The sequence below is a fragment of the Proteiniphilum propionicum genome (genome assembly GCF_022267555.1).
GTDB classification, from domain to species: domain Bacteria; phylum Bacteroidota; class Bacteroidia; order Bacteroidales; family Dysgonomonadaceae; genus Proteiniphilum; species Proteiniphilum propionicum.
Genome location: NZ_CP073586.1, coordinates 692,057 through 749,727 on the forward strand (window position 1 = coordinate 692,057; position 57,671 = coordinate 749,727).

The 57,671-nt window shown below is 42.7% G+C and carries 37 protein-coding genes and 1 tRNA gene (1 of these 38 cut by a window edge); 15 read left to right on the forward strand and 23 right to left on the reverse strand.

Annotated elements, in window-relative coordinates; translation table 11 throughout:
• Positions 1–56: 56 nt before the first annotated feature.
• From KDN43_RS02630 to guaB, 4 genes are all read right to left on the reverse strand, one after another.
• Entirely contained in the window at positions 57–1,328 is a 1,272-nt protein-coding gene (locus KDN43_RS02630) for an LVIVD repeat-containing protein (protein WP_238868146.1), read from the reverse strand.
• 16 nt (positions 1,329–1,344) lie between these two features.
• Entirely contained in the window at positions 1,345–2,640 is a 1,296-nt protein-coding gene (locus tag KDN43_RS02635; RefSeq protein WP_238868147.1) for an outer membrane beta-barrel protein, read from the reverse strand.
• 12 nt (positions 2,641–2,652) lie between these two features.
• The gene (locus tag KDN43_RS02640) at positions 2,653–3,189 is read right to left on the reverse strand and encodes an RNA polymerase sigma factor (RefSeq protein WP_238868148.1); all 537 of its coding nucleotides are present in this window, start codon (positions 3,187–3,189) and stop codon (positions 2,653–2,655) included.
• A gap of 264 nt (positions 3,190–3,453) precedes the next feature.
• Positions 3,454–4,932 (reverse strand): IMP dehydrogenase, encoded by a 1,479-nt coding sequence (gene guaB / locus KDN43_RS02645; protein WP_238868149.1) that lies wholly within the window; start codon positions 4,930–4,932, stop codon positions 3,454–3,456.
• A gap of 274 nt (positions 4,933–5,206) precedes the next feature.
• Between guaB and KDN43_RS02650 the strand changes: the two genes are divergently transcribed.
• Positions 5,207–5,839 (forward strand): peroxiredoxin, encoded by a 633-nt coding sequence (locus tag KDN43_RS02650; RefSeq protein WP_238868150.1) that lies wholly within the window; start codon positions 5,207–5,209, stop codon positions 5,837–5,839.
• Positions 5,840–6,032: 193 nt separating this feature from the next.
• Here the strand turns inward: KDN43_RS02650 and KDN43_RS02655 are convergent, their stop codons facing one another.
• Together KDN43_RS02655 and spt are read right to left on the reverse strand one after the other, a co-directional pair.
• Positions 6,033–8,315, reverse strand: a complete 2,283-nt coding sequence (locus tag KDN43_RS02655) for a DUF6259 domain-containing protein (protein ID WP_238868151.1) — start codon at positions 8,313–8,315, stop codon at positions 6,033–6,035.
• A gap of 88 nt (positions 8,316–8,403) precedes the next feature.
• Positions 8,404–9,603: a serine palmitoyltransferase gene (gene spt / locus KDN43_RS02660; RefSeq protein WP_238868152.1), complete on the reverse strand. Its 1,200-nt coding sequence runs from the start codon at positions 9,601–9,603 to the stop codon at positions 8,404–8,406.
• A gap of 214 nt (positions 9,604–9,817) precedes the next feature.
• Between spt and KDN43_RS02665 the strand changes: the two genes are divergently transcribed.
• A complete protein-coding gene (locus KDN43_RS02665; RefSeq protein ID WP_238868153.1) occupies positions 9,818–10,339 on the forward strand; it encodes a ferritin in 522 nt (173 codons plus the stop codon).
• A gap of 221 nt (positions 10,340–10,560) precedes the next feature.
• A complete protein-coding gene (locus KDN43_RS02670; RefSeq protein ID WP_238868154.1) occupies positions 10,561–11,469 on the forward strand; it encodes a TraB/GumN family protein in 909 nt (302 codons plus the stop codon).
• A gap of 43 nt (positions 11,470–11,512) precedes the next feature.
• On the opposite strand, the gene KDN43_RS02675 is transcribed toward KDN43_RS02670, so the two are convergent.
• The 9 genes from KDN43_RS02675 to KDN43_RS02715 form a co-directional block, all read right to left on the reverse strand.
• On the reverse strand, positions 11,513–13,702 hold the full coding sequence (locus KDN43_RS02675) for a glycoside hydrolase family 97 protein (RefSeq protein ID WP_238868155.1): 2,190 nt from the start codon (positions 13,700–13,702) through the stop codon (positions 11,513–11,515).
• Positions 13,703–13,770: 68 nt separating this feature from the next.
• Positions 13,771–16,305, reverse strand: a complete 2,535-nt coding sequence (locus tag KDN43_RS02680) for a glycoside hydrolase family 31 protein (protein ID WP_238868156.1) — start codon at positions 16,303–16,305, stop codon at positions 13,771–13,773.
• A 21-nt stretch (positions 16,306–16,326) separates the two neighbouring features.
• Positions 16,327–18,081, reverse strand: a complete 1,755-nt coding sequence (locus KDN43_RS02685; protein WP_238868157.1) for an endo-dextranase — start codon at positions 18,079–18,081, stop codon at positions 16,327–16,329.
• Between the two features lie 59 nt (positions 18,082–18,140).
• Positions 18,141–19,583 carry a SusF/SusE family outer membrane protein gene (locus KDN43_RS02690; protein ID WP_238868158.1) on the reverse strand — a complete coding sequence of 481 codons (1,443 nt, stop codon included), beginning with the start codon at positions 19,581–19,583 and terminating at the stop codon, positions 18,141–18,143.
• 20 nt (positions 19,584–19,603) lie between these two features.
• A complete protein-coding gene (locus KDN43_RS02695; protein WP_238868159.1) occupies positions 19,604–21,094 on the reverse strand; it encodes a RagB/SusD family nutrient uptake outer membrane protein in 1,491 nt (496 codons plus the stop codon).
• An 11-nt stretch (positions 21,095–21,105) separates the two neighbouring features.
• Entirely contained in the window at positions 21,106–24,144 is a 3,039-nt protein-coding gene (locus KDN43_RS02700) for a SusC/RagA family TonB-linked outer membrane protein (RefSeq protein WP_238868160.1), read from the reverse strand.
• A 287-nt stretch (positions 24,145–24,431) separates the two neighbouring features.
• Positions 24,432–26,120, reverse strand: a complete 1,689-nt coding sequence (locus KDN43_RS02705; protein ID WP_238868161.1) for a DUF6377 domain-containing protein — start codon at positions 26,118–26,120, stop codon at positions 24,432–24,434.
• Between the two features lie 7 nt (positions 26,121–26,127).
• Positions 26,128–27,540, reverse strand: a complete 1,413-nt coding sequence (gene rlmD, locus KDN43_RS02710; RefSeq protein ID WP_238868162.1) for a 23S rRNA (uracil(1939)-C(5))-methyltransferase RlmD — start codon at positions 27,538–27,540, stop codon at positions 26,128–26,130.
• Between the two features lie 412 nt (positions 27,541–27,952).
• Positions 27,953–28,495: a DUF2961 domain-containing protein gene (locus KDN43_RS02715; RefSeq protein WP_238868163.1), complete on the reverse strand. Its 543-nt coding sequence runs from the start codon at positions 28,493–28,495 to the stop codon at positions 27,953–27,955.
• A 335-nt stretch (positions 28,496–28,830) separates the two neighbouring features.
• Here KDN43_RS02715 and KDN43_RS02720 point away from each other — a divergent pair, with 335 nt between their 5' ends.
• Positions 28,831–32,808, forward strand: coding sequence for a hybrid sensor histidine kinase/response regulator (locus KDN43_RS02720; RefSeq protein ID WP_238868164.1), 3,978 nt, complete (start codon positions 28,831–28,833; stop codon positions 32,806–32,808).
• Positions 32,809–33,265: 457 nt separating this feature from the next.
• Here KDN43_RS02720 and KDN43_RS02725 read toward each other — a convergent pair whose 3' ends face one another.
• Entirely contained in the window at positions 33,266–33,511 is a 246-nt protein-coding gene (locus KDN43_RS02725) for a hypothetical protein (protein WP_238868165.1), read from the reverse strand.
• 23 nt (positions 33,512–33,534) lie between these two features.
• Positions 33,535–33,678, reverse strand: coding sequence for a hypothetical protein (locus tag KDN43_RS02730; RefSeq protein WP_238868166.1), 144 nt, complete (start codon positions 33,676–33,678; stop codon positions 33,535–33,537).
• A 12-nt stretch (positions 33,679–33,690) separates the two neighbouring features.
• Here KDN43_RS02730 and KDN43_RS02735 point away from each other — a divergent pair, with 12 nt between their 5' ends.
• The gene (locus KDN43_RS02735) at positions 33,691–33,969 is read left to right on the forward strand and encodes a hypothetical protein (protein ID WP_238868167.1); all 279 of its coding nucleotides are present in this window, start codon (positions 33,691–33,693) and stop codon (positions 33,967–33,969) included.
• Between the two features lie 653 nt (positions 33,970–34,622).
• Here KDN43_RS02735 and KDN43_RS16400 read toward each other — a convergent pair.
• Positions 34,623–35,180 (reverse strand): transposase, encoded by a 558-nt coding sequence (locus tag KDN43_RS16400; RefSeq protein WP_238866549.1) that lies wholly within the window; start codon positions 35,178–35,180, stop codon positions 34,623–34,625.
• A gap of 62 nt (positions 35,181–35,242) precedes the next feature.
• Complete coding sequence (locus KDN43_RS16405; RefSeq protein WP_256448745.1) at positions 35,243–35,929, reverse strand: transposase; 687 nt, start codon at positions 35,927–35,929, stop codon at positions 35,243–35,245.
• 136 nt (positions 35,930–36,065) lie between these two features.
• Between KDN43_RS16405 and KDN43_RS02745 the strand changes: the two genes are divergently transcribed.
• The 7 genes from KDN43_RS02745 (at position 36,066) to KDN43_RS02775 (ending at position 46,690) form a co-directional block, all read left to right on the forward strand.
• Positions 36,066–39,005: a SusC/RagA family TonB-linked outer membrane protein gene (locus KDN43_RS02745; protein ID WP_238868168.1), complete on the forward strand. Its 2,940-nt coding sequence runs from the start codon at positions 36,066–36,068 to the stop codon at positions 39,003–39,005.
• An 11-nt stretch (positions 39,006–39,016) separates the two neighbouring features.
• Entirely contained in the window at positions 39,017–40,774 is a 1,758-nt protein-coding gene (locus tag KDN43_RS02750; protein ID WP_238868169.1) for a RagB/SusD family nutrient uptake outer membrane protein, read from the forward strand.
• 173 nt (positions 40,775–40,947) lie between these two features.
• On the forward strand, positions 40,948–41,496 hold the full coding sequence (locus tag KDN43_RS02755) for a DUF4372 domain-containing protein (protein WP_238868170.1): 549 nt from the start codon (positions 40,948–40,950) through the stop codon (positions 41,494–41,496).
• Positions 41,486–41,839, forward strand: a complete 354-nt coding sequence (locus tag KDN43_RS02760; protein WP_238868171.1) for a hypothetical protein — start codon at positions 41,486–41,488, stop codon at positions 41,837–41,839. Before KDN43_RS02755 ends, KDN43_RS02760 begins: the two co-directional genes overlap by 11 nt.
• A 29-nt stretch (positions 41,840–41,868) precedes the next feature.
• Positions 41,869–42,627 (forward strand): formylglycine-generating enzyme family protein, encoded by a 759-nt coding sequence (locus tag KDN43_RS02765; RefSeq protein ID WP_238868172.1) that lies wholly within the window; start codon positions 41,869–41,871, stop codon positions 42,625–42,627.
• Positions 42,628–42,779: 152 nt separating this feature from the next.
• A complete protein-coding gene (locus KDN43_RS02770) occupies positions 42,780–44,813 on the forward strand; it encodes a beta-L-arabinofuranosidase domain-containing protein (protein ID WP_407681777.1) in 2,034 nt (677 codons plus the stop codon).
• Between the two features lie 17 nt (positions 44,814–44,830).
• Positions 44,831–46,690, forward strand: coding sequence for a glycoside hydrolase family 127 protein (locus KDN43_RS02775; RefSeq protein WP_407681778.1), 1,860 nt, complete (start codon positions 44,831–44,833; stop codon positions 46,688–46,690).
• A gap of 75 nt (positions 46,691–46,765) precedes the next feature.
• On the opposite strand, the gene KDN43_RS02780 is transcribed toward KDN43_RS02775, so the two are convergent.
• Both KDN43_RS02780 and KDN43_RS02785 read right to left on the reverse strand, forming a co-directional pair.
• Complete coding sequence (locus tag KDN43_RS02780; protein WP_238868174.1) at positions 46,766–49,315, reverse strand: DUF4982 domain-containing protein; 2,550 nt, start codon at positions 49,313–49,315, stop codon at positions 46,766–46,768.
• A gap of 73 nt (positions 49,316–49,388) precedes the next feature.
• Positions 49,389–51,029: a fumarate hydratase gene (locus KDN43_RS02785; RefSeq protein ID WP_238868175.1), complete on the reverse strand. Its 1,641-nt coding sequence runs from the start codon at positions 51,027–51,029 to the stop codon at positions 49,389–49,391.
• Between the two features lie 387 nt (positions 51,030–51,416).
• Here KDN43_RS02785 and feoB point away from each other — a divergent pair, with 387 nt between their 5' ends.
• The 3 genes from feoB (at position 51,417) to KDN43_RS02800 (ending at position 57,051) form a co-directional block, all read left to right on the forward strand.
• Positions 51,417–53,909 carry a ferrous iron transport protein B gene (feoB, locus tag KDN43_RS02790; RefSeq protein WP_238869530.1) on the forward strand — a complete coding sequence of 831 codons (2,493 nt, stop codon included), beginning with the start codon at positions 51,417–51,419 and terminating at the stop codon, positions 53,907–53,909.
• A gap of 152 nt (positions 53,910–54,061) precedes the next feature.
• The gene (locus KDN43_RS02795) at positions 54,062–54,226 is read left to right on the forward strand and encodes a hypothetical protein (RefSeq protein ID WP_238868176.1); all 165 of its coding nucleotides are present in this window, start codon (positions 54,062–54,064) and stop codon (positions 54,224–54,226) included.
• A gap of 443 nt (positions 54,227–54,669) precedes the next feature.
• Entirely contained in the window at positions 54,670–57,051 is a 2,382-nt protein-coding gene (locus KDN43_RS02800) for a TonB-dependent receptor (protein ID WP_238868177.1), read from the forward strand.
• 278 nt (positions 57,052–57,329) lie between these two features.
• Here the strand turns inward: KDN43_RS02800 and KDN43_RS02805 are convergent.
• Both KDN43_RS02805 and purN read right to left on the reverse strand, forming a co-directional pair.
• Positions 57,330–57,411: transfer RNA gene (locus KDN43_RS02805), tRNA-Leu, on the reverse strand.
• Positions 57,412–57,434: 23 nt separating this feature from the next.
• On the reverse strand, positions 57,435–57,671 hold the 3' portion of the coding sequence (gene purN / locus KDN43_RS02810; protein ID WP_407681803.1) for a phosphoribosylglycinamide formyltransferase. 411 nt of this gene lie beyond the right edge of the window; the window shows 237 of its 648 coding nt (coding positions 412–648); its start codon lies off the right edge, out of view; its stop codon occupies positions 57,435–57,437.

Genomic DNA, 57,671 nt, shown 5'->3' on the forward strand with positions numbered 1-57,671 from the left:
AAGACTGCCGCCGGATTTCTTCGGCGGCAGCAGACAATTGAGCCAACAGGGAAGTTTTATTTGCCGATAGGCAAACGACTCAGTTGTTTGATGTGTTGAAGATCGGTATAATCATATTGATAGATACCATCGGCGGCTATCATCATCAATACATTATTGACAGGGATCACGTCAAACCCATCCATATCTTTGAAATGTGCCAACCGGTTGGCCATGATGGTCTGCGGGTTGTTCGCGTTGAAGATCTGCAGGCCGTCGTCGCAGACAAAAAGTGTTCCATCGTCAATGCCGAGCCCTTTGGGGCTTTTCATGTTATAGGTCACAATATGCTTGGGTCGCTTCACGTCACTCACATCCACGATAATCAGCTCGTTGGCATCTTGTCCGCAAAATGTACCCGAACGAACCGTCACATAAGCGATATCGTTTTCCACCACAACCGGATCGCAACCGAACACGTGACTGATCATAGACTGGCGTTCCGGCTTTAAAGGATCTTCCATGGAGTAAATGATCATGCCCGTGGGTGTTCCCATAAACATGCAGTTTTTGTAGCTGAAGATAGTCTCTACATTGAATCCTATATACATATCTTGACCTACTTTTGCGGGTGCCTCACCCAACAGGTCGAAAATACCAAGCTGATTGTTCATCACGGTGTAAAGATTGTCGTGATAGATGGCGAATCGCGACATGGAACCGGCAATGCCTGTACCGGCACCCGCCTTTTCACCCACGGGAGCATACATGGCCCCATCATTTTGCAGACCACCCCATCCCCACCAGCGTGGTTTATAGTAGCGTACCAGCTCTCTTTTCTCCACCTTCTTCCAACCCACAACAATACCATTGTTTCTGTCCATCGATTTTTCGTAATCAATGCTGAATCCATTCTCCGTCGGAGGGAAAGCTTGTGGGAACACTTCTTCTTTTCGACCTTTATATACAGGCTTGGCGGGATCGCTGATATCGAACCAAACCAGATCTATATAAGAATCGGCATAGAGAATATTGTTGCGCACCTGCATGTCGGCATTTCCCAACAAATCGATAAACGCCACATTGCGAGGGCTCGACGGATTCTGGTTGTCAATCACATGAATACCCTTCTCCGGCTGAGAAATGTAAAGATAACCGTTAAAAAACAGAATCTTCCCCTGTTTTACGATGGGCTGAGGCTGCTCCACAGCAACGGCACTTCTAAACTCGCTCACAGGCATAAAAACCGGCTCGTTGATGGTGTAGGTAACGTACTCATCCACATAGTCCTTGCATCCGGTAAAAAGTAACAATCCGGCAATAAAAAATAAATAAGTCAACTTTTGCATACCCATATAGATTTAGTTATTTGAATTGTATCCTGACTCCTATATTCAGCCCGAATATCAGTGGGTTCTCCGTGCGGGCACTCATTGGCTGATTGTTCCTGAAATAATAGAGCAGTCTCGGTTCGCCAAACAAGTGCAGATTATTTTGTAACCGGTAGCTGAATCCGGCACCACCCTGAGCAGAGAACTGAAGACCGGCAATGCGGTTATATACATGGGTGTGATGCACTATACCTCCATTACCCTCAATTTCCTGTTTGTAAAAAGCACGAATCCCTTTTTCAATAGTAGCCCCACCTAACAGATATATGCTCCGGGGACCATCCTGCCATATTGTATATCGAAGGGTTAACGGTATCCCAATATAGTGCTGTTGTAATGTACCGCGATAAATGAAATGATCATTTCGCCTGAAGCGCGAGAACAGATATGTGTAGGACAGTCCGGTTTCCAGGCCTACATTCTTTCCGACGGGAAAATCAGCCGTCAGGCTGAATGAAACGGGAGGACGATGTTCTATATCGGTATAATCACCGGGACTAAGCACTTTGTAATTGCCTCCTGAACCTAAACCATCTCCGCTGTTAAATTCACCACCCGGAATAGGACTATCGTAGATCGGGTTACTCGCATCATAACCTCCGAATGAGAGATCCAAGGGAGTGCCGCCACTGCCCAACGCCGCAATCAGCGACCGAAGCCCCGGTTGTTCCTGAACAAGATTAGGAAGGTCGTTTTCCACAAAAATACTATCCGCCGGATATGTATTTACTACTTCGTGAGCTATAGTTCCATCGGACTTGGCTGCTTCTTCCAATTCAACAGGGAGTATGGATACTCTACTCCCTTCGGAATAGATCTCCGGCACATCCAATTCTTTCCCTTTTTGTCTTTCACTTATATCTGAAACAACTCCGGAAACGGCCACTTTCTTTTTCGTTCGTTTCTGAAGCTGGGTGTTCTGGGTGAGCAACGGGTCCTTTACTGGCTCTTCGATATGCGTAGAGATGGATTCTCCGGCAGAGGCAGCAGGCTGCGATTTGGCCATATCCACCGGCCTTTCTTGTGACATATGAACAGCATGTTCGTCTGTATAAGGATTCAGAAAGAACACCAATAAAGCCACCACGGCAACCACACCGGCAGCTGCCCACAACCAGTATGCGAAAACAAGTTTTCCCTGCCGGGGGAGCCTATCCGCCAACGATTTCCACAGATCGGGAGTAACGGGTATACGGTGTTCCCGTAATTTATCCCCAACTTCCCGCGAAAAATCATCCGGCATCACTTTATATCTATTATATGATCGCATCTTAGCATCCCCTTATTTACATTCCATTAAATGAATGACTTTCTTCTGTAATAATTGCCTCGCTCTAAAAAAGAACGACCGCGAAGTACTCTCGGGCATGTCCAGTAATTCGGCAATCTCACGATGGCTAAACCCCTCAACAGCAAACAAATTAAAAACTGCACGATAAGTATCGGGAAGTTCGCCGATGCATTGCATTAGCTCCTCAGCTGTGATATACTCCATATTAGGAGTGTTTTCATAATCTACCGTTTCAATATCCGTTAACAGTTCCTTCTGCTTTAACCGGTTCTTTTTTCGTATGTAATCGAGCGAGGTATTCACAAAGATTTTCCTTATCCACCCTCCGAAGGATCCTTTCCCCGAATATTGCCCTATCTCGGTAAATATTTTCAGAAATCCTTCCTGTAAAACGTCTTTAGCATCCTCTTCGTCGGGAACATAACGCCTGCACAGAGCCATCATAGTGGGAGCATACTGCTCGTAGACTTTTTTTCTCGCCCACAATTTTCCCTGCTTGCAAGCAAGTATTAAACGATGTTCCGACATAGAATTTCCCTGTTTACTATTAATGACGTTTTCAAGGAGCAAAACGTTGCATAAGACTTAAGGAAAAAATAATAAATCTGGGGTTACACAACAAAAGGGTCTATCACGATGTGATTTAACCCTCTCATTATCTGGACTATAAATTGAAGCAAAATGAGAATAAACTAATTCTCAGAGACTCAAGTTCTGTATTAAATTATCTGAGAAACTTTCCGGCGGAGCCCCTGCATAATGATTTGACATGCTTTGCCGGTAAATAAAAGATTATTCATTTCCCTTACTGTAATTAGGCGCTTCGCGGGTAATCATCACTCCGTGAGGATGACTTTCGGTATAGCCTGCAGAGGTGATCCGGGTAAACTTAGCATCGTGAAGTTTTTCAATATTCTCCGCGCCACAATAGCCCATTCCCGAACGAAGGCCGCCAACCATCTGGTAGACAACCTCTTGCAAGGTACCTTTGAATGGAACACGTGCCTCAATCCCTTCAGGAACGAGTTTTTTTATATCATCCTCCACATCCTGAAAATAGCGGTCTTTCGAACCTTGCTGCATGGCTGAAAGTGATCCCATTCCTCGATACGTTTTGAATTTTCGACCGTTAAAGATAATGGTCTCGCCTGGAGACTCTTCCGTACCAGCAAGCAATGATCCCATCATCACAGAGGTAGCACCTGCTGCCAAAGCCTTTACAATGTCTCCCGAATAGCGGAGGCCTCCGTCTGCAATAAGAGGAACATTTGTTCCTTTCAAAGCCCTTGACACCTCATATATGGCTGAAAGCTGGGGAACTCCAACACCGGCAATGACACGAGTGGTACATATTGAGCCGGGTCCTATTCCCACTTTTACAGCGTCAGCACCTGCATCTACCAGAAATCTTGCTGCATCGGCAGTTGCAATATTCCCTACCACAACATCAATTTCGGGGAAAGCTTTCTTAACCATCCTCAACATATCCGCAACACCTTGAGAGTGCCCGTGCGCTGTATCAATTACTATTGCATCGACTCCCGCTTCAACAAGAGCTGTTGCCCTATCAATGGAGTCGTTCGTAACACCCACTCCCGCTGCTACACGCAGTTGCCCCTGTTCGTCTTTGCATGCAAACGGTTTATCCTTCGCCTTCGTGATATCTTTATAGGTGATAAGCCCAACAAGTTTGTTATCAGAATCGACCACGGGCAGTTTCTCAATCTTGTATTGCTGAAGTATTTCGGCAGCGTCCTCAAGATTAGTTGTCTGACGGGTAGTGATAAGATTTTCTTTCGTCATCACATCATCAATCCTTTTATCCATCGATTTTTCAAACCGGAGATCACGATTCGTCACTATACCCACCAATCTGTTTTCAGTGTCCACTACAGGTATTCCTCCAATTTTGAATTCAGACATAATTGCCAGTGCATCGGCAACTTTTTTGTCCGGTGCAATGCTGATAGGATTGAGTATCATTCCATTTTCCGCTCTCTTCACGGCACGCACCTGCTTTGCCTGGTCTTCGATACTCATATTTTTATGTATCACTCCAATACCTCCCTCACGAGCAATTGCAATTGCCATTGTGGTTTCGGTAACAGTATCCATAGCTGCCGAGACCATTGGAATATTTAGCGAAATATTTCTGGAAAACCTTGTGGTGAGATCCACATTCCGGGGAAGAACCCGAGAGTAGGAAGGAACTAAGAGGAGGTCGTCAAAAGTCAGACCTTCCATAATTATTTTATCTGCAATAAATGACATAAGCTTTACCTATTTTTTTTATTGCATGCAAAAGTAGCTATTTTTTTGCGATTTTATCTGTTTGATGATGTTAATTTTACTGATAACGACAAACGTTTTGCCACAGATATCGAATAAAAGTCTTATCATAATTGAAAGGTAGGCGGATTAAGTATTTCATCTCCCCCTGATTTATAAAAATTTTCTATGTATCATATATACCTGAAAATTTTTATGCCGTTTCTAAAACCTTTATCTTTGAACGACAAATTGATAACATTTAATCATTTTTATTATGTCAGTATTAGTTGGAAAGAAAGCCCCGGCATTCCGGGCCCAGGCCGTTATAAACGGTTCGGAAATAGTAGAAAATTTCTCTCTTGAAGATTATATCGGGAAAAAATATGTTGTTTTTTTCTTCTATCCAGCAGATTTTACATTTGTTTGCCCTACTGAGCTCCACGCGTTCCAGATAAAACTGAATGAGTTCGAAGGCCGAGACACCGTTGTGGTGGCAGCATCGACAGATTCAGCCGTTTCGCACTGGAAGTGGCTGCAAACGCCCAAAAACGACGGAGGTATACAGGGTGTTACCTATCCTATTGTTGCAGATCATTCATTGACTATCTCTATGGCATATGATGTGCTGGCCGGAGAGTATACCATGGATGATTCTGGCAATACGCTTTTTGAAGGTTCGCCAGAAGCTTACCGTGGACTCTTCCTGATAGACAAGGAGGGAATTGTACGTCACCAGGTTATAAATGATATGCCTCTGGGCAGAAGTGTAGATGAAATACTGCGGGTTATTGATGCGCTACAGTTCACCGAAGAGCACGGTGAGGTTTGTCCTGCGGACTGGCATAAGGGAGACAAGGGACTTACTGCAACGCAGGAAGGTATTGCTGATTATTTGTCAGAGAAGTAACTGTCAGGATATGTTCGGCAAAAAGCCTGTACATACCAGGCAACCACACTGCAAGTCGTACAAATAAGAGTAAAGATATCAGCAGGGAAGTAATCTGTCTGAAAGGCAACAACGGAAGGAAATTGATTTTGATTCAACCCCTTCCGTTTTTTGTTTGTGAAGGAGGCCTCCTTAAGGCATATCTCATCACTTGTTATAGTTGCGTTATTTCAATAATTGATAAAGCTTTCGAAGGTAGAAAAATGTTTATTTCTATTATACCCTCTGAATAATATCCCAGTAGCTTTTTCCCTTCATTCGTTCTTATATAAATTTTACCTGCCGGCGGTAGATCATAATCTTCAGCATTAAACGTAAATTCAACCGGAACAGTATAATCACTTATACTGGCCAGTGCTATTCCCAAATCTCCATCATCTGCTTTCCATGCTCCCGAATATAACAACGGGACACTTTTTTTAAAAGTAGTCACGTTATCATCCTTTCTTCCTGCGTATATAGATAATCTTGAAATATCTATTTCCCCATTTGGAACTTCCATCCGAGGGGGCCTCAAAAATTTCCCGTATAACAAGTATTTCAGACTTTCGTACCGTAAACGGGCAATATTTAACAAGTAGTCAATTTCCTCTTTTCTTTCTGTATCCAAAAAACTATTATAATTGGCTATAGTTGTTTGAATACCCCAGACAAACGATTTTGCCTGTTCCATTAAAAATTGTTTATTGAATTTCTCATCCAGTAATTGCCCGGCCTTTTCAGGGGCAAACTCTTCTGGCCATAACTCATCATAGGGAGGGGTAACCAACGAGGAATAGCTCCCGAAAGTAATTCCGTATGGATGATATACTGCCTGAAAAAATGGTATTGTTTCCGCATCTCCCACACCTGCATATCTCTCCCTGCTAGCCTCAAGGGTTAAAAAAGCATCCAGGTAAGGAAGCCAGTTCTCAGCCGAACCCTCACCTGTGAAAACAGGTTGTCTTTCTCCAAAATCTTTGGACTGTATCTGTTTGATCATCTTCCCCGAACTGTTCACCCAATAATTACCTCCTCCGATGGCGTGACCATGTTTTTTATCATAGCACATCCTACTCAAACAGGTCTGATCCATATAGACACCATCAGCACGGTAAATATTCACAACACTATCACACAAAGAGGAATAATGATTCCTCCAAAATTCTGTACCCACACACATATTTATCAGTGCGTTACCTGTAAAGATATTATAAACATGTGATAGCATATTACCTCTCCTGTCTTTTACCGTATATGGTTCTATCTTCCCAGATTTCCAACTCTCCGAAGCATCTCCCCATTGAATTGCGTTCATATATACCAATGAATGAACGCCTGAATGGCGGGCCGATTCAATAGCGTGGATAAACGACTTGCTTCCTTCTCTTGGAGGCAAGTATTCAGGGAAATTATTATCGTAGGAGCAATTATGCCACCAATGCCAAAGGACATTGACAGGGAGTCCCAGCTTTTTTCTTAATTCAACTGCGGGTTGAAGCACGTATTCAGACCGTCCTCTGTTCCATACCCACAGAGCTGTGTTTTCCAACCAGACGGGAGTAAGCCTGTTTCTCATCCTGCTTTCCTTGACCCATCTTTGCTGTACAGCCCACTCTCCGTATATCTCCGCTACATCAAGCCAGTCGCCGGAAAAACAGCCTATAACAGACTTATAAGCAGGCGAATAAGACACTAATGATGAATCAGATGAGGGATAATTAATCATTCTGTAGACTAAAGTATTAAGAGAGTCAAACGTAAGCGAAAAATTTTTCGCAAAAGAGAGAGAGTCGTCACATGAAGCATAAAAACCGGCCTTCTCCGGATTATAAATCGCAATTACCTGACTGGAAAGTGCACCGGGATAGATCCATTCCATTTTTCCACTTCCTCTTTTTAGTGTTTTTCTGGGTTCAGCAAACAAACTACCCATCCATGTAGGGATAACCAACTCTTCGTTTTCCATCTCGTTTAACCCTGCAATCTTGGGAAATGTCACACTAGTTAATTCGTGCCCATTCAATCCTTCAACAGATATGTTCCAGTAAGAAAACGCTTTGCTCTTATCAAGGGTGACTTCTGCATTCACTCTTAATTTGTCCATTTCACCGAAATCTTCCCAACATAAAGAGAGTGTCAGTGCATCTAACTTTGAATATGAAAATTTTAAAGGAGAAATTTCATCTGCATAAGACAAGCCGGTCTTATCGGTATTGAAACAGATCTCCCAGGGCAAACCAATTACAACATTCTTGTTTATAAACTCATAGCCACTAACTATATCATTAAAGAGAATCAGCTTACCTGTTTTCTCTTCAAAGCCCAGTTTAATTTTTCCATTTTCAATGAAAACTACTTTATCGGAGAAAAGACTGGCTTTACATTGATAAAAAAGAGTGGTAAAAAGTAGAATGAAGATTCCACAAGAAAAACAGCTTACCTGTTTTTTATTCATTATTTTTCCTCGATATTTTTCTAAAGTTTTCTGCCTGTTTATTTGTCTGGTTAGCAGGTCTCATCACCTTTGTCACATCATATGCTAATCAATTTCCTTGCAGAATATTCATCTTCTTAAATACTGCAGTGATATGATCTATGGAGTAGTCGATCTGCTCCTTGGTATGAGTTGCCATCAGAGAGTAACGAATAAGGGTATCGTTGGGTGCAACTGCTGGTGAAACAACCGGGTTTACAAATATCCCATCTTCAAAGAGCAGTTTGGTAATCAGGAAAGTTTTATCATTGTCGCGTACATAAAGCGGCATGATGGGTGTTGAGGTAGGCCCTAATTCAAAACCTCTCTCTTTAAACTGGTTAATAGCATAGTCGGTAAGCTCCCACAACCTCTTCACCCGTTCTGGCTCCGACTTGAGAATATCAAGAGCGGCTGAAGCTGCAGCAGTGGCTGCCGGTGTTATACTTGCACTGAATATGTTGGTACGGGCATTGTGTCTCAGGTAATTGATAACAGGATATTCACCAGCGATAAAGCCGCCAATGGATGCAAGAGATTTGCTGAATGTACCCATCACCAGATCCACATCGTCGAGCATCCCGAAGTGGTCACACACGCCACGCCCGCTGTACCGCTTACCGAGAACACCCAGGCTGTGCGCTTCATCAACCATTATATTGGCATTGTATTTGCGCGCCAGCCTCACTATTTCGGGTATATTGGCCAAGTCCCCCTCCATACTGAAGACACCGTCTACAACAATCAGCTTTACTTTCCTTGGATCGCAACGTTTCAGTTGTTTCTCGAGAGATCCCATATCGTTATGACGGTATTTATACTTTGTAGAGAAAGATGTTCTTAATCCTTCAATTATTGAGGCGTGGTCACGTTCATCCCAGATGATAAAATCGTCTCTTCCGGTAATACATCCAAGAACACCTTCATTTACGGTAAATCCTGTAGAGAAAACAATTGCCTCATCTTTATTCACAAAGTTTGCCAGTTTTCGTTCCAGTTCAAGGTGAATATCGAGTGTGCCATTAAGAAAACGTGATCCGGCCATTCCTGTACCATACTTCTCTGTAGCTGCAATTGCGGCCTCTTTTACTTTCGGATGATTTGTAAGACCTAAATAGGCATTTGAACCGAACATCAGGACTTTTTTCCCGTTGATGACAACCTCTGTGTCCTGATCGCTTTCAATAGCCCGAAAATAGGGATAGATGCCTGCAGCTTTAGCACGCTGTGGAGCATCATATTTCATCATTTTTTCTCTTAAGATATTCATTTGAAAAAAATTAAAAAAATAGGCTTCTACCTAAAACAGTACCGGAAGCATCTATCTTTTACGAAACTAATGTACAAAGATAACAATTAATTTAAAATCCAGGAAGTATCAATTTTTTTTTGAATTATCCAAAGCAGTCTGGATACTTCTTTTTAAACATTTTTGAATGAAAAGCGTTTTAACGACATAGATAATAACAAAAACAATTATAATTATGGTAAGTAAAGAATTAGAATCTGCAATCAACAAACAGATAAACGCCGAATTCTGGTCGGCCTACTTATATCTGTCCATGTCCTCTCATTTTGCTAATGCCGGATTGCCCGGTTTTGCCAATTGGTTTAAAGTACAGTTTCAGGAAGAACAAGATCACGCACTTAAGTTCATGAATTATCTTATAGCCAAAGGAAATAAAGTGGAATTAGCACCTATTGAAAAGGTAAGCACATCATGGGATTCAGTGCTTAATGCTTTTGAAGATACACTGGAGCACGAAAGAGTTGTTACCTCGCTTATAAACAATATTGTTGCAATAGCCAGGAAGGAAAATGATTATGCAACCGAAAACATGCTGCAATGGTTCGTAAACGAACAGGTTGAAGAGGAGGAGACTGCCCAGGGCGTGATTGACGCATTGAAACTTATTGGCAATAACGGCTTTGGCATTTACACCATGGACAAAGAGCTGGGAAATAGAACATATACTCCCATTGACACAAGCATATCTGCTCAATAAGTCGCATCATGAATTAATATAAAAAATCAGGGAATATGTTGAGTCTCCCTGATTTTTTATATTATAATTGAGATTATCCAGAAAGCCCTGAATATGATATGTCTATTCACAATTAGCAAACAGACATGATGTATTGCTGCTAAGTGGCTACATAAAAACATAAGGAGACTTATGAATTGGAAATAAATAAAAAAATTACTAACTCGCCAAAAAAACGAATAATGAATGACAAAAAAATTTTAAGTGTTTTATTAACGCTTTTTCTGTTGTTATCCTGTTCTAATTCATCAGTTAGCAATGCAGGCTCCCTGTTATGGAAAGTGTCCGGCAACGGACTTGAAAACCCATCCTATCTGTTTGGCACACACCACCTTGTCCCTATATCAATTCTGGACAGCATTTACGGTATCCGCTCCGCTTTTGAAAATACTAAGCAGACCGTTGGAGAACTGGATATGAGTGATATGGCAGGCATGCAGATGCAAATAATGAGCCAGGCGGCAATGCCTGAAGGAGTAACTTACAGCTCATTACTTGACCACGAAGAAGAGATGTTGCTTGATAGTATGCTCCGAGACGTTTTGGGAGTTGGGCTGGAAAAGCTGGGGATGCTTAAACCTGCAGTTCTTACAAATTTAATTTCTATCTCTCTCTTTCAGAGGTTTTATCCTTCTGCTGCTTCTGCACAAAGCCTCGACCAGTATTTTCAGGATGAAGCAATAAGGCTTTCCCGTCCCGTGATGGGGCTGGAAACAGCTCAAGATCAGATAGACTTGTTGCTAAATATTCAAACATTACAAAGGCAAGCCGATATGTTGATATGTATGGTGAAGCATCCCGACTTGTTGAAAGAACAGATGGACGATCTTCAGGTAGCATATCATGCCCAGGATATTGATGCACTGAGAGAACTATATGACAAAGAGATACCTGACGACCCGTGTCCCAACACCGATGCAGAGAAAAATGCATTGAATGGTGATCGCAACCGTAAATGGCTTGAGAAACTGCCGGCAATCATGAAGGAGAAGTCTTCATTCATTGCTGTGGGATGCTTGCACCTACCAGGAGAGGAGGGCTTAATTGAAGGTCTGAGAAAGTTGGGATATACTGTTGAGGCAGTAAGATAGCAAAAAGCGGGGTGCTTTGATGTAAACCCCGCTTTTTCACAATTTACAGTTTCTTTAATCCTTTGACCTGCACTTTATCCTTTACTGGAAACAGGCTAATAGCAAAACCACCTCCAGCTACCGCTTGCTGTATCAGTTCGGATTTATCAGTTACGACTACCTTGCGGATAGTGTAAGCCTGTGGATTGGTCTTATAGTTAGCATCCTTTGCATCAGCATATATCGTAGCAATATATTGTTTGCCGGGATCCAAAAAATCGAATGAGATTTTAGAAGTAAACTTGCTATTCCCCGTGGTATTGCCGACGAACCAGTTATTTGTTCCTTTCTCCTTTCGGGCAACAGTAATGTATGCTCCCGGCTCTGCTTCGAGGTATAAGCTTTCATCCCAATCCAATGCCACATCTTTGATAAACTGGAATGCATCGGGGAAACGCTCGTAATTCTCCGGAAGATCGGCAGCCATCTGCAATGGACTACTCATTGTCACGTACAATGCCAGCTGATTGGCGATGGTAGAATTGCAGTGCGACTGATTGTTGGGATTGATTTTAGAAATATCCATTTCGAAAATACCCGGGGTATAATCCATCGGCCCGCCGATAAGACGCGTGAAAGGCAGTACTGTTACGTGACTCGGCTTGTTACCCCCGAAAGCCTGATATTCTGTTCCTCGTGCCGATTCGTTGGCAATCAGGTTGGGCCAGGTACGTGAAATACCAGTGGGACGTACAGCCTCATGGGCATTGACCATGATCTTATATTCCGCCGCCTTCTCTATCGCATACTGGTAATGGTTGTTGATCCACTGACTATAATGGTTCTCACCACGGGGAATAATATCCCCCACATAACCGCTCTTCACGGCAGGATAATCATACCTGTTCATCAATTGATATGCCTTATCGAGATGGCGTTCATAGTTTCGCACCGAAGATGATGTTTCATGATGCATGATCATTGCTATGTTCTTGTTTTTCGCATAACGGTGTATCTCCTCAATATCGAAATCAGGATAGGGCGTTTGAAAATCGAAAACAAAATCTTTTGAATTACCGAACCAATCCTCCCAGCCAATGTTCCACCCTTCCACCAATACACCATCCATCCCATGCTTTGCCGCAAAGTCGATATATCTTTTTACATTGTCTGTAGTGGCTCCGTGTCGTCCGTGAGGTTTTACCACAGAATAATCCGTAACACCTATATGAATACTTGGCAAATCATGCGTATAGGACCAGTCGCTTTTTCCGGTAATCATTTCCCACCATACGCCGACATATTTCATGGGTTTAATCCAGGAAGTATCATCAATCTTCGAAGGCTCATTGAGGTTTAATGTAATATTGGATGCCAGGATATCACGTGCATCGTCACTTACGATAATCGTACGCCAAGGTATTGTGCAGGGAGTTTGTAAATAACCTTTTGCTCCGTTGGCATCGGGTGTGATCCAGGATTGAAAGATGAAATCATGGTCATCCAGATTCAGGTGCATGGCTCCATAGTTAATCAAGGCTGCTTCGTGCAGGTTGATGTAAATGCCCTCGGCTGTTTTCATCTGCAATGCAGTTTGTACACCTGTATCAGAAAATCCAGTCTGAGAGAGGTTTTCCTGTCTACCCCCTTCATTGAGGCCTCTGATCTCCGATAATTTGGAAATATTATAATCATATTCCTGGGTATCATAGTCGCCCGGAATCCAGTAAGCGGTATGATCTCCGGTCATAGCAAACTGGGTCAACTCTTCTTTGACGACAAAGTAAACCAGATTCTTCTGCTGCGGAAATTCATACCGAAACCCAAGTCCGTCGTCAAACAGACGAAAACGGATCACCATATCGCGATCAGTATCCTTCTGGTTGAGTGTTACCGCCATCTCGTTGTATCGGTTGCGGATCTCTTTCGTTTCACCCCATACGGGCTCCCATATCTCATCGAATGAACTGTATTGTACCTCAGCTACATTGAATCCGTCGTACAAAGATGTTTTGGGATCTTTTTTACGATTAATTTCAGAACCGAACTCCACCTTGTCGCTTCCAATCAGCTCAAGGCCCAATTTACTTGGATTGATCACCGTTTTCCCATTATATTTTAAGGTATACACCGGCGTTCCTTGTTGATCGACAAAGAAATTCATCTCCAGATCACCGTTTGGTGATCTCAGATTCTGTGCCGCTATGATGCCGGCAATCAGGCAAAAGTATAATAGTATAAATATTTTCCTCATATGATTAAAATTAAGACATGAGAACCAAGACAAAAAACCGGACCTTCATTTGTCTATAAGTTCCTTATTCATAAGTCTTGGTTACAATGGATTCTTTTATATGCTTTTTTAATTAATATGGTTATCTTTTTTCTATGATCGGGTATTTTCACTCGACACTCATTCGACTCCTCGCTCCACCACCATGCTATAGATGAAACATCGTTCTCCGCTGTGCGGTAAACAGAAGCTTCATCCGTTTTTTTGGCTGTTTTACCATTCACGGTGACCGAAACAGGCATTTTATCGAGATGATAAGCCAGGATCATGTTCCTTTTGTCCGATTGTTTGAATCCATTATCCGACGGTACAATTTCCGTACGGTATCCGTCGGACAGCGTAGTACAGGTAAACCGCGTTCTTGAAGCGATGTTATCGAGATACTCGAGGTTCTCTCCCTCATCTTCATAGAGTTCGAATTCTGCCGTTTCATCTTCATAGTCGGGAAAAATATGAATAAACAACGGATAGTCTTTCTTTTCGTGGATATATTGCATTACCGGCATCATCGGGACGATGGAGCCTTTCTTTACAAAAATGGGAATCACATTTAAAGATGCACGATAAGCAATTTGCTGTCCACCCAAATAAACGGTTTTTTTGTCGTTAAAATCAATCCATTCCCCTTCGGGCAGATAGAGACGCTTTACCCTTTCTCCCTTTTTCAATACCGGCGCTACAAGCAGTTCTTCACCAAACATAAACTGATCTTCAACCTTCAGTGCCACTTCGTCGTAGGGATATTCCATAAACAGCCCCCTCATAATAGGCAATCCTGTATCATGCGCCTTCCGGGTATAAGTGTACAGGTAAGGAAAGAGCTGATATTTCAATTCGATGGCAGCTTTGCTGTTTTTCTCAGCTGTTTCTCCAAACATCCAAGGTTCTACCGCATTATCACCTTCGTGATGAGCACGGCTCAATGGATTAAAAATGCCAAACTGCATCCACCGGGTGTAGAGTTCTGCCGTTGCCGGGTAATCGGTAATATCACCGCAATAGCCAGAAATATCTGTTGTCCAGAACGGAATACCTCCCAATCCGGCAGAGATACCGATCGCCACCTGGTTCCGTAGTTGCCCCCACCCTTCGAGGAGATCATTGCCATTGCCGCTATCGCCACTCCAGCCAAAGGTATAGCGCTGGAGTCCGGCATAAGCTGCACGCGTCATCTGGAACACCCGTTTGCCCGGGTTCCTCTTTTCAAACTGCTCTTTTACTACCTTGTCCCAGGTCAGTCCGTACACATTGTGAATCTCACCGTGCATACCGATATGGTGCCGCATATGAAGTCGATCAATGTCCTCCTCATTGCTCCATGCCGGTTCGCCCATATCTGTCCAGAATCCGGCAGCTCCATCATTTAATGGTTTCTGCTGGTACTCACCCCACCAGTCGGTCACCTCCGGAATGGTAAAATCCACCACCCCACAGTTACCTCCCCATGGCCAGGGCATATCATACGCTTTCCCTGTTCGGGAATCCTTTACGAAATAACCGAGACTGTCGGCTTCTGCCCACTGTTTCTTATTTGCTTGAGAGATCACCGGATCCTGTGAAAGAATCACTTTAAAACCTTGCTCATTTAAAGTAGAGAGCATTTGCTTCGGATTGTTGTAATTTTCCTCTCTCCATTCAAAATTCTGCAAATATTGTGTCCAACCGATATCCTGATAGATTATATCGCATGGAATTTGACGCTTACGGAATTCGGCAGCCACCTCCAGTGCCTGCGCTTCTTTCGTGTAAAGACCACGACTTTGCGAGAAGCCAAACGCCCACTTAGGCGGCATAATAGGTTTCCCTGTCAGGGAGATATACTGACTCAGGATATCCTTATAATCTTTCCCGAAAATAAAGTAATAGACAAATGCTCCGTCTGGTGCCTCAAACGAATAATATTCATTGGACTCTGTACCAAATTTGAATTCTGTTTTATAAGTATTATCAAGGAAAATCCCATATTGGTAACTACTCATAAAGAAGGGTATACTTTTATATAGCGGATCCTCGTTTACACTGTAGCAGGGGCGGTCGCTGTTCCACATCTTGTATTCCCGTCCGCGTCGATTGAGAGGCCCGGCCTTTTCTCCCAAGCCGAAAAACTGTTCGTCGTCTCGCAATACCTTGTAAGCTTTCTTCGCCGTGGAGTCAGACACGTGACCGATCTCCTTATAATCACTGAACAACAGTTTTTGCCATTTATCAAAAATCTGTAGTTGCATCGGGCTCTTGTTCATCCTGATACGGAGCCTGGAAGTGTATATCTCGTAGGATGATGGTTCGTCGTTCACCGTTATCTTCCCCATATTTTCGAGGTCCTCATTGATTACTGCAAACGATTTATTTTTGCAAACAAATGTGCCATGGGGATCGAACCATATTTTCACGACAGAGCTGCTGAGAAAATCCAGTGATAGCCTCGATCCATCATCCGCATTAAACACAACCCTATTTCCCTCTTTTGTATATGAGGTGACCTCCTTCACTCTACCACCTTGTTGTGCATAGATGACAAAAGGAGTAAAGAGAATCAGCAGTAATATAAATTGTAGATACTTCATCAAATTTCTTTTACATGATAGTTAATACTCGATGACAATCATGTCCCAATATTTCAACGACGGAAGTGTCAATCTGACTTCATTCTCTGCCTGTGTGAAGTCGAGCGTTCTGGCTGCCCCACCGTTTATATCCGGCGAAGCAAACCAGACATTTTTCACTTCACTGTTCACTGTAACTTTTATTCCCGCGCCGATGATCATCGCTGGTTCTTTCTGGATTCCATTGGTATCTCTCCATTCCATGGAATTTACATCAGAGAAATTAAGAAAATGAATCACTTCCTTGTCTGTAAATCTTTTGCCGGTAACGGCTACAGTCCCCTGTGATGAAGGCCAGCTTTCGAACCTGGCCCGATTGTCGACCGACTGCACACTAAACGAAGCAAACGCTCCTCCGTCACGTAAAAGATTCTGATAAGCCACAAGGAAATCGTAGTAACAAACCAAAGCCTCCTTCAACTCTCTCTTTATCTGCAGGTTAGAATTTGGAAAATATTCGTTTGCCAGGTAGTGTTCACCCAGTTCAAGGTGAGCCCCTCCGAACGAGAATATCACCGCATTGGTCAACAATACACCCGGTGCATTCACATAACCAGAACTGTTGGATTTTGCATAGTTAACATAAGCAGCAAGCACGGTCTGTTTCTTGTTATCAGCATAAGCATTGTTGTCATGAATCACTTCTGCCAGCTCTTCGTAAGTTTTGCTTTCATCCCACACTTCGGTATAGAGAAAGTCTACTTGAGATTTGGCAATATACTTTTGTCCGTATTGGCCAACCGCGTTCATCACCAACCGCTTGCCAGATTCGTACTGCTTCATGGCAGCAACAAAGGGAGCATAGGTTTCATCCAGCTTCACCACATTGCCCTCATAATCGTATACCATTCCCCGGTTACCTAACTGATCAATATGATAACCGTCGAAATCGAATACCCGGTATACATCGTTATGACGTGCTATGAGATAGTTCTGCCACGCATTGTTTGCCGGATTTGTGAGGTAAATGCTACTGCGAAAGGGGGAATCAAGATGGTGACTGTCTTTGACTGAGCGGTTGGAATCCTTGAAAATATACCACTCTTCCTTTACACCATCAGCCGCCGCATTGCTCAATGCGCCAAATGCGAGATTATAAAACATCGCTTTCATTCCTCTCCCATGTATGGCATCAATATAACTTTTCACTGTAGAGAGATAGTTGGTACGACCAATGAGATCGGGCCACTGGGACAGCGGATTATCTACGGTTCCTGCCAGCGGGCGGTGGTGGTCGTGCATCCAGTCATAAAATTGAACCCCGTTGATGTGGTAACGGTTTAAAATCTCAATATTTCTCCCAACCTGCATCTTCGACAGATCACCATATGAAGAGAGAAAGCCGTAACGAGGAAACTTTGTCCAGTCGGAAGAAACATCCACAGCAATGGTGTGATAAATCTTTTCTCCTTTTTCATCAGTTTCGTAAATATCCACCATATACCCTTTGAAATCTTCTGCTGGTGTAATCCATGACCAGCTCGTCCCCTGCAGCTCCTCCTCCTTTATTACTTTTCCCAGGTGCGAATAACGCACTTTTGGGTTGCCGGAAGGTTTTTCTTTCAGGGTAATACGAACAGTCTCCCCTGGTTTATATACCGACTTATCGGTAGTAATGCCAACCGCCAGATAGGCATCGCCATAAGTTACCGGATTGTTTTTTGTATCATAATCATCTTTGCATGAAACCAATGTCAGCAAACAGATAAAAAACAGGAAGGTGATTTTTTTAATCATAATTTGAATCAGGGATCTGCCACACCTTTCATCCGATGTGGCAGATCATCCCTGTTTGTTTATTGTTTTTGAATGGTGATGGTTTCTTTTAACTGATCGAGTTCGATTTTATAAGTGCCGGATTCCGAAATCCTCCACTTGTAGTCCACGCCAGCCCCGGGATAATTAAACAACATCTGTTCTGTCTGCCCCGTAGGTGATTTATCTGCTTCGCTCGCAATAAACCAGGCACCATTCCAATCGGATTGCTTGTCGCACGTAAACTTCAGCTCTCCACCCTTAAGTGATCCGCTCCATGTGAACTTGTAGGGATCGGCTGTGGCCGTCATAGGGGTAGCATTGCCAATATCCCATCCATTGGGTGAAGCATCGCCTACGAGGTAAACCATTTCAAATGGCACAAATGGAACGATATCTATCTTCATGTCCCGTGTATCCAGTTTGATTTTATATACGCCGCCAGTAATGTTCCATTTATAATCAGGATCACCCGCCCATTTGTCCACATCGAGGCCTATGCCTTCTGCTGTCTTATCAACAGTGGGACGGAAAAAGGGTGCGTCCCAGTTTCCTGCTGCAGTTCCTATTTTAAATTCACCCCCGGCTGAAAGGTCATCATTGTAATGGAAGATAAACGGATCCACAGGATTCACGGCCATCGGCTGAAAACTCCATCCGGTGGGATTGCCTACAAACCACAATTCGCTATATTCCGGTCCTTCACCTCTTACAATACTGATTGTCATCGTAATCAAATTCACTTTTACCGTATAGGTTCCTCCTTCAGTTATTTCGAACTGTTCGTCGTAGGGATCATCAAAACTTTCGCGCAGATAGAGTTTCGTATCGCTCTCTCCCTTGTTATAAGAGGGAGCAAACTCTCCCAGCGTGGTGATAAATTTAACATTGCCAGGCGAAAGCGATCCGGTCCAGGTAAACCCTTTGGGAACATTGCTGATGGGGCGCATTTCTGTGGCTTCGCCGGCATTCCATCCGTTGGGTGTAGCATCACCCAGCATGTACAGTGTCTTGGTAATCGGTTTGTGTGTTTTGACCGAGAGGCGTTGCAGGTTCGAAATCTCCGGTTCGATACCCTCTGCAGCGATAGTAGCAATAACACGAGCCTCCAGCACTACCTCCTTATTGACCTCAACACCAAAATTATTTAGCAATATCTCATTCAGCTCTTCGTTCTTGTAAATTTTTTCGTATACACCCCTTCCCAAATCAATCGATACACCTCCGACAAAGTTATTACCCTGCAAATCCATCTGAAAGGTATAGCTAATTCCGGCATTGGTACCCTGGTTGGAACCGGTTGTCCATGACAATTTCAGGGCTTCCGAAGTCGGATTTGCAGCATCCAGCTCGATTTCAGCCGATGAAGCAGTTATTTCAAGGGGACTGCTTCCCTTGTCCAGTTCCATGTAATTATCGTCGGCACACCCTACAAACAGTGTGACCCACAACGACAGTAAAAATAGTAATCTGTATATCTTCATAACAGTCTCTCTTTTTGATATTAATATCCTTGATTTTGTGTGAGATTAGGATTGGCATCCCTCTCCTTTTGCGGGATAGGAAACAACAGGTGTTTCTGCGTCGCGTTGATTTTACCGATGGAGTGCAGGAAATCCAAGGCATATTGTCCGTTATCCCACCTGATGATATCGAACCAGCGATGTCCTTCGAAGGCCAGTTCAATGCGACGTTCATTTCTGATTTTCTCTCTCATCTGTTCGGTTGTGAGATTCTCCACATCTCCCCGATTTGTCAGGCCTGCTCTTTTACGCACCTGGTATAATGGTTCTTCTGCTTCTGTTGTTCTTCCCAGCTCATTCAGCGCTTCAGCTTTCATCAACAACACATCTGCAAAACGCAATACCACGATGTTCGCTGAGTTGGTATTATAATCTGGAGAAACGGACAGTGGCACAAGGAACTTCCGAACATTGTAACCCGTGTTCGACATATTTGCTTTGTATGATTTGCCGTCGAAATCAGGGCCTCCCTCATACAAGACAGTTTTGTCTTTACGCAAGTCCCCATTCTCATATTGGTCCACGAACTCCTGTGTCGGTTGGTTCCAGCCATAAGCACCGCCAACCCATCCTGTATTACGCGGACCCATGTAGGTACTTAGCCAGTTGGCCTGGTTTTCATCACTCCAGAAACCAGCCTTGGTCAGTCCGTAATATTGCACTTCAAACAGAGACTCTGCTGTGTTCTTATGCCGTTCCTCACCCCCGAAGCTATCGCTGTAATCGGAATTCAGGGTATAACCGAGGCTCTCTACCAGCTCACTCATCTGTAGTGATTCTGCATACATTCCCAATGTCAGATAAACCTTTGCCAGCATGCCGGCAGCCGCACCCTTGGAAGCACGGCCGATGTCGCTTCCCGAATATGCTTCCCTGACCGGCAACAATTCAATTGCATCCTTCAAGTCAGGAATTATCACCTCGTTGTAGATGGTCATTTTGTCGGTACGCTCGGGCAGCAGGTTGTCTCCAGGCTTCGGTGTAGAGACCGTCATCGGGACATCTCCGAAAAGCTGCACCAGAATGAAATAATAGTTGGCACGAAGAAACTTCGCTTCTCCGATAGAACGGTTTTTCAACGATTCGTCGATATCCATCTTCGGCACATTTTCCAATACCGTATTGCAGTATAGTATCCCGGGATTGGGACCTCGCCATATGTCCAGTGCAGCTGCATTGTCGGCTGTAGCTACAAAATTTGCCAAGGTAACAGTCTCTATCCCGTCGGTGCCTCCACCAGCACCCACTTCGCTGTTTCCTGCAATGATATCGAGCGTCCAGATTCTCATGTTGTATAATTTGGGACGCTGTAGCGGCTGATAAGCCCCATTTACCAGGGCAATAGCCGACGCTTCGTCCGTGAGTGCCTCGGCACTTGGGTCTTCATACGGAACTTTATCCAAAAAATCGGAGCAGGATCCAAAGAGTGTCAATACCGATAAAAGTCCAATTATATATGCTATTTTTCTCATATTGTCATCGATTAAAATTGAATATTTAGGCCTAAACTGATTGTACGTGTTATCGGATAGGTGCCGAGATCTACACCTCCTGCCCCTACTTCAGGATCAAAACCAGAATAACCGGTCAATGTAAAGAGGTTCTGGCAAGAGAGATAGAGTCGTGCCATACTTAGTTGAGCCTTCTGTGCTACTGATTTCGGCAGCGTATATCCTAACGTGAGATTTTTCAAACGAAGGTATGATCCATCCTCGATAAACCGGTTGGAATGGCGTACATTCTGATTGGGGTCACTGTAGACAGCACGCGGAACACTGTTACTTGTTCCTTCTCCTGTCCAGCGGTCCAACACCTTTGTCGTCTGGTTCTGCGGGACTGACATACTTTCCTGCCATATTCTGTTGGCATTGTAAATGTCGTTTCCGGCCACACCCTGGAAAAAGACCTGCAGGTCGAAATTTCCGTAAGCAAAGCTGTTGTTCATGGAGAACGTCCATTCAGGGAATGGATTACCGATAAAGGTACGGTCATCGGCATTGATGACTCCGTTGTTGTCAAGATCACGAAACTTGATATCGCCAGGTGCTGTTCCGCCGGTTACCTGCGTAGCATACCGGTCCACCTCCTCCTGATTCTGGAAGATGCCGTTGGTTACATAACCATAGAACGCGTTCACAGGTCGTCCTTCGGCACTCACCTGCACTTTAGTCATATTGATATCCCCACCGGTAAACAGGGCAATACCGTCATTCATTTTGATTACTTCATTCTTATTGTAAGAAACATTGAAATCGGTATCCCATTCAAACTGGCCCGTGAGGTTTCTGGAGGAGACAGTCAGCTCAAGCCCTTTGTTCCTAATCTCTCCGGCATTTATACTCGGCACGTAAATGTCTGAATAACCTGTAGTGATGGGTACTGACATCGGCACCAGCATATCGCTTGTGTTTTTTAGGTAAGCATCAAGCGTCAGATTAATCCGTTGATTCAATAAAGAGAGATCCACCCCGGCATTAAACTGCCTTACCGTCTCCCATTGTACATCCTGATTGGGCATCACCAGCGGATAAAGCGTAGAAACCGGTGTGCCGTTGAACACATACTGCCCTGTTTTCAACCTGGTAAAATAGGCGTAGTTGTCTATACCTCCCTGGTTTCCCGTTTCTCCGTATCCCAAACGGACTTTCACATCGTCGACCCATTCGTTTGCGTGGAAGAAAGGTTCTTCCGACAAGCGCCAAGCTGCGGAGAACGAGGGAAAAGTACCCCACCTGTTTTCTTTGGAAAATCGGGAGGAGCCATCGCGACGGATTGTTGCGGTGAAAAGATATTTGTTGTCGTAATTGTAATTGGCTCGCCCCATAAACGAGAGGATAGCCCAATCATTTTTGGTACCCCCGACGGTGGGGTCGGTAAGCCCGTTATTCAACTGGCTGTTATTATCACTCAGGAATCCCTGCACACTTGCGTTCATGCGGTTATACAAGTTATTCTGGGCGCTGGAACCAATCATCACGTTTACGTTGTGTTTATCTGCGAAGGTGTCGAGGTAAGTAAGCGTATTGTCCCACAGATAGGTAAGACTTTTATTCGACTCTTCATACAGTGATGACTGCGGCTGCGGGATGGGCTTCCAGTCATATTTGGGACTAAAGCTGTTCTGATCCCAAAACTTGAAGTCGATGCCACCCAGTGACTTAAAAGTAAGTTTATCTGCCGGTTTTATTTCAGCGAAGATATTTCCAAGCACGTTGTATCCGTTGGTTCTGTTTCGGCTAAGTGTTGCTGTTCCAATAGGATTGCGTATATCCCCGTACTGATAAGCCGGTTCTCCAGGACCGGAGTATGAACCATCTTCGTTGTAAACCGGCTGAGTAGGTAACGAAGCCATAGTACCGCGAATATCATAAGAACCCTGTTTCTTGATATCGTGACTCAGGGTTATATTGTTCCCGAATTTTATCCATGAACGCACGTTCGATTCGCTATTGAACTGCACCGTGTATCGTCGGTATGATGTATTAGACACAACACCGTCCTGATCGAATACTCCTCCCGACACATAATAATTTCCCTTATCACTACCTCCGGAATAGGAAACCGTATAGTTTCTCATTCTCGCCGAACGGAAGAGTTCATCAAGCCAGTCGGTACCTTCACCCCAAACCGTTGGATCAGCAAAGTCGGCGCGCTGTGTCAGCGGGGAGGAGGCGAACTGGTTATAATTGGCAATCATCTCGTTATGTAACGAGGCAAACTGTGTAGCATTCAACATCTGTGGCATGCCGGTAGCAGTTTGTACTCCCCAGTTCGCACTAAATGAGATAGATCCGTCACCAGATTTCCCCTTCTTCGTGGTAACCAATATGACGCCGTTTGCCCCCCGCGACCCGTAAATGGCAGTGGCAGAAGCATCTTTGAGCACATCCACGGTTTCCACATCTTCCATATTCAGGGAATTGATTCCCAGGTCCGTGGGTACCCCGTCTATAACCAGAAGCGGTTCGCTGTTATTGATAGTGCTAATTCCCCTGATGCGGAAGGAGACATTGTCACCCGGTTTACCGGAGGAGATGACCTGCACACCTGCAGCCCGTCCCTGAAGCGCTTCCCCGATACTGGCTACCGGCTTGTCCTTCATCGTCTCCCCCGAAACCGATGATACAGCGCCTGTGAGATCTCTTTTTTTCATCACACCATATCCGATTACAACCAACTCATCCAGCAGCTGATTGTCCTCTTTTAGCACAATAGAGAGATTCGTTTTACCAGCAACCGATATCTCCTGCGGGTGATATCCCATATAAGATATGGTTATTACTGATGATTCGGGCACTGCCAAAGAAAAATTACCATCGATATCACTTACGGTACCGGTTGTAGTCCCTTTTACAAAAACGGAAGCACCTATAACAGAAACACCATTCTCATCAGTGATATTCCCGGAAATAGTTTTTTGATTCTGAGCCGACAGATGAATACTGAATATTACACACAACATCAATAATAATAATAACCTGCATGCAATAGGCTCTTTGGATAATTTTTGTTTTTCCCCCATGTTAATAAATTTAGAAAATAAAAAATACAAAGGTTATAGTCACATTTATACATCAATTTACATTAGTACTTTTCTAGGGTCGACTAATTAAAATTTCATCGTTCTCGTTTAATTTCAATGAATAGTAGCCTCAAGATAAATTCAACAATAACATAGGCAAATGTAAAAGATGAAGTAACAGAAAAAAAATCAGGATAGTTAACATATAGATACAACAATAGTTATACAGTCTGTACATCAGCATAATACTCAAATATAGAGACGTGAAAAAGTAGATGATATATATCTCAAATTTTCTGTATAACTCCAATTTTCCTCACAAGACTTTCAAATTTATCGCGGGGTACAGCCGCTTTATTTCGTACTCTAGTACGATAATTATAGATAGTGTTTACCGAATAATGCAGGAAATTGGCAATGCGTGAACTGTCGGTTATCCCTAACCGGATCAGAGCAAATATACGTAGTTCTACGTTCAGCAATTCATTAGGTTTCAGGTTAAATTGTTCTTCTTCGAGCAACAGAGAGTTAAATTCCTCCACGAAATTGGGATACAGATGAAGAAAGATGTTATCGAACAGTTTATATAGCTCCTTCAGCTCCTGATCAATCATATCATGCGATTTCAACATCCTGAAAAGTTCGTCTATCTTTCGTTCGGCAGCTTTTTTATTGAGCGTGTTCCGGTATTTCTCTAGCTTATCTATATAGGTGGAACAAAGATCTAGGAAATGGCCGATATAGGTTTCCTTTATTTCGTTGGATTCGGACAATTCATCGTTTACATCCGACAATTTTCTATTCGTTCTGTTCAATTGATCGACAGTACGTTGTAAATCATTATTCAGGTCATTCAACTTCAGATTCGTTTGATATAACTCCTTTCTTATTCGGGCGATCTTTTTCATTTGTCGATAGACGTAGATAACAGCGATGATGAGGAACAGCGACAAGAGACTCACCAGAACAAGGAAGAGCTGCAGTTCTGACTGCTGATTCCTGACTTTTTCCTGATAAGCCGAATCGATTATCGGAAGTATTTGTGAGATTTCATACGTCCGCAAACGGGCATTACAAAACATGGCATCTTCCATCGACGATTTGATGCAATCATAAGCCTTTTCTATGTTACCGGTCTCAAATAGTGTGATCGCCAATGCCTGCATAGAAGCATTTTCCTTAATCGCATTCTTTATATCGCAAATAGCCGATATCGCATAATAGGCTATTTGCTTGTCAATATCTCCTTCTTTACGGTAAATATTTGCAAGGGCATAGGTTAAAACGGCCTTTTCATGATTCTCCTCTTCCGATTGATTGATTAGCTCTTGTAAAATTTGTTGTGATTCGGCTAATCGATTTTCGTCGAACAGCTTTTCGGCAAAAACAATCTTGTAATGGTTGGATTCTTTATTCAGGACACTTAACAACGAGTCCCGGTACAGGCTGCTCTTAACGGTATATACAGGAGCAATGGGATTATTGAACGAGTAGCTTCTATATAACTGCTTATAGCTATCATAATAGTTGACTAACAGGTTATCGGCGAGCTCAGTTTTATTGATATTCGTGAGAATATCTAATGCCTCGATATAGAGTCCCGAGACTATATATAAAGAGGTGAGATTAAGTTTCGATTCATTGATTCTGTAGCTATCACCTAAGCTTTCGGAGAGCTCCACATTCTGCTTAGCGTAATGAATGGCAGAATCGGAAATATAAGTTTTATACTCGTTAAACAACTGCAGGTTTATGTCGTATCGCTGCATCTCGTTCATATTGGGCATTCTCAACATCTGCTTTATCGAGGCGACACGTTCTTCTTTTTCGGACATGAACACTGCCTTATCTTCCATCATCTCGTATAGCATCTTGAGCACCTGCTCTTGTTGTGGTTCCGCGGCAAAAACATTGTCCACGGTAATAACAAAAACAACTGCCATTAATAGTACGAAAGTAGATGTGCGAACATTCATAATCAAATTAACCTCTTTTCTCCAACAACACCACATTCTCCACATGGTGGGTATGTGGGAACATGTCGACCGGCTGTACTCGTTTAACCTTGTATTTGCAGTCCAGCAGATTAAGATCACGCGCCTGAGTGGCCGGGTTACAGCTTACATAGACAATCCTTTCTGGTGCTGCAAACAAAATGGCATTGACAACATCTACGTGCATACCAGTGCGGGGCGGATCTGTAATAATTACGTCGGGATGACCATGTTCTGAAATAAACTCCGCCGTAAGTACATCCTTCATATCACCGGCAAAAAAGAGCGCATTTTCGATCCCGTTTATCTGCGCGTTTACCCTTGCATCCTCAATTGCCTCCTCTACATACTCAATACCAATTACTTTTTTTGCCTCACTTGCAACAAAGTTGGCGATGGTGCCAGTACCGGTATAAAGGTCGTACACCAGCTCATTGCCTGTGAGCTGTGCGAAGCTACGTGCAACCTCATAAAGATGATATGCCTGCTCGCTGTTAGTCTGGTAGAACGACTTGGGGCCGATCTTGAAGCTCAATCCTTCCATCTCTTCAAAGATATGATCCCTGCCGCGCCAGGTCACCACCTCCTGGTCGGTAATGGTATCGTTTGCTTTTTGGTTAATGATGTATAGCAGTGATGTAATTTGTGGAAATCTATCACTTATGAAATTCATCAACTCCTCTCTTTTTTCTACATCATCTTCATAAAAAACCACAATCACCATCCATTCTCCTATGGAACTGTTGCGGATCATAAGGGTGCGCATGAGCCCATTTTGGCAGCGCAGATCAAAAAAAGGGAAACCCTTTTCCAGGCAAAACTCCCGTATGCAATTCCGGATCTGATTGGAAAAATCATCCATCAGCCAGCATTTGTCGATATCAAGCACCTTATCGAACATGCCGGGGATATGGAAACCAAGAGCGTTCATTTGAGTGAACTCCTTACCAGAGCTTATCTCCTCCTCGGTGAGCCACCGTTTGTTGGAGAATGTAAATTCAAGCTTGTTGCGGTAAAAAGTGGTATCAGGTGCTCCCAGAATGGGGGTGATCTCTGGCAGTTCTACCTTGCCTATCCTTGTAAGGTTGTCAACCACCTGCTGCTGCTTGTGCCGCAGCTGCTCCTCATAGGGCAGGTGCTGCCACTTGCAGCCGCCACACATCCCGAAGTGCCGGCAGAAAGGATCGCTCCGCTGCGTTGAAAATTGCTGAAACCGCACTACCCTCCCCTCGGCAAAAGTGCTCTTCTTACGCGTTAGCTGGATGTCGGCCACATCGCCGGGAGCTGCAAAAGGTACAAACAGCGTCATGCCATCAACCTTCGCCACCGCCTTACCTTCGGCAGCTACGCCGGTAATTGTCACACCTTCCAGCAAGGGAAGTTGTTTTCTCTTTCTTGCCATCTGTTTTATCTCTTTATTTAAGATTCGCATGCATTACAATTACAACTAAGTTCGCGACAAACAATGTTTTATATTTAACTGTAATCATTTACATTCATAAATTATGCGAAAATTGAACTTTATATTTACAGATACAAAGATAGAGGTTTTTTAAACGAATTCGTCTAGATATTACCAGACAAAAATCATCTATCTTCGCTGGAGGGAGCTGTTGTCGTGCTCAATGCCGTCCCATGTCAAGGGCTAATGATTGAAGAACTCAATACAATCCATACCAACCTGGTATTTAGTTCCATCATAATTTTCATGTTCCAAATATTCTATTTGCAGTAAATTCTTTCCCTTATTAATATCTAAATTTCTCAGTATTTCTACACCTATCGTATCCTGCTCGTAAAATGGCTCTATAACTCTATGCCTTTGCTTGTTCAATGTTGATATTCTGATCCCCTTTGTTTTCGAGCAAGATATTGCATTTCCTTTTAAAAGGCATCACCCAGTAACACGACATAGTACTGTCATCGTCCACTTTCGTGTACCATGAATGGTTTTTTCTTATCTTATAACCTGTACCGAAAAAGTCGCCGATAGGAGCACTGATTGTCCTTATGCCATCAAATGAAATGTGAATTATAGTGCTTCGAAGTGCTTGTTCATAATTCTCAGCGTTAATTTTAAGGGTAATTGTGCGGATTGCAAAATAATCATCGAGATAAATCCTTAGCACTCCTCGTCTCGAATTCTCGCCGGAAAATGTCATCCACATCCTTACGATAGCTCCCGGTCCTTTTGCATCCATCAGCACATACTCCTTTCTGCCGTGATCGGTTTCAGTTCTTACAAACATGCTTCTGTCCCAATTAGCAAACCAGCTTTTTTGATCAGATTCAACCGATGCCCGGTCGTAACTGCTGAATTGTTTACAGAAATAGCCGGGTGAAGGATATTCAGCCAAAGTCTTCCTGTTTGTCATCTCAAGAAGAAGGCTCTCCTATGATATTTTTTGAGAATAAACGATATTGAGACTTATTGCCAACGAAAAAATAAGAATTCCTGTTTTTTTGATGGTTGGATTCATTCTTTGTTCTCCTCTTCTGAAATTGATTAAAAAGTGCCCCGATCAAAATTAATTGATAAATCCAGGCACAAAGAGGAATATCATTTCACAAAATGATACTATCTTCCCATTTCGCACAATTCCCGTTTATAAGAGGTGAAAATAAATAAAATTTACCGAAAAAATAATTACTTTAGTTATTAATTAACCTCGACATTAATTTTGGATGAATAATGAATACGAAAGTACCTATAATAACAGCCGTGTTGTTTTGCCTGGGCGGTTTGCTGTTATCACCGGCATCTTTGGCCAAAAACTCCGATTATTATTTCAGAAATATGGCTGTAGAGGACGGCCTTTCGCAAAATATGGTATATTCTATCTTACAGGATAAAACCGGTTTCATTTGGTTTGGCACGTTAGACGGGTTGAACCGGTACGACGGGCTAAGGTTTAAAATCTTTAAGAAAGACAACGAAAATAGCCGTAGCATCGGTTCAAATAAAATCCTGTCGCTGCTCCAAGATAGCAATGAGAAGATATGGGTTGGGACAACCAACGGAATATATATTTACGATCCAATGTGTGAAAAATTTTTCCGTTTCGATATGAAAACGACTGACGGGGAAAAGGTGGAGGGCGCAGTCAGGGATTTAAAAAGAGATGGGAAAGGGAATATTTGGATAGGTGTACAAGACAAGGGTATATATTGTTTGAGCAATGAAAAAGAACTTAAAATATATCGGTTGAAGAATACAAACGTACGAAAATTTGATTTTGATGTGGATGGCAACGTATGGGTGGCGACCTATGGGCGGGGATTGCTTAAAATTAACCCGGCATCTGCTCAAGTGAAGGAGTTTCTGATAGATGAGAAAAGGAATAAGATTTCAGAGAACGATATTAATACCATTTTGTCATTTAGCTCCAGCTATCTGTTGGTCGGGACGGTCAATAAGGGTGTACAACGGTTCGATTTGCATACCGAAAAATTTACTCCGTTTTTGGAGAAGGGACAGGACAATTCACCTCTCTTTGTACGGTGTATGATAAAAACTGACAATCAGGAACTGTGGATCGGTACTGAGGAAGGTGTATTTATCTATGATTTAAGAACAAATGATTTTGTTAATCTTAAACATAGTCATAATAATCCTTATTCATTATCCGACAACGCAATTCACAGTCTTTACCAGGATAAAGAAGGAGGGGTATGGGTTGGTACTTTTTTTGGTGGGGTCAGCTATTTCCATAACTCTTTCACACAGTTTGAAAAATACTATCCGAAACCTGGTAAAAACTCAATAAGTGGGAAAAGTATCAGTGAGTTTTGTGAAGACAAAAAGAAAAACATTTGGATCGGGACAGAAGATGCCGGACTTAATAAATTTAACCCAATAACTATAGAGTTCACTAAAAGCCCGATAACATCAGGAAATATTCATTCCCTGTTATGCGATGAAGACAGATTATGGGTAGGAACATTTTCTGATGGTCTTCATGTTATGAATCTAGAAACTCAAGAGGTGGATTCGTATAAAAACGGTGTGTCAGACTACTCGATAAAAGATGATAATATTTATTCAATTTATAAGGATACCTCAGGAAGAATATGGATCGGGTCATCGACCGGCTTGCAATACTACAATGAGCAGACAGACGACTTTAGGAGAATTAAGGAGGAAATCATAAAAAACCAGGTTAACGATATACTTGAAGACTATAGAGGCACTCTATGGTTTGCCACAATTGGCAATGGAGTTTTCTCATACGACAGATTCTCAGAAGTATGGCATCACTATTTATCAGCATCTGAAACACAAGACGAGGATACCGGAAAATCAATTATTTGCCTGTTACAAGATAAAAAAAACAGATTATGGATAGGTACGGAAGGGGCAGGTATTGGAGTCTTCAACAGAGAGTCAAACTCCTTTTCTACTTTAATTACTTCTAACACAGGCTTACCCAACGATGTTATCTACAAGCTGATAGAGGATCCGAAAGGGTATATTTGGGGCAGCACAAACAAGGGGATTTTCAGGCTTGATCCTGAGAGCTTGGATGTTATAATTTATACACATTCGAACGGACTATTGGGAGATCAGTTCAATTACAAGTCCGGATTTAAAGATCATAACGGTAAAATATACTTTGGAGGCGTTAAAGGCTTTGTGGCATTTAATCCATGTGATTTGGGCATTAATGAATACATTCCACCGCTAGTTCTGACCAGTTTCCAAATTCAAAATAAAGAAGTTTCTTTAAATGACGAAGAGTCTCCATTAATAAACTCTATCACACATAGCAATAGCATCAACATCCCATATAATTCTTCAGTATTTAGCATTGGCTTTGCCGCCCTTAGCTACGTCTATCCTAAAGGTAATATTTACGCATATAAATTAGAGGGACGTGATAACGACTGGATTTTTGGCTACCAGGCCCATCAGGTAAATTATACAGATTTATCACCGGGAAGTTATACATTTAAAGTAAAAGGAGCTAACAGTGACGGAATCTGGAACGAAACAGGCGTATCCCTGTCTATCAATATTTTACCACCATGGTACCAGACAGTATGGGCGTACTTACTCTATCTTGCAATAGCAGGTGCCATCCTGTATTATAGCATACGCAACATTGTTAGAAAAGCTAAACGCCGTAATGCAAGGGTACTCAAAGAACTTGAAAACACCAAGGAGAAGGAACTATATACTGCAAAAATTGAATTCTTTACACATATTACACACGAGATAAGAACTCCTTTAAGCCTGATTAAGATCCCATTGGAAGATGTTATTAAAAATATCGACCGGCAAAGTCCCTATCTGGAAAATCTTACAATTATCCAACGAAATGTCAACAGATTGTTGAAGCTGGTGAATGAATTAATGGATTTTAGGAAGACGGAATCACAGGTTCTCAGATTAAATTTTGCAAAAGCCGATATCATAAATATTGTAAACGAAACAATTAATAGATTCAAGCCGAGTTTTGAATCCAAAAAAATTACATTTAACACACTCTATTCAATCAAGAGCCTTTATGCCGATGTTGACAGGGAAGTCTTAACGAAAATATTAAGTAATTTATTCTCAAATGCGTTAAAACATTCTCATACAGTCATAGAGCTGGGTTTAAGGTGCAATGAAAAATACTTTGAAATAAAAATTGAAAATGATGGTGATGTAATTCCTGACGAATACGTCGAAAAAATATTTGAACCTTTATTTAAATTGAACAAAAACATCCAGGGAACAGGTTTGGGCCTTGCGTTTGTAAAGTCGCTGGTGGAGCTGCATAAGGGAACGATCTGTTGTGATAACTCTAAAATGGGAAAGACAATCTTTGTGATGACTCTTCCAATTAAGCAGGAACAAAGTATAAATATTCACGATGAAGAGGATCAATTCGAAAAAACAGAATCCTCACAAATAGCCTTGCTGAAAAGTCAAAAGCCAAGTGCTACACCAACAATTCTCACTGTGGAAGATAACGAGGAGTTTCAGCATCTTCTCTATAAACATTTGATAAAAAAATATCATGTATTGCAGTGTAAAAACGGAATGGAGGCTCTAGACATTTTGGATAAGGAAAATGTAGATATAGTAATTTGTGATATAATGATGCCTATAATGGATGGATTGGAATTTTGCAAAACAATGAAGGAGAACATTAAGTATAGTCATATACCGGTCATCCTATTAACTGCCAGAACCAATTTGGAATCCAAAATTGAAGGGATTAATTGTGGTGCAGACGAATATATTGAGAAACCGTACTCTACCGATTATCTTCTGGCCAGAATTGAGAACCTGCTGGAGAGCCGAAGAAAAATGCAGGAAATGTTCAGGAACTCACCCGAACTTGCTTATCAAAGCATTACTCACTCAAAAGCAGATGAGGATTTCTTACAAAGACTAATTGCTATTATTCATGATAACCTTGATGAACCTGATCTGAATATTGACAAACTAGCTGAGGAAATGGCTGTCAGCCGATCAACTCTCTATAGGAAAGTCAAAAATGTATCCGAACTTTCTCCAAATGATTTTATTATGCTCATAAGGCTTAAAAAAGCAGCTGAGCTGATAAAAGAAAAACAATATCAAATCAGCGAAATTGCATATATGGTAGGTTTTAGTTCACCGAACTATTTTTCGAAGTGCTTTTTTAAACAGTTTGGAGTTTCGCCTAAGGATTTTTAATCCTCCCCGGAATAATTGTTAACCTTATTTTGACACAATTTTGCATTTAATTGGAACAATATTTCAATCCTTAACACTTTAATTTGTCCATCTTTGGATTGACTATTCATTCTATTTGAAATATTTTTGAATCACTTTCTATAACATCATTTCGCAAGAATATTGTAAAAGCGATATTTCCGATATAATGAGTTCTCAAATTTAATTTTAATAAGAAAAATTTTCAGAATACGTATGGATATCTTAATAGAAAAATTGGGTGTACTTATCCTTATTAAAAAGGGGGTTAAAGATGCTCTAATCAATGTGTGTGGCGTAAAAGGAAGAGGATTCTCTAAACATTGAGTCCACTCCTAAAACCTTTTTTTCAAAAACGTAAAAAAATGAGATATTTAGGGAGGGAGTTGCTTAAAAATTAATTACTGAACTTACATTATTTTTGATATATATCCATATTTTAATGGAAAATGCGAGCCTTTTTTGACTCGAAGTGATCTTTATTTGTTTGCATCACGTATTTCAGTATTCTCCTGAAGTTTATCCACGTAGCCCCGGAGTGCGGCCACAGTTGGTTGGCGGCAATCTCTCGGTAGCGAGTTTTGCCGTTATTGCAAGGGAATCCAAGTTGAAACATGGAAGCCTCGACATTGTTGCGCTTCCATTTCTCCTCTATGGGAACATCTCGTAGTTTTTCCCTAAGCATGTATGTACGAACACTCTCAAGCGTTAAGTATTAGTATTTACCTCCTCCTTGTTGTTGCGATATACGAACTTATTCCCCGGCTCATCCATGGTATGGTCAATCAGCGAGAACTCGGACTCTGACAGGCTGCGCTTGTAAATATGCTCAGCACGCTCTTCAATGAACAAAACGAGGGTCTCGTGTACGAGTTCATAGCGAGAGTACCAAGCTATATTGGAACCTATCAGCTTGATATCCACACGGATTTACTTGCCGCGGACTTTGAAGTCAAGAATTTGACTTCGCGTGATCTGCTGCATGCATTCCTTGAACAAGTCCACACTATTTTCCCTGTTGTAATCCATTGCCTTTTATCGGAAAAGTTAGTAAGTGGAAGGAGAAGGAGGGGTATCATCAGGATCACCATTACAACCAGGACACGCACAGAGGTGTTGGAAGAGCCGTTATCGGAAGAATAAAGGACCTTTAAAATGTCTTCGTTTACACGTGTTACAACGGGTTAGCGGGAAATATTATCCCAAAAGTCATTTTTCAAGTAATCTTTCAACGAGGAGCCTCTTAGCATCCCGGAAGGGGATGAAAACATGTCTAGTTGTGGGTTCTTTCCGAACTCTTTGAACATTATTTGCAAGCTTTAAGCTTTGCTCTAAGTTACTGAAATATACACTAATATGCAAACAATTAAGGTGCTGTTTTCAGCGCCGTTTTGAAATATTAATCATCACTTCCGAATGGTCAGGGATTTTCATGAAAAAATGCCAGGAACTTTTCAAAATAGACTCATAATTAGAAAATCCATGTTTTATATCATAAAAACTAATATGATACCAAAAAATAGTATGAATAATGATTATTACTTAAAAAATCTCATTTAAAATTCCCAACTCAAATTAATAGTTTTCAAAGCGGAATTTCTCTTTTTTTTCGAGAGATACCGTTTTATTTTCTTTTCATCTTCACTGTTTCTTGCACGTTTAACGTGTTGATTTACTTTTTATGGTGGCATTTTTTATATATATTAACATTATCACTCTTCCAAGGCATGGCAATTCCTTGTCATAAACCCTTTTACGACACGAAAGATGGCGATGGACGATTAAGTGAAAATCCGTCATCCGGTCATCGTTGTCGTTATTCGCTGCTCAAAATCACGCCACCCCGCTTTTCGGTAATACTCCTTAGGCATTTTTACCGTGACCTGCCTGCCGGATTTCACCACTTTACCCGGCACTCGGATAAACCATTCTCGGAAGGTAGAGTGCTCTTGGCGCCAAACCCAAAAGTCGCCCCGGTATCGCATGAGCACCGATAAACTGTAGGCAAATGACGAAAGTTGCCAAAGAATATCGTTTACCCAAAAATCATGCGTGATGGTTTTTCCCGCACAAAGCGAGTTTTTGGTTTGCTCGATCCAATTCTCACTCTCTGATCGGGATCCATAAAGGGTATGGAGCTGCAAGGCATCCAATCCTTTCAGGTTCGAGCAATAGCAAAAGTACTCATACTCGGGTACAAATTGTTTTTCGCCAAAATAATCGACTTCAACCATTTGCTTTATGATGCGCACGGCATAAAACATGCGGGGATTCCTCCAACCGCTACATTGATGTATAAACCGGCAGGTCGCCGTCCGTGGGTCAACCGGTTGCCATGTCTGCCCGGCAAGCAAATCTTTCAGGTTTTTTCAGCTTTACTTTCACCAAATATTCATGTTTGCCCTCTTCCAGCAAATCAAACAATCCACCATTGAAAAAAGCCGCTGTCTGCCCTGAAAAAAACCTTCTCCACCTTTTTGGGGAAGAGCGGCCAAGGTTTCTTTGACAAATTCACAAACGCCGTTTGAGGTGTAGCTTGAACCGGGCGGAGCCACGAATTGACAAGCAGTTTCATCTCCGTGACGAAACATAAGATGGGGTGATAGCTTTTCGCGCCCTTTTTATGCGAGTTGTAACCCACTTCAGCTCCTTGTTGGTTGCCGTAAACGGTAAATGTGCTTGAGTCGCAATCAAGCGTCACGCGTTTTAACCCGCAACGGGAAACTTGCAAGCCGGTAAAATCCAATAACAACTCGTGAAGCGAACGGGCGCCCCTTTCACCCAAACCTGTCAAATGGCGGCGTATGGTGTCCTCGTCAATGTTCTTGGGTAACTTCAACAAGCGGGAAACCAAGGCGTCAAAGGTGAAATTTTCAATCCGCTTCAAACGGTGAACACCGCACAACGAAGCCAACAGGACACTTGAGAGTATTTGGGCTGTACTGAAACGGCTTGCATTGTGCCGGGTGGTTGGGAAAAGATGTTCCAACCGACGATAAATGCCGCAATGGTTGATAAAATCAGAGGTTACGCTTAACCCTGAATATGACGTTAATTGTTCTGAACTGAACTCTTTCTTTACTGAACTGGCAGTAAATGAGATTTTTTTACTATTTTTTGTATTGCATGTGTCGGGTGAGTGTTATTTTTTTATTTAACACCTTAAAGATAAATACTTTATCTGACACATGCAACTTTTATTTGAGACTTTTAGGTATTAATTTAAAAATGCGAGAAGAATGAAAAAAACACATTCAAATTCCAAATGGAAAGGATTTCTGTTTGCCATGTTGTGGACAGTATCCTGTGGGCTATTTGCCCAGAACATTACGGTAAATGGATCTGTAACCGATGCTAAAGGCATGTCAGTTATCGGTGCTACCGTTATGGTGGAAAACAATGCCAATATTGGTACAGTTACCGATATAGAAGGCAATTATAGATTAAACAATGTTCCTTCTAATGCTTCACTGCAGTTCAGTTATGTAGGAATGGTTACCCAAATCATTCCAGTAAAGGGTCGCACCGACATCGATGTAGTCATGGCTTCGGATGCCGAACTATTGGACGAGCTGGTGGTAGTGGGATATGGAACAATGCAAAAGAAACAGGTTACCAGTTCCATTACTTCACTATCTGCAAGCGACCTGCCGAAAGGTGTGGGTGGTTCTTCCATTGCTAACGCATTGCAGGGAAAAGTTGCTGGTTTGGTAATGTCAGGTACGGCAAGCCCCAACTCAGGAAACACTTTCCAGCTGCGGGGTATGGCATCAATCAACACATCGCGGGCACCACTAATTGTAATTGACGGTATGCCGGGCGGTGACATCCGCACTCTTTCAGCAGAGGAGATTCAATCGATCGACGTATTAAAGGATGCTTCTGCAGGTGCGATCTATGGTACAAGAGCTACAGGTGGTGTAATATTAGTTACAACCAAGAAAGCGTCTACTGGTAAATTACAAGCTACCTACACGAGTGAGCTGCTTCTCAAGAAAGCATTCGGTAAACCTGATCTACTTAATGCACAAGATTATATTGCAACTTATGAAGGTGCGAAGAACGATGAAGGGCATGAGACTGACTGGTGGGTTGAAGCCTTGAGAGACAATCCCACATCTCAGAGACATATAGTGACACTGCAGGGAGGACAGGAAACTGCCCGTATTTTTGCATCATTAATGTATGACGAAAACAAAGGTGTTTTACGTGGAGACGACCGCCAGGATTATGCAGGCCGTATCAATACAGATTTCAAATTGCTTAATGAATGGCTTGATGTTTCATCACACTTAAGCTACAGACAAGCAAAACGTAATCAGAGTAGCCCTTCTATTGAAGGAATTATGCGCGCCAATCCTACACAGGCTGTGCGTGACCCCAGCAGTCAGACTGGATGGAACATTTGGACAACAGGTGATAATACCGAGATGAACGAGATAGGTGAAGCAGCACTCAAAACTAACGAAGGAATGGATAAATGGTTCCGTCCCGACGTGTCTCTAAAATTGAATATCCTGCCAGTCGAAGGCTTGTCTTATCAGCATACTTTTGCTTATGAAAACAGACAGTGGGAAAGACATTATTATCGTTCAATGTTCTCTCGTGAAGAGCTTAGAGCAGGTCGCAAAGGATGGGCCGAAATGAACTACAGTAAAACCGAACTGTTTAATACCGACGGTTACTTGTCATATCTTAACGAATTTGGTCTGCATACAGTAAATGCTGTTGCAGGTTATAGCTATTTCGAAAGAAATGGTGACGGATTTAATGCTGCTAACGGTAATTTCACCAATGACCGCGTAATGTTCTGGAACCTTGGCGAAGGAACGAGATTAACAGAAGGACTCGCCAGTATGGGATCTTCAAAAAACATTACTGAGCGACTGATGGCTTATTTCATGCGTGCAAACTATTCATACAATGATACGTATATGGCGACTGCCTCTGCACGACGTGAAGGATCAAGTAAATTTGCTGTAAACAACAGATGGGGTAACTTCTGGTCACTATCCGGAGGATGGCGTCTATCAAATGAAAGCTTCCTTGAAGATGTAAACTGGCTAAATGACCTGAAACTTCGTGTTGCTTATGGTGTAACTGGTAATGAGGGTTTCTCTGCCAATTACGCGGCAAGAATGTATGGTTCTGATACCAGATGGCTGATGCCAACAGGAAACTGGGCAATGAGCTATGGAGCCACAACTAATCTTAATGAAGACTTAGGATGGGAAGAAAAACATGAGTGGAACGTAGGGGTTGACTTTTCAGTACTTGACAACAGATTATACGGTAAACTCGATTTCTACAGACGTAACATTGAAGGTTTGATCTACAGCGTGGAAGTTCCTCAACCACCTAATACAGAATCAAGCATGTATAAGAACATCGGAACAATGAACAACCGTGGTTGGGAAATTGAACTTGGTGCAGATATTGTAAGAGGAAGAAACTGGAATTACAATACATCATTAAATCTGACTCACAACAAAACTTTCATCGGTTCACTTTGGGGAAATCAGACTTATATCAACGGAGGTTACATCAACAACTGGGTTGAATATGCTCACAGAATTGAAGAGAATGTTGAAGTAGGAAGCTATTTCATGTATCGCTATGCAGGTGTAAGTGAAGGACGTTTCCAGATTTATGACAAAGATGATAATGTAATCTTCTCTGATGATGGAACTGTTGACGACCGCGTTTATCAGAAGAACTTCACTCCTATTATCATGGCAGGATGGACTCACAATTTAGGATATAAAAACTGGGACTTCAATATGACTCTTACCAGCTGGATCGATTTTGATATCTATAATGCTATCGAACTTGAATATGGTTTAAGGAACGTGGCTCAGGGCAATATGCTGTACGATGCAATTGAAAAGAACGGACATATTACAGGGCGCCCCTCTCCAAGTGATTATTTCCTCTATGACGGAACTTTCCTGAAGATTCAGAACCTATCATTAGGATATACTTTAGCAATGAGAAAATATACTGATATGATCAATTCAATCAGATTCTATTTTACAGGAGATAACGTATATACTTTCACCAAATACCCAGGATTGAATCCCGAAATTGATATCACAGGATGGGATGCCGGTATTGAGAGAAAAGGCAATATTTATCCACAAACCAGAACATTCACTTTTGGCCTTCAGTTAAACTTCTAATAGACACAATTATGAAAAAGTACAAATTATTAATAACAATAATAGCATTAATCGCTATCTCTTCCATTTTCAAATCATGTGAAGTAGAACCTATATACTATTCACAATCAACACCCGATCTGTTTTTTGATACACAAGAAAAGGTATATCAGAGAATGGGGCGTGCTTTCACTCACTGGGCATGGTGTTTGGCCTCTGGACAGGCTCACTCTAACTTTGTTATGCTGCAAGAATTCACCACAGACGAAATGCTTGTACCATCGCGTTATAACGACTGGTACGACGGTGGTAACTACTTAAGAATGTATCATCACGATTTTACCCCTACAACCCGTGGCGTTTACGATGCCTGGAGAGCCTTTTCAATGGGTATAGCGCAAGCATGGAGTGCAAAAGATGATATAGACCAGTATGTTAATTTTGACGAACTGGGATTCCCCGCAGGCAGTCGCGAAGCTGTATTGATGCAATTGCAAACATTATCGGCCTATTTCTATTGGTTCGGACTTGACATGTTTGGAGGTGTGCCTCTGTATATTTCCACAAAGGGAGATATTCAGCCACGTGCTACAGATGTGGAAACATTCAAATTCATTGACAGCCTTCTTACTGAAGCTATCCCACAATTGCCTAAAAAGACAGTTCTTGGAGCTCAGGAAACAGGAGCAATCAATCAGGCAGCAGCTGCTTTATTAAAAGCCCGTCTATACTTTAATGCAGAATCATACATAAGAAAAGATATGTATGCAGAGGCAGCAACTATCTGTCAGGATATCATTGACGGAAAATATGGCACTTATGCACTTGAAGATGACTGGACAAATATCTTCGGATTTAATAACGACCGTTCAACAGAAATCATCTGGTCAGTACCAAGTCAGAACGCCATCAGCGAAAGAAGCGTTGGCCCGTACTCTTCACACTATGGAATGAACGAATACTGGGCTAATGGAGAGATTGGTAACCGATACAACGGATATTGCCTTGTTCCTTCACTCGACGTAGAAGGTAAGTCTTATTTACCTGGGAGCGATAATCCAAGTTCAAAAGGCACATATCGACTGGGAAGTCCTTTTGCAAAATTTCACGATTCAGATATACGCAAACAGTTAAATGCGTATGAAGGTGAAGGTAAATGGCGTGGCATGTTCTATTTTGGTGAACTAATCAACCCTGTTACAGGTGATGCATGTCACGGAGGTAACCGTCAGGTCAAACCAACAGAAGTATTAGTGTTGGTTGACCAGATAGCCCGTATCTTTCCTCAAGCTGGAGCAGAAGCTGATCATGGTAAAGAAGGTGCACGTTGGGGAGAAGAAGCTTCAGGAGTTCGCTTGGCTAAGTTTTCACCAATTCCATGGCTTACTGAGAAAACATTTAAAGGTAATCCCGATATACCTGTATTCAGACTTGCAGAAGTTTACTACATGTTAGCCGAATGCAAAATGCGTGCAGGTGATAAAGCAGGAGCAGCTACTCTGGTCAATGAAGTACGCGACCGTTATTTCCCAAAAGGTGATCCTGATCCGGTAACAGCTACCAATCTTGACGAATGGCGTATGCTCGACGAGTGGATGATTGAATTCATTGGCGAAGGTCGTCGTCGTACTGACCTTGTACGTTGGGACAAATACACTACCGAAGCATGGTGGGATAAACCGGCAGACGGTCCTAGCAAAGCACACTTCAACCGCTTTCCTATACCTGAGCAAGCAATGGGTAGTAACCACCTTATTGAACAGAACCCAGGATACGCATCCGCGGAATAAGATATAACTTAAATTTAAAAATGGTAAGTAATTTTACTTTAGTAGTGATGTACTAATTTTTCGTATTCTCGTGTAACATATTTATTATATAGCAATATATGGTCGTTCTTTGATTTTTGGACTTGAATTTAGAATCCGTAATTTTGAATTTCAGCAATTAAAACCTTAAAATTATGTATTTGGGGAAGTATGTTTTTGCCCAACTGTTGTCTTTTGTGGACAGATACGAGTTTACTAAATGCGTCAAACGGTACAAAGGCAATCGGCATACACGGGAGTTGGATTGTTGGAACCAGTTTGTCCTGCTTTTTTTCGGACAGACACTTACGCTCAACTCGTTGCGCTCGATAAGCGTGAATTTGCGCGCACACCAACACCAGCCTTACCATTTGGGCATCAAACGATACGTTGACGCCTCGGTGATTTCGCGAGCCAACGAAAGGCGCGACTGGCATATTTTCGCCGATTTCGGGAATTATCTCATTCGGCTTGTACAGCCTCTGTACGCTGATTTTCCGGTTGAAAATGCCAATCTCGAAAATGCAATCTTCGCGTTGGATTCAACCACCATTTCGGTGAGCATCAACCTTTGCTCTTGGGCGGAAGGCAAATACAGCCGGGGGGGCAGTCAAGATGCACACTTTGCTGAATTTGCGTGGAAGTATTCCAGAGTTTATCCTGATAACCGACGGCAAATAACACGACAGCAATGTGTTGGATGAAATCCCGTTTTATGCCAATGGCATCTACCTGATGGATAAGGCATACGTCGATTTCAAAGCGCTGTTCCGGCTCAACAATGCACATGCATTCTTCGTGTCCAGGGCCAAGGAAACGATGCGCTACTCAGTGGTGGAGCAGAATTTCAACATCGATGAAACAACGGGATTGTGCACTGACAGAACGGTCGTCCTGACGGTCGCCAAATCGAAACGGCTGTATCCCGGGAAATTGCGCCTGGTTGAATTTTACGATGAAAAAAACAACGAACTGCTTGTTTTCCAGACGAACAATTTTGAGGTTTCGCCCCTTATACAGCACGGCTTATATCGGAACCTGAAGTAACGGCCAGGATTGGCAAAGCGCCTCAGGGAATGGTTCTCATTCCATCAGGCATATTCCAATGCGACAGCTACCGGACAGGGGACTCATTCATCAGTTATCCCGAAAATCCAACATCAAATGGAGATAAAGTGGTAATGAAAAAATTCTACATGGATAAATACTCGGTCACCAACAGACAATACCGGGAATTTCTGGAGGCAACAGGATATCAACCAAATGATACGGCAAATTTTCTAAAGCACTGGACAAACAATCAAATTCCCAAAGGGCAAGAGAACTATCCTGTAATGTATGTAACTCTTGAAGATGCAAAAGCCTATGCTAAGTGGGCAGGAAAACGTATTCCGACCGAAATAGAATGGCAGTATGCGGCTCAGACCGAAAAAGGCAACGAATGGCCATGGATACAGGAAAAACCAGTGGAAAGGGAAGAAGAATTCATCACGAATACTCTTTCTGTCTGGAAGATAAAAGGAATAAACCCAAACCGATGTAATTTGGGCGATGGTTCACTTTACCCGGTTGGAAAATATAAGGATGGAGCAAACCCATACGGATTAAATGATTTAGTCGGTTGTGTATGGCAGTTGACAAATGATGTATATGATAATACCACTTATAGATATATAATGTTAAAAGGAGGAAGTTATTTCTTACCCACATCTAGTTTTTGGTATGTACAGGGGGGCCCTAGAGAATTGAATTTTAGGCAATATTTATTACGGCTCTCACCATCGTTCGAAAGAAAAGCAACGGTTGGGTTCCGCTGCGTCAAGGATGCTTTATAAGAATAAGATTTGATTATTAACTGATTCTACAATTGATATACAGAGAGCGATTTTAATAAATCCGGCCTATTAGATAAAAATTCCGGGTCCGATATGCATGTAAAGAAAACAGACAGACAAAAATAAATTAATTTATGTAAATTTGAAATATTATGAAGAAAGTAAACTTGATCATTTTATTTTTTATTGTAATAAATATGTGCACCAAGTCTCAATTAAAACAACCGACAACAGATTTATATTTAAATAATCGTACACCATTAATTACAAAACCATTTATGGAACTCCCAGTAGGGACAGTACGCCCTGAAGGGTGGCTGAAAAGCCAGTTGCTAAAGATGAAAAACGGGATGACAGGACACCTTGACTCTCTTTACAGTGAGGTTATGGGGCCTCGAAATGGATGGCTGGGAGGCGACGGAGATGTATGGGAAAGAGGGCCTTACTGGATTGACGGGCTGTTGCCTTTAGCATACATCCTGGATGACAGCTTGCTAAAAGCCAAGGTCCAACCCTGGGTGGAGTGGACATTGAAAAGTCAGAGGCCTGATGGTTATTTTGGCCCCTCTGTAGATCGGAAACCGGAAGAGGGATTACAAAGAACAAATGCACAGGACTGGTGGCCAAAAATGGTTGTATTAAAGTTCATGAAATCATATTATGAGGCAACTGGCGATGAGCGCGTCATTCCTTTTATGACAAACTATTTTAAATACCAATTAAAAGAGCTGCCCCAGAAACCCTTGAATCATTGGACACGTTGGGGACAACAACGGGGAGGAGATAACTTAATGGTCGTTTATTGGCTTTATAACATTACCGGTGAAAAATTTCTATTGGATCTGGGTGATTTAATCACCGGGCAAACTATCGACTGGACAAATTCTTTTTTGGAGGGAAATATGCTTAACAGGCTCTTTGGCGTACATTGTGTGAATCTGGCACAAGGCATGAAACAACCAATTATCCGGTATCAAGCCACAAAGGATACAAAACATATTGATGCTATTAACAAAGGATTTTCCGATTTGATGAGAGCGCACGGTTGGCCTAATGGATTATATGGTGCGGACGAGCTGTTGCATACCGGAAATCCGACCCATGGTTCTGAACTTTGTACTGCGGTTGAACTAATGTTTTCTTTGGAAAAAATGGTTGAAATTACAGGAAATGTAGCATGGGCAGACTGGCTGGAAAGAGTTACTTTTAATGCATTACCCACACAGGTGACTGACAATTACGATGCACGGCAATATTACCAGCAACTTAATCAGGTAGAAATATCACGCCATCAAAGAAATTTTGTAACCAGCTACAACGGCACCGATCAATTATTTGGGCTTTTGACTGGATATCCCTGTTGCACTTCAAACCTGCACCAGGGTTGGCCTAAATTTACAAAGCACCTTTGGTTCGCGTCAGAAGATAACGGTTTAGCAGCACTTTTTTATTCGCCTTGTATGGTAACTGCAAAGGTAGGATCCGGTACTGCTGTGAAAATTGAGGAAACAACAGATTATCCATTCGACGAGTCAATTCATTTCCAAATAGAGATTATGGATAAAAAAATAGAATCGACAGAGTTCCCATTCTATTTGCGAATCCCTGAGTGGTGCAGCGAAGCTACTATAAAAATTAACAATGAAATTCGATTAAAGGCGAAAGGCGGAAATATTGAAAGACTATCAAGAAAATGGAAATCAGGAGATAAAGTGGAGCTAATACTACCAATGAGTGTTATTATCACCCGTTGGTATGAAGGATCTGCAGCAGTTGAAAGGGGGCCGCTTTTATATGCTTTGCGTATGGAGGAAAAATGGACAAAGGTTCGGGATGACCGCAAGTTCGGTAGCAGGTATGGCGACTGGTATTACGAAGTTCACAGCGATTCTCCCTGGAACTACTGTTTAAAAGAAGAATCAATTAAGCCGGAAAATATTAAAACCGATTTTCAGGTAGTGAAAAAAAGGATGAAAGGATATCCCTGGAATGTTAACAATGCACCCATTGAGATTAAAACAAAAGGGAAGCGGATAAATGAATGGCAATTGTACAACAGTTCTGCAGGGCCCCAACCATTTAGTGTTCAATACCAGTCGGAAACTTTACCCGAAGAAGAAATCACTTTAATCCCTTATGGTTGCACAACATTAAGGATAGCTGAATTTCCAATTACAAGAAAATAAGTTAAAATGTATCAAAAATGAACAAATATTTGATTTCACTCATAATCCCCCTTTTGGTCTTATGTTGTATAATGATCAAAAATGAAACGAACCCTTCATCAAAGATGATCAACCAGGTAAATTTCGCAAGTGTAAAAATCACAGATAGTTTTTGGTCGCCAAGGCTAAAAAGCCATGTAATATCAACGCTTCCTGTTTGTATAGATCAAATTGAAAATAAAACAGGGAGAATCCGCAATTTTGAAAACGCGGGAAAAGGTACCGGCGAACATTCGGGTATTTTTTACGATGATTCCGACGTGTATAAAGCATTGGAAGGGATGGCATACAGCCTTATCAACAACCCCGATTCCGAACTGGAGAAAAAATGTGACGAATGGATCGATAAATTTGCGGCGGCGCAGCAACCCGACGGGTACATCAATACATTCTACGCGCTTACGGGGCTCGATAAGCGATGGACAAATATGGACAAGCACGAGATGTACTGTGCCGGACATATGATTGAAGCGGCAGTGGCATACTACAAGGCAACGGGCAAACGGAAATTGCTGGACGTATCAGTTCGGATGACCGAGCATATGATGAGTCTGTTCGGGTCAGGCAAACGTCATTGGGTGCCGGGGCACGAGGAAATAGAACTGGCATTGGTTAAACTCTACGAAGTGACAAAAGAGAAAAAGTATCTCGACTTCGCTTACTGGCTTCTCGAAGAGAGAGGCCATGGATATGGGAGCAAGGGAACGGAAGGGGAATGGAACAAACTCTACTATCAGGATTCTGTACCTGTAAGAGAACTGGAGGAGATAACAGGACACGCAGTACGAGCCATGTATCTTTTCTGTGGAATGGCTGATGTAGCTGCACTTAAGGGGGATAAGGGTTATATTCATGCTTTAAACCGTTTATGGGATGATGTCGTACTTCGAAAAATGTATGTTACCGGTGGCATTGGTTCATCGCTGCAGAACGAAGGCTTTACCGAGCCTTACGATTTGCCCAACTATGAAGCTTATTGTGAAACGTGTGCTTCGGTTGGGATGGTATTCTGGAACTCACGCATGCATCAATTAACCGGCGATTCAAAATATATTGATGTGATGGAGCGGTCCATGTACAACGGAGCTCTTGCCGGCATATCTTTGAACGGCGATCGGTTCTTTTATGTGAACCCGTTGGCATCACACGGCAATCATCATCGCCGTGAATGGTATGGAACAGCTTGCTGTCCCAGCCAGATCTCCCGGTTTTTGCCATCCATCGGAAGCTATATTTACGGGGTATCAGATAAGGCAATATGGGTAAATCTATTTATAGGGAACAACGCTGAAATTACTACCGGGAGAGAAACTGTCATCATACATCAGAAAACCGGTTATCCGTGGGATGGTGCAGTAGAGCTTAGCATAGATTCACTAAAAAGGCCAATGGAAAAGGAAATTCGTCTGCGCATTCCCGGATGGTGCAAAAAGTACAAAATCACTATAAACGGTGAAAAAGTAGAGAACATACCAGTTGATAAAGGTTTTGCTGTGATCGACAGAAAATGGAAAAACTCCGACAGGCTGACATTCACTATGGATATGCCTATAGAGGTAGTAGAGGCTGACAATCGTGTAAGAGAGAACATCGGTAAACGAGCCGTTCAGCGCGGACCGTTGGTATATTGTATGGAAGAAGTTGATAATATCTCTTTTGATAACCTGTTCCTGACAAGGAACACAAAATTTACAAACGGTTTTGAACCTGCTTTACTAAACGGGGTAGTTGCAATAAATGCATATATAAACAGCGATAGCATCCGTTTTGTTCCATACTATGCCTGGGATAACAGAGAACCCGGACAAATGAAAGTGTGGATTAACTATAAAGAATAAAAATCAAACAACAGAGATAGTGTAAACGCTCCACCTTTTGATGGAGCGTTTACACTATCTCTGTATGATTCTGAACTACTTTGCTTGAATTTTGATTGAAGCACTCCTAATCCCTTTGGCGTTGGCCTCGAAAGTAATTGTTCCAGGCTTATCGGCCGACTCAACAATTGCCACAAGCTTGCCGTTGAAAAGGTGCATCTGTGGCAGATGAAACAGGTCGAGGCTTGTGGGGTCACCGTTGGCCCCGGCACGGTAGGTTCCTGCCCCGTTCACATTGAATTTAACCAGTTCATTTACATTGGGGCAAGGGTTTCCGTTCTTGTCTTCAACCGATACGGTGATGAACGAAAGGTCTTTTCCGTCGGCACTGATCACATTCCTGTCTGCTTCCAGCACCAGACGGTACGGTTTCCCTGCTGTGTGGATCTCTTTTTCAGCAACCGCAATCCCGTTATTGTCATATGCAACCACCTTCACCGTTCCCGGCTCATACCGGGTATCCATCCACATCAACCGGTAGCGCTTCTGCCGTTCCAGCCCTTTCTGTGCTTCTGAGCTGTAGCTCCCTTTGAGCGGAACGGAGAGATCTTTTTTCCGTACACCCTGGCTCTTGCCGTTGATAAACAACTCTGCCGAGGGATAATTGGTATAGACGAATACCGGTGTTACCTCGCCCTCACGGCCCTCCCAGTTCCAGTGGGGAAGGATATGGAGTGTTTCAGCCTCTTTGTTCCAGTGGCTTCGGTAGAGGTAGAAGCGATCCTTTGGAATACCTGCCAGGTCCACCGCCCCGAAGAGGGAACTGTGGCTGGGCCAGTTGCTATAATAGGGCGTGGGTTCGCCCAGATAGTCGAACCCGGTCCATATAAACTCACCGATGGTATAGGGCAATTCCTCATGCTGTATAAAGTCATCCTCCGGCAGGTTTGACCAGCCGGCATGCTCAAGGTCGTAGGAAGAGGCCTGATGATCGTCATACATAACCATCGCCTTCCGCTCCACCGGGAACTTGTAAACCCCGCGTGAACTAAGCGTGGAGGTGGTCTCACTGCCAAGCACTATCTGCTGCGGCAATTTCTCATATGCTTCCTGATAACGAAATGAGCGGTAGTTGAAACCAGGAACATCCATGATAGCAGCCATATGGTTGCTGAATACATGATCGGGGCGGTCCATACCATTGGTAACAGGACGGGTGGGGTCTTCCCGGTGACATATATCCTGAAGGTAACGGGCCACCTTAGCACCCTGCGGGTTGCTCTGCTCTTCCACCTCATTACCTATACACCACATTACCACGCTGGGGTTGTTACGGTAATGATGCAATACATTGACCACATCCTTCTCTGCCCAATCCTTGAAATAGCGGTTATACCCATTCTTTACCTTAGGTATAGCCCATTCATCAAAGGTCTCAACCATCAGCATCATCCCCATCTCATCAGCAATACGAACATATTCAGGAGAGGGCATGTTGTGCGAGGTACGGATGGCGTTTACACCCATATCCTGCAAGATGCCAATCTGACGACGTATCGCCGCTTCGTTCACTGCGCCACCGAGCGGCCCCAAATCATGGTGCATGCATGCGCCTTGAAATTTCACCTTTCTACCATTGAGAAAGAACCCTTTATCAGCAACCACCTCAACACTACGAATGCCGAAAGAAGTAGTAAATTCATCTACAGGATATGCCAACTCCTCAGTAGTAGTTTTATTCTCTTCTGTTTTCACCTTTCTTTCAACCATAATCAGCTCTGAATATACCTTGTAAAGGTTGGGCTGCCTGATATCCCACAACAGCGGATTCTCTACTATAAGTGACTGCTCCATCTCATCCCCATCGAATTTGGTAAATTCATCTTCCGACTCAGCCACTAACTTCCCGGCAGGGTCGAGGATCGAGGTCTTCAGCCTGAGAAAGTTTATATCGGAAAGCCCTTCTGCGCAATCCACTTTCGTCTTCACATTAACCTTCGCAAATGCTTCATTTACTTCGGGTGTAGTTACATAGGTTCCCCAAACAGGAATATGAGTCTTGTGAGTTGTAATAAGGTGTACGTTCCGATAGAGCCCAGCTCCCGGATACCAGCGGGATTGCTCTTCGAAGTTCTCTAAGCGAACAGCCAGTGTATTGTTTTTCCCATCACTGTTTAAAAGATCTGTAATATCGAAGTAAAACGTATTGTAACCATTAGGCCAGACACCCGCCTCTTTCCCGTTTACAAAAACACGGGCGTTGCTCATGGCACCATCGAACTGGATGGTTACGCGCCTATCGTTGGAAAAACCGGGAATAGTAAAAGTGTTTCTGTACCACCCCACTCCAACAAAAGGAAGCCCGCCGGTACGGCCGTAATGTTCTATGGCCTTTGTTTGTCCATCCTGAACGATAGCCATCCTGTGAATATCATTTTCTTTGCTGAACGGGCCGTAAGTAGCCCAATCGTGGGGTACTCTGACCGATTGCCATTCACTGTCGCTAAAATCGGTTTCAGATGACCTCGGATTATCCTCCCGGGTAAATCTCCACCCATTTTCCAGAGTGATGCTGGTCCGGGTCTGTGATTCTATAGCCGATAAACCTAAAAAAAGAGCAATCAATATAATAAACGTTTTCTTCATGTCTTTTTACTTGTAATGTGAACCAATACTTTGGCAAATATCAAATTAATAAACTTCAATATTGACATTATGGTTATCCAAATAAACAATTTGGCTGCGTCACCACCTGGAAGAAATCATTACCCTTATCATCCACCAGTATAAATGCCGGGAAATCTTCCACCTCTATCTTCCATATCGCCTCCATGCCTAACTCCGGGTATTCAATGCATTCGAGGCTTTTGATACTGTTCTGCGCTAGAATTGCAGCAGGTCCACCTATGCTCCCGAGGTAAAAACCACCGTGCTTTTTACATGCATCGGTAACCTGCTGGCTTCGATTACCTTTTGCCAGCATTATCATGCTGCCACCGTTCGACTGAAACAGATCAACGTAGGAGTCCATGCGCCCTGCCGTTGTAGGTCCCATTGAGCCTGAGGCATATCCTTTGGGGGTCTTTGCGGGCCCGGCATAGTAGATAGGATGATCTTTTATGTATTGAGGCAGTCCCTCGCCAAGGTCGATACGTTCTTTGAGCTTTGCATGGGCAATATCGCGCCCAACAATGATGGTACCGTTCAACGACAACCGGGTGGAGACCGGATATTTTGACAACTCAGCCAGAATCTCTTTCATAGGCCGGTTTAAATCTATCTTAACACCTCCAGCTTCCCCTGCTTCACGGTATTCCTCAGGAATAAGGCGAGTAGGATTATCTTCAAGCTTCTCAATCCAAATACCATCGCGGTTGATCTTCGCCTTTATGTTACGGTCAGCCGAACAGGAAACACCCATTCCAACCGGGCAGGAGGCGCCGTGACGCGGCAGGCGGATCACCCGCACATCGTGTGCAAAATATTTCCCTCCAAACTGTGCACCCAATCCAAGCTTTTCCGAAGCCCTCTTCAGTCTCTCTTCCAGCTCATGATCACGGAAAGCCTGGCCGAGCTCATTCCCTTCCGAAGGAAGGTTATCGTAGTATTTAGCTGAGGCCATCTTCACCGTTTTCAGATTGGCTTCGGCTGAGGTACCACCGATAACGAAGGCCAGGTGATAGGGAGGACATGCAGCGGTACCCAGCGATTTCATCTTATCAATAAGGAAATCCTCAAGTTTCCCGGGGGTCAACAGAGCTTTCGTCTCCTGATAAAGATAGGTCTTATTGGCCGAACCTCCTCCCTTTGCAATACAAAGGAAATTATATTCATCTCCATCAACAGCATACAGGTCAATCTGTGCGGGGAGGTTTGTTCCAGTATTCACTTCATCATACATATTCAACGGCGCATTTTGCGAGTAACGCAGATTCTCGTTAACAAAGGTGTTGTAAACACCCAGTGAAAGGGCTTCTTCATCATTGCCTTCAGTCCATACCCGTTGACCTTTTTTACCCATGATAATGGCCGTGCCTGTGTCCTGGCAGAAAGGTAGAATTCCCTTTGCGGATATCTCCGCATTGCGCAGGAATGTAAGAGCCACGAACTTGTCGTTTTCACTCGCTTCGGGATCGGACAGAATTTTTGCTACCTGTTCCTGATGTTCGGAACGAAGCAGAAACTCTACATCACGAAAAGCAGTCTGAGCCAACAGCGTCAATCCCTCTTTCGATACTTTCAGAATCTCCTTCCCTTCGAATTCAGATACTGAAACATGCTCCTTAGTGAGCAGATAATACTCCGTTTGGTCCTTCGACATGGGGAAAGGCGGCTGATATTTGAATGGTTTATTTGCCATAAATAATTGGTTATATTTGTTTTGATTACTATCTGTTTTATTCTTAAGCAGACAAAAATACAAAGAAAAAACGGCATCGAAAAACGATAAAGCAAAACATTTCCCAGTCATACCCGGTCGCCCATACCTTAAGATGCACCCTCTCGCCGGAGTCTTCTGCCGTTAAAGACTCATCTCGCTCTGCCTCCTCTCTCAGCGTATCTTTTCTATCCTGTAATCCAAGCTATATTGTAGTTTACTGATCTACTATAAACTGATTATTTTTAAACTTTTAAATAATATACTGAGAACAACCTAGAACAGCCCAAATGTTATTATTTATAATTAATATAAATAATACAGAGAAAAATCTTACCTTTGCAGGCTAATCAGGGAGTTTATTCATCTATGCGTCTTTCAGAACTTCAGACAGGACAAAAAGCATACATCATAAAAGTAAATGGTAGTGGGGCTTTCAGAAAACGTATTCTCGAAATGGGGTTCGTTCGTGGAGAAGAGGTAAAGTCAATTCTGAACGCTCCTTTAAGGGATCCCATCAAATATGAGATCATGGAGTACGATGTTTCATTGCGCCGCAGCGAAGCAGTGATGATAGAAATCTCCATGCTAAAAGAGGATGTCGGGAACAATGGTTACACCAAAGATGAACTGGCCTTAACAGGAGAGCTACCTTGCAATGGCACAGGGAAGGGGCATAGGAAGCGTCACCGGAGAAGGGATAACTGCCTGAACAAGAAAAACATCAAGGTTGCCTTGCTGGGAAACCCCAACTCGGGAAAGACCTCCATCTTCAACCTCGCATCGGGCGCTCACGAACATGTTGGTAATTACAGTGGTGTAACAATTAATTCCAAGGAGGGGAAATTAAGGCATAACGGATATTCATTTACGCTGGTAGATCTTCCCGGCACCTATTCTCTATCTGCATATTCACCTGAAGAGTTATATGCAAGAAAATATCTACTGGATGAGAAGCCTGACGTAATTGTGAATGTGGTGTCAGCTTCTGCGCTGGAGAGGAATCTCTATCTCACCACCGAACTGATAGATCTGGAAGTCCCCATGGTTATAGCCCTGAACATGTACGACGAACTGGAACAGAGCGGCCGCAAATTCGATTATGAAAAGTTCTCTTCACTTATCAATATTCCAGTTGTACCTACCGTCGGCAAGAGGGGAGAAGGGATTCCGCAACTGCTTGAGAAGGTTATTGCAGTACACAATGAGGAGGTACACAATTATGTACAGATCCCCTACGGCAGGGTATTGGAAAAATCGATCAGCATCATGGAGCGTGAAATAAAAAACTGCAATATTTCCGGATGGGGAATACCTCAACGGTATATATGCATCAAGATGCTTGAAGGCGACCACGAGGTAGAAAGGCGTACCAGGGAACTCCCCCTGAATGAACAGATATTTGCACGTAGAGATAAGGAACAAGCATATATCGGGAAACTTCTCCGCGAAGACCCGGAGTCGGCATTCACCAATGCCCGCTATGGCTTTATCGCTGGTGGGCTGCAGGAAACGCTCACGGAGAAAGGTCAAAAGACAGATAAAACAAAACTGCTAGACTCCATACTTACCCACAGGTATCTTGGCTTCCCACTATTCTTTCTCTTTCTCTGGGTCATGTTTGAGGCTACGTTCCGTCTGGGGGGCTATCCAATGGAGTGGATCGAATGGCTGGTGGCCCAACTGGGTAACCTCATCAGAAACAATATGGCTGAAGGGCCTCTGAAAGCTTTGATTGTTGATGGTATTATCGGGGGTGTGGGTGGAGTTATCGTGTTTCTTCCCAATATCGTAATATTGTACCTCTTTATTGCTTTTATGGAAGATTCTGGTTATATGGCACGTGCAGCCTTTATCATGGATAAGCTTATGCACAAGATAGGGCTGCATGGGAAATCGTTTATTCCGTTAATCATGGGATTTGGTTGTAACGTTCCGGCTATCATGGCTACACGTACTATCGAAAGCCGCAGTAGCCGGATGATAACCATGTTCATTGTTCCGTTCATGTCGTGTAGCGCCCGCTTACCAGTATATATACTCTTTGTTGGAGCATTTTTCCCTTCCCGGGGCAGCATTGTAATGCTGGGATTGTATATTTTTGGTATTGCGATAGCAGCTCTGACAGCCCGAATGTTCCGGAATACACTGTTCAAAGAGGAAGAGACTCCGTTTGTTATGGAGCTGCCTCCCTACAGAATGCCGACTAAAAAATCAATTCTCACACATATGTGGGATCGTTCAAGCCAGTATCTCCGTAAAATGGGAGGACCAATTCTCATCGCATCCATCCTGATATGGTTTCTGGGATACTTTCCACAAGACAAGGAGAGAGACAATTTGTTCGACAGAGATATAGTGCAGATAGGTGTACAATATGACAAGAATGAAATCAGCAGCGACGAGAAAAAGCAGATGACAGCCGTGATTGATCATGCCCGTAACACCTCTCATCAGGAAAACTCATACATAGGAAGGATCGGAAAATTTATTGAGCCTGTGATGCGTCCCCTTGGGTTTGATTGGAAAATATCAGTCAGCCTGCTTTCAGGGATGGCTGCCAAAGAGATCGTTGTCAGCACAATGGGAGTACTCTACACCGGCGATAGTAACAATCAGCATTCGTTGCAGGAGCGGCTGCAAGCAGAAACCTATCCGGGAGGGGCACCAGTTTTCACTAATCTCGTGACCATTGGTTTTCTCCTTTTCGTGTTGATCTACTTCCCCTGCATTGCCACAATCGTGGCTATTAAGGAAGAGTCTCACTCTTGGAGATGGGCTCTCTTCAGCGTACTTTATTCCACCGGCCTGGCGTGGCTTGTTGCCTTTGTGGTGCATCAGGCAGGAAATCTTTTTGTTTAAAAATAAGAGTCAGCTCCTAAAACCCAAAATATAAAATTGATTACATATTATTGAATACAAACATCTGTTTTGGCCCGATTATAATGAAAGAGACTTTTAGGGAAGAGATTTAAAAAATATTTATCTAACATCACAAAATTTGTTTCAAGGAGATGGACCTACAACTACTTATAGTTATTATAACAGGTATTGCGGTTGCGGTTAAGCTTATACGCTCAATATATAATCTCTTTGTTGAAAAGAGAGACAACCCCTACTGCGGCGGTTGCAAAGGATGTGATATATCAAACATGGTAATGCCACCAAAAAAAGAGTAATTCTCATTAATTGAATTCTCTGTTAAATATAGGATATCACATTTGCCTGACTCCCGCCGGCAGCTGCATACACTAACTCCGTTATCTGAAAAGAACCGCTTAGTCAATCCCGGAAAATAGCTCTTTCGTCAGGAAATTTGCATTACTCACCAAAAGTTGTCCGGCAATTTCAAAGAACCCGTATGGTACCGTGAAAACGTTAGTGAACTATTTCGTTAAGCTAAATGAGCAGAGGACAAGTTTATTTGGACTATTCCATAGCGAGAAATAGTCTAACGTTAGTGAACTATTTTGCTGCAATCGTGATGCATTCGAAGAATGAATGAAAAATTTTCAATGAAAAAAACATTACTTCATGTTGAACAAAAGCAAATAAATTATGTTTATTTCAGGTATAAATTCTCACCAATATCTTTTTTTAAAAATCATATTGTGAAACTTTTATGAAAAAGTTTTTCATTTTTATTTTCTTACTCATAAGCGTTTTGTCTTATGGCCAGAAAGGAAATATCCAGGGTCGCGTTTACAATGCCAAAACAAACGAACCGCTTGAATTTGCTACTATTCAGATTGAGGGTACTACCATTGGATCAAATTCAGATATTGACGGCAATTTCCGGCTTACAGGTATTGATCCCGGGTTCAAAAAACTTATCGTGACTATGGTGGGCTTTGAAAAGACAATCTCACCGGAAATACAGGTACAGGGAAATCAAACTTCGTATATAGATATTGAGGTTAGGGAGGCATCTATCCAGCTTCAGGGTGTGGAGATAATGCCCAGGATCACGGCAAAGCGTATCGAAAGCCCATTGTCGGTGGTAACTATCGGAGTACAACAGATTGAAAAAAGCGCCGGTGCCAACCGCGATGTATCTAAAATAGTGCAGACATTGCCCGGCGTGGGCGCAACCGACCCAAACCGTAACGACCTGATTGTCCGTGGTGGAGGCCCCTCGGAAAATGTCTTTTACCTTGATGGCATAGAGATACCGGTGATCAATCATTTCTCCACCCAGGGAGCTTCTGGAGGTGTAGTCGGAATCATCAATCCCGATTTTGTTCGCGAAATCAGCTTCTACACCGGAGCATTCCCTGCTGCTCGCCCCAATGCATTAAGCTCAGTGATGGAAATACGTCAGAAAGATGGCAGCAAAGACCGTCTGCATAGCAAGATTTCAGTCGGAGCTTCGGATGCAGCTCTTACCCTTGACGGCCCAGCAGGTAAGAAATCCACTTTTATCATTTCAGCCAGACAATCCTACCTTCAATTGCTTTTCAAAGCGATAGGACTTCCCTTTTTACCTACATACAACGATTTTCAAATTAAATATAAGTACTCTGTCGGCCTCAAGAACGAACTCACGTTTATTGGCCTCGGCGCTATCGATAACATGACACTCAACACCGATTTGCAAAAGACCGGTACCGAGTCGCAACAGTATCTGTTAAGCTATCTTCCCGTTTACAAACAATGGAATTATGCTTTAGGGACCGTTTACAAGCACTTCTCCGACAACTATTTTGACACTTGGGTACTCAGTCGCAACATGCTGCGAAACAGTAATTACAAATATCCTGAAAACGATGAATCCAAACCTAAGAGTTCCGATTATCGCTCCGATGAAGCAGAAAATAAACTGCGCTTTGAGCGCAGTTACCCTGCATTTCCTGTAAAACTGCAGTTTGGTGGAGGAGTAAAGCATACCCGATATACCAATTATACTTACAGGAAGATCTTTATTGACGGAACAACTCGCGATTTTGATTATCAAACTAAACTCAACCTGTTTGCTTATCAGGCTTTCGTACAGCTTTCCGACGATTATATAGACGGAAAGCTTAGGCTCTCTCTAGGACTCAATACGGCAGGAAACACATTCAACGATAATATGAGAAACCCTTTTAATCAACTTTCGCCCCGCTTTTCGATATCATATGCCTTATCCGAAAGATTGAACCTGAACACAAACATTGGACGTTATGTTATGCAACCTTCCTATACGACTATGGGATTTAAAAACAGTAACGGAACATTTGCAAACAGAAATGAAAGTGTTCGATATATTCTTTCAGATCAGGTAGTTGCAGGTTTTGAATATAATCCCCAGGAAATGATACGGTTTACGGTAGAAGGGTTTTACAAGCAATATAACCGCTATCCGATTTCTGTAGCCGATGGAATAAGCATTGCCAGCAAGGGCACCGAATACGGCCAGGTGGGAGACGAAGAGGTGATTTCCGAAGGCAAGGGAAGAGCATACGGTGTAGAGTTTCTAGCCAGGGTTATGTCGTTGGGAAATGTAGATCTAACCTCTACCTTTACCCTTTTCAGAAGCGAATTCAGCAATAGTAAAGGCCTCTATATCCCTTCATCATGGGAAACAAAGTCAATATTGAATATTACGGGGGGCTACCGTTTCGGCAAAAGCTGGTATATTGCAGCACGGTGGCGATATGTGGGTGGGGCACCCTATTCTCCCATCGACTGGAACCTGTCGACCGACAAAGAGGCATGGAGCATCACCAGTCAGGCTTATATCGATTATAAGAAATTCAACACATTGCGTTTAAAAGATTCTCATCAGCTGGATATTCGTATCGACAAGGAGTTCTATTTTCAGTGGTTGATGCTGAATGTTTATGCCGATGTACAAAATGTATATAACTTCCGTTCTGAGAATACGCCCATCTATACCAATAAAGATACTGAGGGGAAGATAATGGACGATCCGAATGATCCAGGGAAGCGGCAGTTGCTTCGCACGCTCGACTCTTTCAGAGGAACAGTATTACCAACAATAGGGCTTATCGTAAAATTTTAAAAACTCCCGGAATAGCACTTTAACTTCATTTATAACTCAGCTGCTTAAGATTGATATGATGAGTCTGATTCAAAAACCATAAAACCAATTTAACGGATTGTAAAACACTGAATTTCAGAATATGTTCCCGTATATTTTGGACATAAAAGACTTATCGGAGGAAACTAATAGGAATAATATTACTGAAGAAATAAAGTAAAAGCTTTTACATCTGCGCTTTAAGTAACCTTGAAGAATAAAAAAACTCCCCTCGGGTTTCCCTGAAAGGAGCTTTAATGTGCGGCTGAAGGGACTCGAACCCCCACGACTCTCGTCACTAGATCCTAAGTCTAGCGCGGCTACCAATTACGCCACAGCCGCAAAACGGGATACAAAGGTACTACTTATTTTTTTATCTGCGACTCTCCGCTTGCTATTTTTTTTACCACCTCTTCAACCACCCGCGGATAGTGAGTATACTCCAGAACATGAACTTTCCGGGCAATATCATCAGGCGTATCCTCTTTATTTACTTCACAGGTTGCCTGATAGATGATGCTACCTTCATCATAATTTTCATTTACATAATGTATTGTGATTCCCGACTCCTTATCACCTGAATCAACCACAGCACGATGCAC

Coding starts and splice junctions, on each gene's coding strand:
- KDN43_RS02775 (WP_407681778.1), top strand. CDS start 44,831: ATGAACAAATATTTGATTTCACTCATAATCCCCCTTTTGGTCTTATGT.
- KDN43_RS02630 (WP_238868146.1), bottom strand. CDS start 1,328: ATGCAAAAGTTGACTTATTTATTTTTTATTGCCGGATTGTTACTTTTT.
- KDN43_RS02725 (WP_238868165.1), bottom strand. CDS start 33,511: ATGCTTAGGGAAAAACTACGAGATGTTCCCATAGAGGAGAAATGGAAG.
- KDN43_RS02700 (WP_238868160.1), bottom strand. CDS start 24,144: ATGGGGGAAAAACAAAAATTATCCAAAGAGCCTATTGCATGCAGGTTA.
- KDN43_RS02665 (WP_238868153.1), top strand. CDS start 9,818: ATGGTAAGTAAAGAATTAGAATCTGCAATCAACAAACAGATAAACGCC.
- KDN43_RS02765 (WP_238868172.1), top strand. CDS start 41,869: ATGGTTCTCATTCCATCAGGCATATTCCAATGCGACAGCTACCGGACA.
- KDN43_RS02655 (WP_238868151.1), bottom strand. CDS start 8,315: ATGAATAAAAAACAGGTAAGCTGTTTTTCTTGTGGAATCTTCATTCTA.
- KDN43_RS02690 (WP_238868158.1), bottom strand. CDS start 19,583: ATGAAGATATACAGATTACTATTTTTACTGTCGTTGTGGGTCACACTG.
- KDN43_RS02770 (WP_407681777.1), top strand. CDS start 42,780: ATGAAGAAAGTAAACTTGATCATTTTATTTTTTATTGTAATAAATATG.
- KDN43_RS02750 (WP_238868169.1), top strand. CDS start 39,017: ATGAAAAAGTACAAATTATTAATAACAATAATAGCATTAATCGCTATC.
- KDN43_RS02755 (WP_238868170.1), top strand. CDS start 40,948: ATGTATTTGGGGAAGTATGTTTTTGCCCAACTGTTGTCTTTTGTGGAC.
- feoB (WP_238869530.1), top strand. CDS start 51,417: ATGCGTCTTTCAGAACTTCAGACAGGACAAAAAGCATACATCATAAAA.
- KDN43_RS02720 (WP_238868164.1), top strand. CDS start 28,831: ATGAATACGAAAGTACCTATAATAACAGCCGTGTTGTTTTGCCTGGGC.
- KDN43_RS02635 (WP_238868147.1), bottom strand. CDS start 2,640: ATGCGATCATATAATAGATATAAAGTGATGCCGGATGATTTTTCGCGG.
- KDN43_RS02745 (WP_238868168.1), top strand. CDS start 36,066: ATGAAAAAAACACATTCAAATTCCAAATGGAAAGGATTTCTGTTTGCC.
- KDN43_RS02685 (WP_238868157.1), bottom strand. CDS start 18,081: ATGATTAAAAAAATCACCTTCCTGTTTTTTATCTGTTTGCTGACATTG.
- KDN43_RS02640 (WP_238868148.1), bottom strand. CDS start 3,189: ATGTCGGAACATCGTTTAATACTTGCTTGCAAGCAGGGAAAATTGTGG.
- rlmD (WP_238868162.1), bottom strand. CDS start 27,540: ATGGCAAGAAAGAGAAAACAACTTCCCTTGCTGGAAGGTGTGACAATT.
- KDN43_RS02780 (WP_238868174.1), bottom strand. CDS start 49,315: ATGAAGAAAACGTTTATTATATTGATTGCTCTTTTTTTAGGTTTATCG.
- KDN43_RS02680 (WP_238868156.1), bottom strand. CDS start 16,305: ATGAAGTATCTACAATTTATATTACTGCTGATTCTCTTTACTCCTTTT.
- spt (WP_238868152.1), bottom strand. CDS start 9,603: ATGAATATCTTAAGAGAAAAAATGATGAAATATGATGCTCCACAGCGT.
- KDN43_RS02670 (WP_238868154.1), top strand. CDS start 10,561: ATGAATGACAAAAAAATTTTAAGTGTTTTATTAACGCTTTTTCTGTTG.
- KDN43_RS02785 (WP_238868175.1), bottom strand. CDS start 51,029: ATGGCAAATAAACCATTCAAATATCAGCCGCCTTTCCCCATGTCGAAG.
- KDN43_RS02675 (WP_238868155.1), bottom strand. CDS start 13,702: ATGAGGAAAATATTTATACTATTATACTTTTGCCTGATTGCCGGCATC.
- KDN43_RS02705 (WP_238868161.1), bottom strand. CDS start 26,120: ATGAATGTTCGCACATCTACTTTCGTACTATTAATGGCAGTTGTTTTT.
- KDN43_RS02800 (WP_238868177.1), top strand. CDS start 54,670: ATGAAAAAGTTTTTCATTTTTATTTTCTTACTCATAAGCGTTTTGTCT.
- KDN43_RS02695 (WP_238868159.1), bottom strand. CDS start 21,094: ATGAGAAAAATAGCATATATAATTGGACTTTTATCGGTATTGACACTC.
- guaB (WP_238868149.1), bottom strand. CDS start 4,932: ATGTCATTTATTGCAGATAAAATAATTATGGAAGGTCTGACTTTTGAC.
- KDN43_RS02650 (WP_238868150.1), top strand. CDS start 5,207: ATGTCAGTATTAGTTGGAAAGAAAGCCCCGGCATTCCGGGCCCAGGCC.
- KDN43_RS02795 (WP_238868176.1), top strand. CDS start 54,062: ATGGACCTACAACTACTTATAGTTATTATAACAGGTATTGCGGTTGCG.